The 55580-nt window shown below is 49.1% G+C and carries 60 protein-coding genes (1 of these 60 cut by a window edge); 28 read left to right on the top strand and 32 right to left on the bottom strand.

Translation table 11 applies throughout. The features are described 5' to 3' along the window. Positions 1 to 359, top strand: partial view of a glycosyltransferase family 2 protein gene (locus C7B65_RS05495; protein ID WP_073070581.1) — the 3' portion only. Its footprint begins 853 nt before the window's first position; only the last 359 of its 1212 coding nucleotides appear in the window; the start codon falls outside the window, past its left edge; the stop codon is at positions 357 to 359. Beyond that, on the top strand, positions 359 to 1273 hold the full coding sequence (gene puuE, locus C7B65_RS05500) for an allantoinase PuuE (protein WP_073070582.1): 915 nt from the start codon (positions 359 to 361) through the stop codon (positions 1271 to 1273). The genes C7B65_RS05495 and puuE overlap by 1 nt, the downstream gene beginning before the upstream one ends. A gap of 22 nt (positions 1274 to 1295) precedes the next feature. Here the strand turns inward: puuE and C7B65_RS05505 are convergent, their stop codons facing one another. Beyond that, positions 1296 to 2060, bottom strand: a complete 765-nt coding sequence (locus C7B65_RS05505; protein WP_073070583.1) for an RDD family protein — start codon at positions 2058 to 2060, stop codon at positions 1296 to 1298. 11 nt (positions 2061 to 2071) lie between these two features. Next, positions 2072 to 2893: a DUF7847 domain-containing protein gene (locus tag C7B65_RS05510; RefSeq protein WP_073070584.1), complete on the bottom strand. Its 822-nt coding sequence runs from the start codon at positions 2891 to 2893 to the stop codon at positions 2072 to 2074. Between the two features lie 90 nt (positions 2894 to 2983). On the opposite strand from C7B65_RS05510, the gene C7B65_RS05515 reads away from it, so the two are divergent. Next, positions 2984 to 3958, top strand: coding sequence for a stage II sporulation protein M (locus C7B65_RS05515; RefSeq protein ID WP_073070585.1), 975 nt, complete (start codon positions 2984 to 2986; stop codon positions 3956 to 3958). A 36-nt stretch (positions 3959 to 3994) separates the two neighbouring features. Here the strand turns inward: C7B65_RS05515 and C7B65_RS05520 are convergent, their stop codons facing one another. The 3 genes from C7B65_RS05520 to C7B65_RS05530 form a co-directional block, all read right to left on the bottom strand. Next, on the bottom strand, positions 3995 to 5305 hold the full coding sequence (locus C7B65_RS05520) for a DUF58 domain-containing protein (protein WP_073070586.1): 1311 nt from the start codon (positions 5303 to 5305) through the stop codon (positions 3995 to 3997). A 4-nt stretch (positions 5306 to 5309) separates the two neighbouring features. After that, a complete protein-coding gene (locus tag C7B65_RS05525; protein ID WP_073070587.1) occupies positions 5310 to 6260 on the bottom strand; it encodes an AAA family ATPase in 951 nt (316 codons plus the stop codon). 399 nt (positions 6261 to 6659) lie between these two features. Further along, a complete protein-coding gene (locus C7B65_RS05530) occupies positions 6660 to 7703 on the bottom strand; it encodes a YihY/virulence factor BrkB family protein (protein ID WP_073070588.1) in 1044 nt (347 codons plus the stop codon). A gap of 310 nt (positions 7704 to 8013) precedes the next feature. Here C7B65_RS05530 and C7B65_RS05535 point away from each other — a divergent pair, with 310 nt between their 5' ends. From C7B65_RS05535 to map, 4 genes are all read left to right on the top strand, one after another. Next, positions 8014 to 8433 carry a hypothetical protein gene (locus C7B65_RS05535; protein WP_073070589.1) on the top strand — a complete coding sequence of 140 codons (420 nt, stop codon included), beginning with the start codon at positions 8014 to 8016 and terminating at the stop codon, positions 8431 to 8433. Positions 8434 to 8641: 208 nt separating this feature from the next. Then, the gene (locus tag C7B65_RS05540) at positions 8642 to 9688 is read left to right on the top strand and encodes a YsnF/AvaK domain-containing protein (protein WP_073070590.1); all 1047 of its coding nucleotides are present in this window, start codon (positions 8642 to 8644) and stop codon (positions 9686 to 9688) included. 98 nt (positions 9689 to 9786) lie between these two features. Beyond that, positions 9787 to 10251, top strand: coding sequence for a BON domain-containing protein (locus C7B65_RS05545; RefSeq protein ID WP_073070591.1), 465 nt, complete (start codon positions 9787 to 9789; stop codon positions 10249 to 10251). Positions 10252 to 10474: 223 nt separating this feature from the next. Then, a complete protein-coding gene (map, locus tag C7B65_RS05550) occupies positions 10475 to 11236 on the top strand; it encodes a type I methionyl aminopeptidase (protein WP_073070592.1) in 762 nt (253 codons plus the stop codon). Between the two features lie 320 nt (positions 11237 to 11556). Here the strand turns inward: map and C7B65_RS05555 are convergent, their stop codons facing one another. Next, the gene (locus C7B65_RS05555; protein WP_073070593.1) at positions 11557 to 13170 is read right to left on the bottom strand and encodes a DUF3352 domain-containing protein; all 1614 of its coding nucleotides are present in this window, start codon (positions 13168 to 13170) and stop codon (positions 11557 to 11559) included. Positions 13171 to 13388: 218 nt separating this feature from the next. Further along, positions 13389 to 13919: a response regulator transcription factor gene (locus tag C7B65_RS05560; protein WP_083582787.1), complete on the bottom strand. Its 531-nt coding sequence runs from the start codon at positions 13917 to 13919 to the stop codon at positions 13389 to 13391. A gap of 231 nt (positions 13920 to 14150) precedes the next feature. Between C7B65_RS05560 and C7B65_RS05570 the strand changes: the two genes are divergently transcribed. Further along, on the top strand, positions 14151 to 14495 hold the full coding sequence (locus C7B65_RS05570) for a hypothetical protein (protein WP_073070596.1): 345 nt from the start codon (positions 14151 to 14153) through the stop codon (positions 14493 to 14495). 310 nt (positions 14496 to 14805) lie between these two features. Here the strand turns inward: C7B65_RS05570 and C7B65_RS05575 are convergent, their stop codons facing one another. Beyond that, positions 14806 to 15042 carry a type II toxin-antitoxin system Phd/YefM family antitoxin gene (locus C7B65_RS05575; protein ID WP_073070597.1) on the bottom strand — a complete coding sequence of 79 codons (237 nt, stop codon included), beginning with the start codon at positions 15040 to 15042 and terminating at the stop codon, positions 14806 to 14808. A 314-nt stretch (positions 15043 to 15356) separates the two neighbouring features. On the opposite strand from C7B65_RS05575, the gene C7B65_RS05585 reads away from it, so the two are divergent. Then, the gene (locus C7B65_RS05585; RefSeq protein WP_073070599.1) at positions 15357 to 15920 is read left to right on the top strand and encodes a GNAT family N-acetyltransferase; all 564 of its coding nucleotides are present in this window, start codon (positions 15357 to 15359) and stop codon (positions 15918 to 15920) included. 154 nt (positions 15921 to 16074) lie between these two features. On the opposite strand, the gene C7B65_RS05590 is transcribed toward C7B65_RS05585, so the two are convergent. Both C7B65_RS05590 and leuC read right to left on the bottom strand, forming a co-directional pair. Next, positions 16075 to 16365 carry a hypothetical protein gene (locus tag C7B65_RS05590; protein ID WP_073070600.1) on the bottom strand — a complete coding sequence of 97 codons (291 nt, stop codon included), beginning with the start codon at positions 16363 to 16365 and terminating at the stop codon, positions 16075 to 16077. 306 nt (positions 16366 to 16671) lie between these two features. After that, positions 16672 to 18075: a 3-isopropylmalate dehydratase large subunit gene (leuC, locus tag C7B65_RS05595; RefSeq protein ID WP_073070601.1), complete on the bottom strand. Its 1404-nt coding sequence runs from the start codon at positions 18073 to 18075 to the stop codon at positions 16672 to 16674. 163 nt (positions 18076 to 18238) lie between these two features. Here leuC and C7B65_RS05600 point away from each other — a divergent pair, with 163 nt between their 5' ends. Beyond that, positions 18239 to 18841: a DUF8166 family protein gene (locus C7B65_RS05600; protein ID WP_073070602.1), complete on the top strand. Its 603-nt coding sequence runs from the start codon at positions 18239 to 18241 to the stop codon at positions 18839 to 18841. A 225-nt stretch (positions 18842 to 19066) separates the two neighbouring features. Here C7B65_RS05600 and C7B65_RS05605 read toward each other — a convergent pair whose 3' ends face one another. Then, the gene (locus C7B65_RS05605) at positions 19067 to 19849 is read right to left on the bottom strand and encodes a DUF1868 domain-containing protein (protein ID WP_073070603.1); all 783 of its coding nucleotides are present in this window, start codon (positions 19847 to 19849) and stop codon (positions 19067 to 19069) included. Positions 19850 to 20055: 206 nt separating this feature from the next. Between C7B65_RS05605 and holA the strand changes: the two genes are divergently transcribed. From holA to C7B65_RS05635, 6 genes are all read left to right on the top strand, one after another. Further along, a complete protein-coding gene (holA, locus tag C7B65_RS05610; RefSeq protein WP_073070604.1) occupies positions 20056 to 21039 on the top strand; it encodes a DNA polymerase III subunit delta in 984 nt (327 codons plus the stop codon). A 131-nt stretch (positions 21040 to 21170) separates the two neighbouring features. Further along, entirely contained in the window at positions 21171 to 21665 is a 495-nt protein-coding gene (locus C7B65_RS05615) for a DUF4168 domain-containing protein (protein ID WP_181314337.1), read from the top strand. A 4-nt stretch (positions 21666 to 21669) separates the two neighbouring features. Beyond that, positions 21670 to 22830: a formamidase gene (locus tag C7B65_RS05620; protein ID WP_244913171.1), complete on the top strand. Its 1161-nt coding sequence runs from the start codon at positions 21670 to 21672 to the stop codon at positions 22828 to 22830. Positions 22831 to 22840: 10 nt separating this feature from the next. Beyond that, positions 22841 to 23533 (top strand): biuret amidohydrolase, encoded by a 693-nt coding sequence (gene biuH / locus C7B65_RS05625; protein WP_073070690.1) that lies wholly within the window; start codon positions 22841 to 22843, stop codon positions 23531 to 23533. 43 nt (positions 23534 to 23576) lie between these two features. Beyond that, positions 23577 to 24305: an amino acid ABC transporter ATP-binding protein gene (locus tag C7B65_RS05630; protein ID WP_073070606.1), complete on the top strand. Its 729-nt coding sequence runs from the start codon at positions 23577 to 23579 to the stop codon at positions 24303 to 24305. A gap of 94 nt (positions 24306 to 24399) precedes the next feature. Next, the gene (locus C7B65_RS05635) at positions 24400 to 25029 is read left to right on the top strand and encodes a fasciclin domain-containing protein (protein WP_106253943.1); all 630 of its coding nucleotides are present in this window, start codon (positions 24400 to 24402) and stop codon (positions 25027 to 25029) included. An 81-nt stretch (positions 25030 to 25110) separates the two neighbouring features. On the opposite strand, the gene C7B65_RS27655 is transcribed toward C7B65_RS05635, so the two are convergent. The 10 genes from C7B65_RS27655 to C7B65_RS05680 all read right to left on the bottom strand — a co-directional run bounded on the left by C7B65_RS27655 (position 25111) and on the right by C7B65_RS05680 (position 33090). Further along, a complete protein-coding gene (locus tag C7B65_RS27655) occupies positions 25111 to 25251 on the bottom strand; it encodes a hypothetical protein (protein WP_181314338.1) in 141 nt (46 codons plus the stop codon). Positions 25252 to 25736: 485 nt separating this feature from the next. Further along, complete coding sequence (locus C7B65_RS05640) at positions 25737 to 26756, bottom strand: amino acid ABC transporter substrate-binding protein (RefSeq protein WP_244913172.1); 1020 nt, start codon at positions 26754 to 26756, stop codon at positions 25737 to 25739. Positions 26757 to 26958: 202 nt separating this feature from the next. Further along, a complete protein-coding gene (locus C7B65_RS05645) occupies positions 26959 to 27924 on the bottom strand; it encodes a glycosyltransferase family 2 protein (RefSeq protein WP_073070608.1) in 966 nt (321 codons plus the stop codon). Between the two features lie 227 nt (positions 27925 to 28151). Continuing rightward, entirely contained in the window at positions 28152 to 30380 is a 2229-nt protein-coding gene (locus C7B65_RS05650) for a phosphoketolase family protein (protein WP_073070609.1), read from the bottom strand. Positions 30381 to 30543: 163 nt separating this feature from the next. Next, entirely contained in the window at positions 30544 to 30897 is a 354-nt protein-coding gene (locus C7B65_RS05655; protein WP_073070610.1) for a DUF5615 family PIN-like protein, read from the bottom strand. Next, positions 30894 to 31223 carry a DUF433 domain-containing protein gene (locus C7B65_RS05660; RefSeq protein WP_073070611.1) on the bottom strand — a complete coding sequence of 110 codons (330 nt, stop codon included), beginning with the start codon at positions 31221 to 31223 and terminating at the stop codon, positions 30894 to 30896. Before C7B65_RS05660 ends, C7B65_RS05655 begins: the two co-directional genes overlap by 4 nt. A 141-nt stretch (positions 31224 to 31364) precedes the next feature. Further along, positions 31365 to 31529: a type II toxin-antitoxin system HicB family antitoxin gene (locus tag C7B65_RS05665; protein ID WP_219898384.1), complete on the bottom strand. Its 165-nt coding sequence runs from the start codon at positions 31527 to 31529 to the stop codon at positions 31365 to 31367. A gap of 132 nt (positions 31530 to 31661) precedes the next feature. Then, a complete protein-coding gene (locus C7B65_RS05670) occupies positions 31662 to 32480 on the bottom strand; it encodes a nucleotidyltransferase domain-containing protein (protein ID WP_073070612.1) in 819 nt (272 codons plus the stop codon). A gap of 84 nt (positions 32481 to 32564) precedes the next feature. After that, positions 32565 to 32885 carry a type II toxin-antitoxin system RelE family toxin gene (locus C7B65_RS05675; protein WP_073070613.1) on the bottom strand — a complete coding sequence of 107 codons (321 nt, stop codon included), beginning with the start codon at positions 32883 to 32885 and terminating at the stop codon, positions 32565 to 32567. After that, positions 32866 to 33090: a hypothetical protein gene (locus C7B65_RS05680; protein WP_073070614.1), complete on the bottom strand. Its 225-nt coding sequence runs from the start codon at positions 33088 to 33090 to the stop codon at positions 32866 to 32868. The genes C7B65_RS05675 and C7B65_RS05680 overlap by 20 nt, the downstream gene beginning before the upstream one ends. Positions 33091 to 33533: 443 nt before the next feature. Here C7B65_RS05680 and C7B65_RS05685 point away from each other — a divergent pair, with 443 nt between their 5' ends. The 3 genes from C7B65_RS05685 to alr all read left to right on the top strand — a co-directional run bounded on the left by C7B65_RS05685 (position 33534) and on the right by alr (position 35644). Further along, on the top strand, positions 33534 to 33950 hold the full coding sequence (locus C7B65_RS05685; RefSeq protein WP_073070615.1) for a hypothetical protein: 417 nt from the start codon (positions 33534 to 33536) through the stop codon (positions 33948 to 33950). Positions 33951 to 34043: 93 nt separating this feature from the next. Beyond that, positions 34044 to 34274: a hypothetical protein gene (locus tag C7B65_RS05690; RefSeq protein WP_073070616.1), complete on the top strand. Its 231-nt coding sequence runs from the start codon at positions 34044 to 34046 to the stop codon at positions 34272 to 34274. 113 nt (positions 34275 to 34387) lie between these two features. After that, entirely contained in the window at positions 34388 to 35644 is a 1257-nt protein-coding gene (gene alr / locus C7B65_RS05695; RefSeq protein ID WP_083582790.1) for an alanine racemase, read from the top strand. Positions 35645 to 35806: 162 nt separating this feature from the next. On the opposite strand, the gene C7B65_RS05700 is transcribed toward alr, so the two are convergent. Next, the gene (locus C7B65_RS05700; protein ID WP_073070617.1) at positions 35807 to 36643 is read right to left on the bottom strand and encodes a CPBP family intramembrane glutamic endopeptidase; all 837 of its coding nucleotides are present in this window, start codon (positions 36641 to 36643) and stop codon (positions 35807 to 35809) included. Between the two features lie 56 nt (positions 36644 to 36699). Next, positions 36700 to 37113: an AbrB family transcriptional regulator gene (locus tag C7B65_RS05705; protein WP_073070618.1), complete on the bottom strand. Its 414-nt coding sequence runs from the start codon at positions 37111 to 37113 to the stop codon at positions 36700 to 36702. Positions 37114 to 37609: 496 nt separating this feature from the next. On the opposite strand from C7B65_RS05705, the gene C7B65_RS05710 reads away from it, so the two are divergent. Beyond that, entirely contained in the window at positions 37610 to 38617 is a 1008-nt protein-coding gene (locus C7B65_RS05710) for a succinate dehydrogenase/fumarate reductase iron-sulfur subunit (RefSeq protein WP_073070619.1), read from the top strand. Between the two features lie 41 nt (positions 38618 to 38658). After that, on the top strand, positions 38659 to 38844 hold the full coding sequence (locus C7B65_RS05715) for a chlorophyll a-b binding domain-containing protein (protein WP_073070620.1): 186 nt from the start codon (positions 38659 to 38661) through the stop codon (positions 38842 to 38844). Positions 38845 to 38846: 2 nt separating this feature from the next. Here C7B65_RS05715 and C7B65_RS05720 read toward each other — a convergent pair whose 3' ends face one another. The 4 genes from C7B65_RS05720 to psbX form a co-directional block, all read right to left on the bottom strand. Then, positions 38847 to 39371 (bottom strand): TolB family protein, encoded by a 525-nt coding sequence (locus tag C7B65_RS05720; RefSeq protein WP_073070621.1) that lies wholly within the window; start codon positions 39369 to 39371, stop codon positions 38847 to 38849. Positions 39372 to 39380: 9 nt separating this feature from the next. Next, complete coding sequence (locus C7B65_RS05725) at positions 39381 to 39902, bottom strand: TolB family protein (protein ID WP_073070622.1); 522 nt, start codon at positions 39900 to 39902, stop codon at positions 39381 to 39383. A gap of 161 nt (positions 39903 to 40063) precedes the next feature. Further along, positions 40064 to 40816, bottom strand: coding sequence for a Ycf66 family protein (locus C7B65_RS05730; RefSeq protein WP_073070623.1), 753 nt, complete (start codon positions 40814 to 40816; stop codon positions 40064 to 40066). Positions 40817 to 41074: 258 nt separating this feature from the next. Next, a complete protein-coding gene (psbX, locus tag C7B65_RS05735; RefSeq protein WP_073070624.1) occupies positions 41075 to 41194 on the bottom strand; it encodes a photosystem II reaction center X protein in 120 nt (39 codons plus the stop codon). Positions 41195 to 41386: 192 nt separating this feature from the next. Between psbX and C7B65_RS05740 the strand changes: the two genes are divergently transcribed. Beyond that, positions 41387 to 41674 carry a YggT family protein gene (locus C7B65_RS05740; protein WP_073070625.1) on the top strand — a complete coding sequence of 96 codons (288 nt, stop codon included), beginning with the start codon at positions 41387 to 41389 and terminating at the stop codon, positions 41672 to 41674. 11 nt (positions 41675 to 41685) lie between these two features. Here the strand turns inward: C7B65_RS05740 and accC are convergent, their stop codons facing one another. Both accC and C7B65_RS05750 read right to left on the bottom strand, forming a co-directional pair. Next, positions 41686 to 43038 carry an acetyl-CoA carboxylase biotin carboxylase subunit gene (accC, locus tag C7B65_RS05745; protein WP_073070626.1) on the bottom strand — a complete coding sequence of 451 codons (1353 nt, stop codon included), beginning with the start codon at positions 43036 to 43038 and terminating at the stop codon, positions 41686 to 41688. A 127-nt stretch (positions 43039 to 43165) separates the two neighbouring features. Beyond that, a complete protein-coding gene (locus tag C7B65_RS05750; protein ID WP_073070627.1) occupies positions 43166 to 43867 on the bottom strand; it encodes a TIGR02117 family protein in 702 nt (233 codons plus the stop codon). 133 nt (positions 43868 to 44000) lie between these two features. Here C7B65_RS05750 and C7B65_RS05755 point away from each other — a divergent pair, with 133 nt between their 5' ends. The 4 genes from C7B65_RS05755 (at position 44001) to purF (ending at position 49780) form a co-directional block, all read left to right on the top strand. Further along, on the top strand, positions 44001 to 44666 hold the full coding sequence (locus C7B65_RS05755; protein ID WP_083582794.1) for a Uma2 family endonuclease: 666 nt from the start codon (positions 44001 to 44003) through the stop codon (positions 44664 to 44666). After that, entirely contained in the window at positions 44633 to 45442 is an 810-nt protein-coding gene (locus C7B65_RS05760) for an N-formylglutamate amidohydrolase (RefSeq protein WP_223257336.1), read from the top strand. Before C7B65_RS05755 ends, C7B65_RS05760 begins: the two co-directional genes overlap by 34 nt. 319 nt (positions 45443 to 45761) lie before the next feature. Further along, entirely contained in the window at positions 45762 to 48116 is a 2355-nt protein-coding gene (gene purL / locus C7B65_RS05765) for a phosphoribosylformylglycinamidine synthase subunit PurL (RefSeq protein WP_073070629.1), read from the top strand. A 158-nt stretch (positions 48117 to 48274) separates the two neighbouring features. Next, positions 48275 to 49780, top strand: a complete 1506-nt coding sequence (gene purF, locus C7B65_RS05770; protein WP_073070630.1) for an amidophosphoribosyltransferase — start codon at positions 48275 to 48277, stop codon at positions 49778 to 49780. Between the two features lie 189 nt (positions 49781 to 49969). On the opposite strand, the gene C7B65_RS05775 is transcribed toward purF, so the two are convergent. Next, entirely contained in the window at positions 49970 to 50425 is a 456-nt protein-coding gene (locus C7B65_RS05775) for an SRPBCC family protein (protein ID WP_073070631.1), read from the bottom strand. Positions 50426 to 50857: 432 nt separating this feature from the next. On the opposite strand from C7B65_RS05775, the gene C7B65_RS05780 reads away from it, so the two are divergent. Next, on the top strand, positions 50858 to 52234 hold the full coding sequence (locus C7B65_RS05780) for a mechanosensitive ion channel (protein ID WP_073070632.1): 1377 nt from the start codon (positions 50858 to 50860) through the stop codon (positions 52232 to 52234). 250 nt (positions 52235 to 52484) lie between these two features. Then, a complete protein-coding gene (locus tag C7B65_RS27330) occupies positions 52485 to 52679 on the top strand; it encodes a hypothetical protein (protein WP_143162031.1) in 195 nt (64 codons plus the stop codon). Between the two features lie 429 nt (positions 52680 to 53108). On the opposite strand, the gene C7B65_RS05785 is transcribed toward C7B65_RS27330, so the two are convergent. Then, positions 53109 to 54107, bottom strand: coding sequence for a hypothetical protein (locus tag C7B65_RS05785; RefSeq protein WP_073070633.1), 999 nt, complete (start codon positions 54105 to 54107; stop codon positions 53109 to 53111). A gap of 118 nt (positions 54108 to 54225) precedes the next feature. Then, entirely contained in the window at positions 54226 to 55566 is a 1341-nt protein-coding gene (locus C7B65_RS05790) for a cytochrome P450 (RefSeq protein ID WP_073070634.1), read from the bottom strand. Between the last annotated feature and the right edge of the window lie 14 nt (positions 55567 to 55580).

Consider the following 55580-nt stretch of genomic DNA (forward strand, 5'->3'; position numbering starts at 1 on the left):
TAATTAACGCCACTGTTCATCGTATGGGAGCTTTCTACGCAACCCTTTCTAGCACCACACAATTGCCTTTTGCCCTCCGCAGAGTTTTACGTCGCTTGCTGCGAACCGTGTTTAAGCTGACCTGGCACCCTAAACTCTTGGTCAAAACCTCTAAGACCTGTCGCTCTGTGCCCATTGAGGCAGATCGAATTCCGGTGGTGAAGCTGCGATCGCCTAGCCCGATCAAGGGCGATCGCAGCGTTGCAGAAGACCGTATAGTTGAGTTGGGCGCTCAAAGCCGCGCAGATTCCGATTCAGCCGAGAACACCGTCTGCATAGGGTTGAAAGCAAACCTCTATTCATTCAACAACAGCGACTGATGCCAATAAACTATCCACGAGACCTGATTGGGTATGGGCGCACGACTCCTGAACCAAACTGGGAAAATCAGGCGCGGGTGGCGGTGCAGTTTGTGATCAACTACGAAGAGGGCGGCGAAACCTGCATTTTGCACGGTGATCAATCGTCTGAGACGTTTCTTTCAGAAATTGTGGGAGCCGTTCCGCTCAATGGGCTGCGCCACATGAATATGGAATCTTGCTATGAGTATGGCAGTCGATCGGGCTTTTGGCGCTTGCACCGATTGTTTACTCAACGAGGAATTCCGGTGACTGTGTATGGCGTGGCAATGGCGTTAGAGCGCAATCCTGATGCGGTAGCTGCCATGCTGGAAGCGAACTGGGAAATTGCCAGTCATGGCTATCGCTGGATTGACTATAAATATTTTGGAGAAGACGCAGAACGAGCGCATTTGCACCAAGCGATCGAGGTTCACACGCGGGTAACGGGCGATCGTCCGTTAGGTTGTTATATTGGGCGCACTAGCCCCATAAGTCGTAAGTTAATTGTCGAAGAAGGTGGATTTCTCTACGATTCTGATAGTTATTCAGATGATTTACCTTACTGGGTTCATGACTATGGCAAACCTCATTTAGTGATTCCCTACACGCTAGACAATAACGATATGAGGTTTGCGACTAATCAAGGGTTTAACTCTGGGGATCAGTTTTTTGCCTACTTGCGTGATGCCTTTGATGTGCTGTATGCAGAAGGCGAAACTGCACCCAAAATGATGAGTGTAGGATTGCATTGCCGATTGGTAGGGCGACCCGGACGGGCAGCCGCTTTGTCACGGTTTCTTGATTATGTGCAGCAACACGATCGAGTATGGCTTTGTCGTCGAATTGATATTGCTAAACATTGGCATCAACATCACAAACCCCAATCCGAATAGAAGGGCTAAAAACAGAAGAGGTTTATTGTTGTTGATAAGCCAGATATACCGCTTCTAAAAATAGATCTGGAGTCATTTGAAACGGTAAATCTTGTAGCCCGATTATCTGTCTTGTCTGACGCGCTAACTGCAAACTTAACTCTGATCGAGCTTTTGTTTCCATCAGCGATCGGCGCTGCAAATATTCTCGAATCACCGCAAAATCATCGGGCAGTAGCTGACTGATTTCAGCCGTGGCTAAAAGCTCGGTTGCTAAAGGCGTTGCCTGCTGTGATGTTTGAAATGTTGCAGCCACTATAGGGCGATCATTTTGAACGACAAGCGTTCCGGCAACCCAATCACCTAAGCGCTTTTCTCGTTTGCCCAAAATGATCAACAACATCCCGATCGAGAGAAAGTCATCGATTGGGCGCAGCAGCGATCGCAACAGGGCTTGTGAAAGTCCAGCAGGTTGTCCATCTTCTCGAATCACCCGAACTTTAGCATAGCGCTTGCCGGGAGTTTGCCCTTGCCAGAGCGTTTCAAAGAATACGAAATAGCCTACATACATCGCAAAGGCGATCACCATCGAAATTGCCGTCAGCCAAAGTTCTAAGTTTTTAGACTGGATGTATCTAGGCAGTTGACTCGCTAGAATGCCCCACACCACTAAGAACACAAATAGAATGCATCCCCAAATGACATAATCAACCAGCAGCGCCAACGCGCGATTACCAATTCCTGCCAGCGTAAATTCTAGCTCGACGCTTTCAGGCGTTTGAACTTTGATTTTATTGAAAAAGCGCATAGGTGATGAGATTAACGATCGCGTAACTGTAAGCCTAACCCTTCTCGACGAGCGCGCAAATCATAATAAACGACGGCTTTGATCACCTGCCAATAGGGCATAACTAACGCAGTCAGCAAAATTCTGACGACCAGATCAACTAATTGAATCAGAAGCAGCACACCAGACGATGGATCATTGATCGATAGGAAAGAGACGGTGCCAGAGAGCGCGATCGCAGGCAAATAAACCAGCAGCGTGATCAAAAATGCGACCACAAGAATCCATTGAAGTCGCCCAACGGCTCCCTTCGTCAGGCTCCAACTGCGGCTGATCGACGTGGTGCTGTCGATGTTGTCTTCGATCGCCATCGGGAGATCATAAATGAACAGCCGAGAACCAAATCGAATCAGGATAATGATTGATGCAATGAAGGCGACAATGCCTAAAATCACAGATAGCGGTGCCAAAGGTGGACTCGTAGACGCAGCAACCGCACCAACGCCAACGATGATCGAAAATCCGATGCCAAATCCGAAAAACAAGCCGACAAAAATCAGACTCACTAACAGGCTGGTGACAAAAAATTGCCAGAGGCGAGGGCTAGTGTGTCTGCGGGCATCGGTTACGGTTTCGGGTTGGTCAACCAGCTCACTGTAGGCAAGCCGAGCGATCGCGCCCGCAATTTCAGTAGACTTTGCCCACCCGTAGACCGGAACAATACTCCACAGAGCGGCTCTCAGCGATAGCGTAAGATACTGCTGAAGATGAGAACGATAAATTCGCACACCAGCGCTGACAACATTGCCAACACTGAGAGGGCCGAGCGGACTGGCGGGGCTAAGATTTGACATAATGAATAGTTGCCATTGGCATCCTACTAAAGGATGACTATAGAGTTGACGCTATCTTAGGCGACCTAACACCGAGTGTCCGAAAATTTTATGAATGTTAAACGTTGGATTGCCAGACGAGAACCCGATTGGCAGCAGTTAGACGCATTGCTGACTCAGATGGAAAAGCGGGGACTGCGATCGCTGCAAACTGATGAAATCAGAAAATTAGCCAGCTTATATCGCTCTGTCTCGGCAGATCTGGCGCGAGCGAAAACCCATCAGGCGGCGATCGGCAACACGTTGGTGCATGATTTACAGCAGTTGACGGCGCGCGGCTATAGTCAGGTTTATCAGGGTTCGCGACGGCAAGAATGGCGATCGGTGCTTGACTTTTATCGCTGGGGCTTTCCGGCGGTGGTGCAGCAGACTTGGGTCTATATCGCGATCTCGACCGGGTTGTTTTTGCTGGGCGGCTTGATTGGCTGGTGGTTTGCTTGGCGCGATCCGTCGTTTATGGCGCTGATTGTGCCCGAATCAATGATTCGCCTGGTGCGCGACGATCACAAACTTTGGATGGGTTCCATTTTAGGAACTGAACCGATCGCATCGAGTCAAATTATGATCAACAATTTGGCGGTTTCGTTTCGGGCGATCGCGGGCGGCATGACACTGGGAATTGTGACGGTGCTGCTGTTGTTTTTTAATGGATTGATGATTGGCACGATCGGGACTTTAGTCGGTCAAAATAATCTGGCGTTTCCATTCTGGGCGTTTGTGTTTCCGCACGGGTCTTTAGAACTTCCTGCCATTTTTCTAGCGGGTGCTGCGGGGTTGTTAATTGCTAGAGGAATTCTTTTACCCGGAAAGTTTCGTCGTGCCGATGCGCTGAGATTTTATGGATTACAAGCCGCGCAGTTAGTCTATGGAATTGTGCCCATGTTGGTGATTGCAGGTGCGATCGAGGGCTTTTTCTCACCTAGTCCAGCCGTGCCCGAATTACTCAAATACATCGTCGGAATCGTACTGTTTAGTTTGCTGATCCTGTATTGCAGCCTGAAACGTCCCGGTGAAAAACTTAACTGAAGCGTTGTTCAACCAGTGATTTGAACCGTCGAATCTTTAGAGTTGATTTTTGGCTTTGAGTTGCAGATAGCGATCGACGAGTTGTTCTGTGATTTGGTTAGCAGGCGCATCGAGCACTAACACGCCTTTTCGCTTCAGGTCGGCAAATGCAACTTGACGTTGAGCTAACAAATCTAGAGCGACTGCACGAGCATAAGTAGACGGCACATCTTCGGTTACAGCATTGGCTTGTCGATCGACTTGTGGGTCACGCAGCGTCACACAAAACGGTAAATAGCGAGGCGTTAACCGTCCGAGTGCTGCCAACAATTCAGCCGATGCAGTGATGTCTACGATATCGGTAATGAGAACAACTAACGCACGGCGAGTTTGTTGATTGGCTAACGCAGTGACTGCACCTAAATAATCTGGTTCTATAATCTCTGGCTGAATGGGAGTCAGACGCTCAATTAAATGCGTTAGATGTGACTGACCCCGCTCAGGCGGAATCCAGGTGTGAAGTTGACGATCGAACACGCCAACCCCAACCCGATCGCCGCGATGCAATCCTGCTAATGCGAGTGAAAGCGTTGCGTTTAAGCCCCAATCGAATCGAGACAGTCCTTTGACATTAGCGGTCATCAAGCGACCCCGATCGAGCAAAATAATCAACGTTTGCTCTTGTTCTGGTTCTAGCACTCGCACTAAAGGCTGTCCGCGTCGCGCCGTCGCTTTCCAGTCAATAAAGCGGGGATCGTCACCAATGCCATAGTCGCGCAGTTCGGCAAACTCGGTGCCGATGCCTAACCGTCTGGCGCGTCGAATCGAACCCGCCGATTGCAGAGTCAGCCGAATCGAGAGCGATCGTAACCCAATCAGATCGGGATACACGGCAACTTTTTGGACTTGAGGAATCTTCCAATCGTGCCAACCCAACCGCCAAGGACTCAGTTGCCGCACCTGAATCGCGCCCCACAGATATTCGCCGCGCAGGGTCGGATGCACCGTGTAAAGCAAGTCTTGTGTACTATTGCTGGGCAACTTCGCTGCGAGAGGCATCTGCGACACCCCAAACTCGATCGGATAATTGTCATAAATTTGCACCTCGGCGGCTTGCCCAGTTTCAACCGATAGGCTGACTGCGTTATCCCGTCCGATTGACAGTCGCGATAGTGCAGACCGCTCAACTCGAACGCGGCTGACGCGGCGACTGTCCCAAATTGCTAATCCGAGAATTAACCCATTCCAAATCAGGAGCGCAGTTAGCCATGCAGCCACGCGAGTCTGAGCATCCCAAACTGTTGCGATAAGGGCGGCGATCGCCACTCCAAAAATTAACAGTCCGTAAGTCCGGCGAGCAGGAATCATGGCGCTATCTAGGAACGGGAACTTGAGTCAGAACAGAGGCAATCACAGCATCGACGTTGACCCCATCGAGTTGAGCTTCGGGGCGAAGAATTAACCGATGACGTAATAGCGGTGGAGCAATCGCTTTGATATCGTCAGGCGTGACAAATTTGCGTCCTGACAGCCAGGCTTGAGCTTTGCTGGCTTGAAGCCAACTGACTGCCGAGCGTGGTGAAGCTCCCAACACTAAATCAGGATGCTGCCGAGTTTTTTGCACCACCCCTAACAAATAATCCAACACCGCTTCTTGAACCGCGATCGCGCTCACTTCTTGTCGAGCTTGCAGGATTTGCGGCACGGTTGCCACAGGCTTGAGCTTTGCTAAATCTAATCGCTTTGCTCGAAAGCCTGCCTCACTGTTAAGCAGCATTCGCTTTTCGGCGGCAGCATCGGGGTAGGGAACGATCAGTTTGAACAAGAAGCGATCGAGTTGCGCTTCTGGCAAGGGATAAGTGCCCTCAAACTCTAGAGAATTCTGCGTTGCAATCACCCAAAACAACTCTGAAAGCGGCAGACTTTCACCGTCTAACGTGACTTGCTGTTCTTCCATCGCTTCTAGTAGCGCAGATTGCGTTTTAGGAGGTGTGCGATTGATCTCATCTGCCAACAAGATTTGAGTAAAAATCGGCCCCTTTTTAAGGGTGAAGTCACGTGTGTTGAGGTCAAAAATGTTCGTCCCTAAAATATCAGACGGCAGAATGTCAGGCGTGAGTTGAACCCGTCGAAAATCTGCCTCGATCAACCGTGCCATCACCTTCACTAGCAGCGTTTTGCCAGTTCCCGGTACGCCTTCTAAGATGACATGTCCCCCCGTCAGCAGCGCGATCGTGAGTTGTTGCACGATCGTGGTTTGCCCCACTACGACTTGATCGAGTGCTTGTCTAAGGCGAGTAAACATGGCGTAGAGATCTGACATAGATTAAAGGGTGAAGGTGAAGTGTAGATAGGTTTAGGATCGACAAACAGCACACCCATCTTACGGGCTGATTTGCAAATTGGGGTAATCGATCGCGAAAACCCTGCTATTGCACGGCTAATTTGACCCATAGCGATCGTTATCTTCCATCTGCAAACTTAGCTTAGATCTTGCACCTGTGGCATCTAGACGATGAGAACCCGTGGTTCATGGCATTCTCCCACCCTGAACTAAAGTTCGGGCTAATGGCAGCAAGTCCGTTAAAACGGACTAAACGCGAGTCCCCGCCAGTTCTTCAGTCCGTTTCAACAGACTTTCCCCTCGTTAGCTCGAACTTCAGTTCAGGGCGGGTCAGCGGACTGACTCAGAAGGCTGCAAGATTTCAGTTAGAGTAGTAACCTACCTAACCCGTCTCCGTTTTCGCTGGGGTTCTCTACGCAGCATGCCTGCGATCGTCATCACAGAGCCGAGTAACCCAAGGGCATATTGCGTGTAGGGAGTTCGACGCGCTTTAATTGCGGATTGCTTGATGTGAGAGGGCTTGTCCGGTGAGTTGTCTGACTGCTTCGGAACGCGGACGGCGTGCTTAGATGGCTCGATCGGTAACCCTCGATATTTAGAGTAAACCTGTGTGAACTCTGCGCCAAACAGCAAAATTTGAGCCGAATAAAACACCCAAATCAGCAACACGACTAACGATCCAGCCGCTCCATAAGCAGAACCAACACTGCCGTTGCCGAGATAAAGCCCCAGCAGAAACTTACCCAAGTTAAATAATAATGCGGTTACACCAGAGCCAACCCAGAGATTTTTCCAGGGAATATCAACGTCTGGCAGAAACTTGTAAATCGATGCAATCAAAACTGTAATAACGCCAAATGAAATAATAAAATTAACAGTCTGACCCACAATCACAAAACCTGGAACTAAGTTTCCAAAGTAACTTGAGATTGCTGCCAAAACTGCCGATAACACTAAAGAGACTAACAATAAAAATCCAATCACCAACACCATCGCAAACGACAAAAATCGAGATTGCAGAAAGCTTTTGATCCCGTTTCCAGGCTTTGGCTTAACCTCCCAAATAGTGTTGAGGGCAACTTGCAGTTGACCAAACACACCCGAAGCGCCAAATAAGAGAATGACAACTCCAGTAATGGTAGCGATCGTGCTGCCTGACCCCGGTCGGTTCGCATTCTGAATCATTGCTTGAATGGCTGCTGCACCCTCTTTGCCCACTAAGCCTTGAATCTGTCCGATAATTTCCCCTCGTGCTGCTTCTTCTCCAAAAAAGAACCCAGCGATGGCGATCGCAATCAACAACAGAGGAGCTAGAGAGAACACCGTATAGTATGCGAGTGCGGCGGCTAGAAGCGGTACCTTGTCTTCATTCCATTCAGTTGCAGTGTCTTTAATCAGCTTGAAACCGTCCTGTAGTCGCATATTCTAGGTTCCTAATACAAAAAATATTTTTAGACTGAGTAGGAAGCGAGTCAACTGTCAAAATCTACAGGAAACGTCAGTAGGTTTACCCCTACCGTTAGAAGTAATTTATACGAAATATTGATAAGCCCTGACATGATTCGGTAATTGCCCTATGAGAGGCAGAATTCGGGAGAGTGATATTTCTAAAGGTAGAGGGAACTGAACGTATTGTGAATTAATCCATTCCTCAAGATAGTGTAACTGACACTACTAAAACCGTAATCTAGGCATCGAAGTTACAAACTAGCTTTAATGAGGAACTAACAGTATGTCTAATTTAGAAAACAACCCAAAGAGAAACGTAACGACTGATAGCGCCGATCGCGTTGAAGAAGACAGCTACGATGCTCATATTATTCCAGCCGAAACAGCAGCGCGTCGAGAGCGAGAAGGCAATCTCTTTAAGACTCACCCCACCGAAGAACGCGAGGCAAGCGCTTCTACAGACGATCAAACCGACAATCAAAGCATTCACACGACTGACGGCTACACGGTTGATAAAGAAGGGCTGCTCAACAACTACGCAGTCGAGCCAGAAATGTATTATGAAGAGCCAGGTGACGCACGAGCACAGGCTGAACAAGACAAAGCAGCTCGTGCCGAAGAACTGAAGGAAGTCAATCAAAACAGTCAAGGCGATCTAACCGAAGAAGGCGATCAGCGCGGTCGAGGAACAGGCGTTGTTTAACGTCTAACGCTGAAGATTTTACGGGTTTTCTGTAGAGGCACTTTTAGAGAGGTCTCTACAGAACCCAAGGGTGCAATTTACAAGCGTAGATTTAGCATTCCTACAGCTATTCCTCTAGTCTAATGACGATCGCATTCCAAAATTTTTACATTGTAGTTGGCCGTATCAATCGTCACTCCATCATTGAGTTTATAAGGAAGGAACAAAAATGGTTTTAAGAACTCATCACCGAGCAGTCGGAACGTTTCCGACTCGCCAAGCGGCAGAGCAAGCGCTCCATGATTTAAGAGCTAGCGGATTTTCGATGGATCGCGTTTCTGTGGTTGCTAAAGATGCCGGAGACGCTGGCAATTTAAGCGGCGCAGAAACCAGTCGTGGCATTGGCAACAAAGCTGATGAAGGGGCAAAAGCAGGGGCGGCTACTGGGGGTGTTTTGGGAGGAATTGCAGGTTTGCTAACGGGCTTAGGTCTGCTGGCAATTCCTGGTATTGGCCCTATTATGCTAGCAGGCGCGACCGGAACGGCTCTCGTGACAGCACTTTCTGGCGGCGCGATCGGAGCGTTAGCTGGTGGGTTAGGTGGTGCGCTGATCGGGTTGGGCATTCCTGAAGAGCGGGCAAAAGTCTACAACGATCGCGTTTCTAGAGGTGAATATTTGGTGATGGTCGAAGGCGATAACGCTGAAATCGCTCGTGCTGAAACCGTTCTTCACCGAGGCGGCATTCAAAATTGGGGCATTTATGATGCTCCCGATGCTGTCGAGTCTGACACTCGCATCGACACGCGGGCAGGAGTTGCGACTCCGATGGCTGATGTTGCCCAGGATCGGATCAACACGACCGATCAAGAGTCAGTCAAGCTCTATGAAGAACGGCTGATCGCGGACAAAGATCGGGTCAAAACTGGCGAAGTCTCGATCGGAAAACACACCGAAACTGAAACAGCACGAGTTTCCGTACCGATCGAGCGAGAGCGGGTGGTGATTGAGCGAGTCACCCCAACCGATGCAGGTGCAACCATCTCTCCTGAAGATGCCCATTTTGGCGGAGAGACGATGCGAGTTGAGGTCTATGAAGAGACTGCCGATGTCCACAAAGAAGCCTTTGTGCGGGAAGAAGTCAGCCTTCGCAAAGAGGTCGATCGAGAAGTCGTCGAAGTGAATGAAACACTGCGTCGCGAAGAACTCACTGTCGATACAGAGGGTCATCCCAATATGGATGCGACTCAAAATCGTGAAGGGCGCGATCGCATCTAGATAAGCGACAGATTGCTATAAGGGCATGGCATTGCTGTGCCCCTACTAGTGATCATCATTTTTCAAATGGATTGTTTAGTTTCAAAAGCAATAAAACGATGAACAAAATAACTTTACTGATACTCAGCAGCCTCTTGATGTTGGGCAGCGTTGCTTGTAGCGATGCTTCAAAAACGTCTAGTAGTGCACCCGATACTACGGCTAAAGCTGGCGATAGTTTAGACAAATCTACTGCCCAATCCAATCAAGCCGATGCCACCAATGAGACTCGCAGAAAACAGCTTGACTCTAACATTCGGGCTAACGAGCAGCGAAATAGCGCCACCAACGATGGCAGTGCTAACAGAAGCGATGCCCAAATTAAAAGCGAGGTTAGCTCAAAGCTTGAAGCCAACCTACCTGCGAGTCAGTTAGCGATCGACGCTAAAGACGGCGTGGTTACCGTCTCTGGAACGGTGGTTGCTCAAGATCAACTGGCTAAGATTGATAAGCTTTCCAGAGAGATCAAAGGCGTTCGCGACGTGCAAGTTAAAGCAACGCTCAAGCCTTCCGCTAAACCATAAGTGGTTAAATCGGCATTGCTGAATAGTGATAAAAACTGCCTCCCTGCCCTAATTTTAGGGAGAACCGGAATCTCAAAGTTTCCCAGAACTGGGGTGTCTAGGAGACAAGAGACGTTCCAGCCTTGACAGATTAGACTCATATTCAGCAACGCCAAACTATTTGTATAAAATTAAGCTTTTTGTCACAAAGCGATCTATTGTTTGATAGCTACAATAGACCCATATGGAACAAGAAGTCATCACCCTCCTCTCTAGCCGTGAAATCGAAAAAATGCGCCGAGCCGGACGCTTGGCAGCAGAGTTACTAGACTACCTAGAACCCCTCGTTCGCCCAGGAGTTAGCACACTCAAGCTCAATGACGAAGCCGAACGCTGGACTCAGGCTCATGGGGCAAAAAGCGCTCCTTTGGGCTATCACGGGTTTCCTAAGTCGATTTGCACGAGCGTCAACGAGGTCGTCTGTCACGGCATTCCTAACGCTAGACAAATTCTTAAAGACGGCGACATTATTAATATTGACGTAACGCTAATTGTCGAAGGCTATCACGGCGACACCTCTAAAATGTATTTTGTCGGCACTCCGTCACCCCTGGCAAAGCGCTTAGTTGAAGTGACCGATCGATGTCGTCAATTAGGCATTGAGCAGGTAAAGCCAGGCGCTAGAATCGGCGATATTGGCGCAGCTATTCAAGAATATGCAGAGTCTCAGGGGTTTTCGGTAGTTCGAGATTTTGTAGGGCACGGCATCAGCAATATTTTTCACACTGCCCCTCAAGTGCCCCATTATGGCAAACGAGGAACTGGCAAAAAGCTGCGTCCGGGGATGGTGTTTACGATCGAGCCAATGATCAACGAAGGCACCTGGGAAGTTGAGGTGATGAAAGATAAGTGGACGGCGCTCACAAAAGACCGTAAACTCTCGGCCCAGTGTGAACATACGTTAGTCGTCACTGCTAGCGGTTATGAGATTTTGACCCAACATTAATGTCAGTTCGATGAGTTCTTTCGCTGCGTTCTTCAGCGCTTCAGCCCCCTAAATCCCCCAGTTTGGGGGACTTTGAACTTAAATTCTGGGACTGAAGTCCCCCAGTTTTGGGGGATTTAGGGGGCAGCCCGGATTTGCAACCGCAGCGAAAAGCTTCATCGAATTCACGTAATATTTAGACGGGTAAGCGATCGCCAGGAGGTGGAGACAAGACCTGCGGATAAAAAAATTCTTGCCATTGATCCTGACGATCGCAACTGTTCAAAAGCCAAGGGTGCATTAGCCCAAGACCAATACACCCTTGGTCAGAATGATTGCGACTACTTTGCAGGTTTAAGTGCTAACACCGCCTCAAATTGGCTCGTCGTTTTATCGGTCTGGGTAGTCGTGCCACCAACACCCTTAATCGAATTCAGAATTGCAGTCGTCTCTGGCTGCATGGCTGACTTTTGAGAAACGGGCGTTACTTTGTTCACCAAAGTCATGGTTTTTTCCATATCCATGTAGAAGTAACCAATGTTTTGCTTAGGCAGAGAAGCCGTCACCGCTTTGAAACTATCGCTGGTTTCTAAAGAAGGATTAGGTTGACTAGACATCGTAGTCACCAGTTGATCACCCATTGCAATAAACACGGTGTTGTCATCTAGCCAGCCATGACCCAAAAGAGCGCCTTGGGGCGTTTGCCATTCGGTGACTTTTTTGCCGTTGACATCACGTTGAGCGATCGCCAGAGATTGACTCTTCCCGATCGTATCCAGCTTGCTTAACGTGGCTTCGGCGGTTTTACGATCGCTTGTATTAAACACCATTGCTCCACCAAATCCAAGCTGTGCCAACATGCCTTGATTGAGTGGCATCATGCCGATCGCAAACTCGCCATTCATCCAGCCAAAGATATCGTTATCGAGGTTAAGACCGATCGTTTGGCTGCCACTTCGCATCGCCTCAATGACCTGTTTCGCCTCTGGGCTGTCCTTGGATTGGGTTACAACTTGGCTCCAATAAGAACTCAGGTTAGCGCCAGATACGAGCGCGAAAGTGTCGGTTGGGAACTGAGCCACCACTTTGCCAGGAGAAGGCTTAAACTCGATCGCCGTCTGTGGGTCAACCTTCACCGCTCCTTTAAGACGCAGCCCAACCTCATCAATGCTGACGTTGCCGACCATCGATTTGACTCGCTTTAGCTGCTCTAAAGTCGATGCGTTCAGCGGCGCGCTAGAACTGCCGCTCATGGCTTGCACCATCCCGGCATAGTCGGGCAGATAAAAGCGGGCAACCACGGCTTCTCCATCGCTTTGAGATAGTAGCGGTGCGGCTTCTGGCTTGGTCGCAAAAGAGGGACTACCTTGAAGCGTCTCGATCGACTGTTCAATTGCTTTTTTGTCAGACGACAGCACGAGATAAGAATCTTTTAGCACTGCCGCGTAACTAGGCTTTTTACTTTTTTCGCTCACGACTTCACTGATTTTGACCCCTTTATAGTCGGTCTCAGTGCTTTTTACTTTTGCGTCGCTCTTAAGCTTGTTGGCAAAGCTAAGGGCGCTTACCTTGTCTTTGATAGCGATCGCCATCAGCACATTTGGCTCTTTAGCATTGGTGCTAGGCATCATCGCCACCATCACATTGCCCATCCAGGGCTTTAGATCTTTGTCTACATCGACGTTAGATTCAGTCAGCACTTTTTGCTGGAATTCTTTAACGCTTTTATCGACTGCCTGTTGAGCCTCTGGGGTGCCAAACTGCTTGAGCTTTGCCCAATTTTTTTCGTCTGTGGAGATGAAGGCTGCCATATAAGCTTGATCAGGAATCACTTTGGCGATTCCTAAAGGCGTTGCACTATCTCCTGGTGCCCCATTGAAATAAAAGTATCCTGCCACGCCTCCTGCAAGAGCAGTCACCGCCACAGCAGGCAGAATCAACTTTTTGACAGACATTTAGCTTCCTCAACGTTCCAAATATTACTACGGCTGTATTTAACATCACCCTGACACTTAACGAATTCGGACGTTTGAATCAGGAAGATGAACGATCGTAGAGTTCCCTACAATGTTGGCGTTAGCACAGCGAAGGATTTTGGCTAATTCGTACAGTTGTGAGCGATCGCCCCTATTGATCTCGAAGCATTGAAGCAAATTGCTTTGCAATTGAACCATCAGCTAAGTGGCAAAGAATGTAAAAATCCTAGTTTTTCCAATGCTTGTGCGATCGCTTCCGTGCGACTTTGTACTCCCAATTTGCAATAAATACTTTCCAGGTGCTTTCGGACTGTGCTTTTGTGAACACTGAGTTGGAGTGCGATCGCTTTGTTATCTCTGCCTTGCATCACACAAAAGAGAACTTCAGTTTCTCGCTGACTCAAGCCCAGTAGTTCTAGCGAATTCAACAAGGGTAGAGTCTGTTCTTCCAGCAGAAGCAGGTATTGCACTCTAGGCTGTTCGACAACTAAACGAATTACCAATTGCTTGCCAGCCTGTTCGATTCGCAACGGCAAACACGCCTTTGGCAGGTCTGGGTTTTTAGTGAAACCAGTGACTTGATGCTTGACCCACGACCACAAATGGTCTGGAAGTTGAAGGGAACAAGTGGGTTTTGAAAAATAGCTTTCTAGCCACACTACGGCTTGGGGCGTGACGAACACGCTAGAGGAAAAACCGATGAGCCGTATCAGAATGAAAGTGTTCATCCGTAATGAATCGGATGCGACGCTGACCTTTTCTAGTGACGAAATTGTGCATGGCGACTATACCCCCGATTGGACTCCGCCGTCAGTCATTCAACCAGGGGAACGAAAGGGCTTTCAAGGCGAAGGAAACATTGTCCATTCAATGAGCCGATTACGGGTACAGAAGGTAGAGTCCGTTACAACATCGTTGCTCCCAATAGCGGCGAACTTTATATTCATTGGGACAGCCCATTGATTGAATCTCAATACGGCAACACTTTTCACATCTGGGCACCGGAAAACTGGGAAATTACGCACTCAGGCGGACAGGGACATGAAGCGAAACTTGAGATTCGCTTGCGCCGTACTGCCCGCCGCAGTGTCCCAAACTTTCACGCAAACGGAAGAGGGTTCGCTTTTACCAATCATTGGGATGCCGACCTGCCCGTCATCTCACTCGGTTTTTTGTGGAACAAGCTGTTTGATTCGTTGCCTGGCCCTTTGGGCGAACTTGGGATCGGCAGAGTTGTAGACGAAAATTGGGCACCGATCACGCACGCTAACGCGGGGTTGTGTGGTGGCAGGTCTACACCGTGATGGATTATTATGCTTCCCACCTGTTGCCGCCAGAACAGACAACTTCTCCTAATTCTCGCAATGATGGTTTGTTTGAATTTATCCGAGATCGGTTGTGGGACAGCTTCGATGTAGATGGTGAAGGACATCGCTTTCTTGGCTACTCATCGCCTCATTACCCAAACGGGGATGAAGGAGTGATCCAGGTGGTGGGCTTAACGCGAGGGCGATCGTGGATCACCTATCGAGAAGCGTGGTCCCAGATTCAGCAGGACATTGACGCGGGTAAACTCTCGCCTCTCGGACTGTTTAGTGTAGACCAACTCCCAACTCACCACTCCAACTCCCGATTATATTCCTGGGTCGGTGTTGCGAGTCCTTCCCGAATCGATTCCCGCATCCCTGGAATTGAAAGGAGATATAGTGTTTCTTGCACCGATGCCCAATCAGCTTCAGACAACAGCACTGCATTGCTACTCTGTCCCACAATCACAATGGGTTGATGGGACAGGCTCACCGAATCGATCAAATCTTGCAACTGCTGTTGAGCTTCATTGACTGGAATCATAATCCTCTATCCACCTAACTATGCTCTCTAGATTATGTCTGCTGGCTGTAGATACTCCCTTATTATGAGCAATTGTCTCAATTCCGGCTTTTACCGCTTTAGACATCTCATCGATAGTGCGATCGCCGATCTTGTAGGTTGAATTGACGCAAGGAAACTCAACATCACCTTCTCTCTCAACCTTGATCAGTTCCGCTATTTCAGCGATCGCAGTTAAACAAACTCGTACACTAGATAAAGGCACATAACCGAAGCTCACTTGTTGGTGTTCCAGCTTCAGTTAGCGTAAAATTGCTGGTGAGGGGTAAGTCTATATGCTCGATCCAGAAAAGCTCAACTATTTCAAGTGGACAATTCCAGATGGCTCTCGTGTACGCCTAACTCCACTCCAAGCAGACGATCTAGAGTTTATAGATAGGTGGAAAAGCCAAGTTGATATCTCCTCTATAACTTCTAAAGCAATCCAGCACATTACTTTAGAAGAACGACAGCGACGGTTTAACGAGAAAATCCCCTCTATATTTGCAGTTCGCCGCATGACAGATAATCAGTTTATCGGAGAGATTAGCTTGTATAACCTCAACCCTAAAAACCGATCGGCAGGAGTAGGTTACTTCACTGGTGCAGACTATCGACAACGAGGCTATACAAAAGAAGGCTTGTGGCTACTGCTCAATTATTTGTTTAAAGTCGTTGGGTTAAATAAGGTCATGGCCGATACGGGGGCATTTAATCAAGCCTCGATCGCCCTACTCAAATCTTTAGAATTCCAGCAAGATGGATGTCTGCGTCAGCACCAATTACTGGATGGTGTGTTGTATGACCAGCTACTCTTCAGTTTGCTGGCAGAAGAATGGGGAAGACAACCGGGCTATTAATTCAAAATCTGCAATGCTAAACGGAGATCACAACATTGTTCAGTGTCATAGAGCTAATGGCGTTGTTTGAGTTAACAAGCTGCTTACTCGCGCAACGCCTCAAATTGCAGATCACTGGTTTGGTTTGTCGATTTGCGATCGGGTTAAATTCAGTCTAATTCTGAACCTGAGTAGCCGGGATTGCAGCTTGCATATTAACGTCACAGACTCTCGGAGATTGAATGGCAGCAACCTCCTCGCTCGTCAAACTAGAATCGTCAAATCGTGACGCGCATGAAACCATCTGCGATGAGTTGGGGGTGGTGTTAGAAGTTTGTGCAGCAACTTCTTCGAGCGTCGGATGAGTGGGATTGTTGAATGCCTGTGCAGAAAAAGCGGCGGATTGTGTCGTTACAGTCGCAGCGATCGCTAACATAAAGCCCGTTGCAAGTTTATAAAATCGCATGATTCAATCTCCTTAAAATGTCAGTGGGTCGTTCTATTCCTGACTATGATTAAAGGCTACTTATCTGAGATCTTGCTGACCTGAAAGGGTGGATTTGATAAGGCTTTGCTTAAAGGAAGATGAGAGCGCAATATCGGGCCTAAATTGATTGACTATAATGAATACAAAATCAGCGATCGCGTCATCTTTCATGACTCTGCGATCGCTAATCTGATTGGATATTGCTGAATGGAGAGAGGATTTGGGTAGGGGAAATCTCCTATGGTTGCCCTCCGCGCTTTTACGCCTCCACCCAAATCGCCAGGTTTAGATCAACTCGCGCACGTCGGTCACTTGACCCGTCACCGCCGCCGCCACCACCATCGCCGGACTCATCAACAAAGTCCGTCCCGACGACGAGCCTTGACGACCTTTAAAGTTGCGATTTGACGAAGAGGCGCTGAGTTGCCGACCTTGCAGTTTATCGGGGTTCATCGCCAAACACATCGAACACCCGGCCTCTCGCCATTCAAAGCCTGCGGTTAAAAAGATATCGTGTAACCCTTCGGCTTCTGCCTGTTTTTTCACCCGTTCTGAACCGGGGACAATAAAAGCTTTTACACCGTTTGCAACATGTCGCCCTTTGGCAAACTTCGCGGCTTCTCGCAAATCGCTGATTCTGCCATTGGTGCAACTGCCGACAAAACAGACATCAACTTTAGTGCCTTGAATCGGTTGACCCGGAGCCAGATCCATATAGCGATAAGCTTCTTCGGCGCTCGCTCTCTCGTCTTCGGCGATGCCATCCTGCGTGGGAACTGATTCATCTACGGCAATACCTTGACCGGGAGTAATACCCCAGGTAACGGTTGGAGCAATGTCAGCCGCATCAAAAACGATCACATCATCATAAATGGCATCGGCATCGCTACGAATATTGTTCCACCACGCGATCGCTTTGTCCCAATCATCGCCTTTAGGCGCAAAATCACGCCCCCGAAGATAATCGTAAGTGACCTGATCGGGGTTCACATATCCACAGCGCGCACCGCCCTCGATCGCCATATTGCAAACGGTCATCCGTTCTTCCATGTTCATCTGCTCGAAGGTTGTTCCTGCAAACTCATGAGCGTAGCCAACACCGCCCTTCACGCCCAGTTTGCGAATGATATGCAAAATCACATCTTTGGCATAAACTCCAGGTTTCAGCGCCCCATTGACCTCGATTTTACGGACTTTCAGCTTTGAGAGTGACAGCGTTTGCGAGGCAAGCACATCTCGAACTTGACTGGTGCCGATGCCAAACGCGATCGCGCCAAATGCCCCATGAGTTGACGTGTGGCTATCACCGCAAGCGATCGTCATTCCGGGCTGGGTCAATCCCTGTTCGGGGGCAATCACATGCACAATTCCTTGACTGCCTGACCCAACGTTATAGAAGGTGATGCCGTTCTCCTGGCAGTTTTTTTCTAACGCTTGCATCATCTCTTCTGCGAGTGAGTCAGCATAGGGGCGCGTTTGATCTTCAGTCGGAACGATGTGATCAACTGTGGCGATCGTCCGTTCTGGAAAAGATACGCTGAGTCCGCGTTCTATCAACATCGCAAACGCTTGAGGGCTGGTGACTTCGTGAATCAGGTGTAGCCCAATAAAAAGCTGAGTCTGACCCGAAGGCAAAGTTCCGACTGTGTGTGCATCCCAAACTTTATCGAACAGCGTCCCTTTACTCATGGCGTTTTGTTGTGACTGATACAAAAGCTTAAGTCTAGATTCTACCGCACAAGTTACGGGGTTCGAGTCGCCTCGTCAGGGATGAATGACGCAGCAACGATGAGATTTATAGTACAAAAACTCTCACCACTGTACAATTCCAGTGAGTGCGAGAGGAATCACTATGCGATTGGGTAAAGTAGTCAAATCAAATTCCCACTGTGATTATGTGGTGCAGTTGGATGACGAGATGGATTTTATCGATGCTCCTAAAGCCGATGATTATGGGTTTGGCACCTTCGTCAAGCTCGAAACCGAAGAACGTCATTGGGCGATCGGCATTGTCTATAATTCTCAACTGCTCAACCCGATGTTTATGAATATGGGGCCTCGCCTGTCGAGCGAACCCGATCCGCTTTTCACACCCGATCTAATCAACGAAACGCGCACATTACTCTGGACAGTTCTCGTAGGTTGCCTTGATCAACACAATGGCGAATTCTATGGAGTGCAAGGAATTCCGCGAGTCGTCGTGCCTGTGAATACGCCCGTGGCTACGATGACTCCCGCAGAGATTCATCAGTTTCATCTCAACCAAGAGCGACGATCGCAATTTTGCTACTACAGTCACCTCCTGCACTGTGGCGGCACGTTTTCGACTCAACTGACGCACCAAGTCTTGCAAGAATTGATCGAGTCAAAGCTTTTTAGAGATGCCGAAGAACGCGCCCTGATCGTCCTTTGCAAAGAATTATCCTGGAAGAACACAATGGGCGCAATGCGTTGAGCTTTAAAAACAAAAAACCCCAGCCGTGAAGCCGGGGTGAATAATCAGGGTGCATCTACCATTCCTCTATTCTGGGTGGAGGGGATAAATCAGGATGATTTCAAAAAATCTTCTGCGATCGTTCCTTCTAGCCCCGACCCGTGCTTTAAAAACACGTTACGACGAGCTTTTTCGCTTTGTTCTCAGCGGCTTCTGCCCCCTTGTATCTTGAGGAGATATCACAACTCAAAACTTAAAAGTCGCCCAGTCTGACTCGCGATAATAGTGAGCCATATTGTCAAACTTGTGAAGCTCTGCCCGATAGACGCAAAATGCTTGAGGTTGACCGTCTACCCACTGCTGATTCAGTTCATCTAAGGTTTGACCCCGACGATCGGGGTTTGCTGCTGCCGAAACATCACCAAAATAGCCCAGCGTAATATGCGGCGTAAAGTAATACTGCTGCTCAATGCCGATCGCGATCACCTCCGGGTTTTGGTAAATCGCTCGTCGCAGTTTCAGCGCTCGCTCATAAGATTCCTCATCGGTAGGAGCGAGACACAGCGCGATCGCACGAGGCATCACCATCAACCCCAAGGCTTGAAAGCGAAGTGGTTTGTTTTGAGAGAGCGGTTGACTCTGTTTAAAGCTGATGGCCATGCGATCGCGCAACTGAGTTTCAAAGTCAGGATTTTCGCTAGCATGACGATAAGCACTATCCCAAATCAAATCTGCCAACGTCATGTGAAAGCTTTTTGGCGGCACCGGAAGCAGCAGATTTTCGCCTAATTGCTGCACCAACTGCGCTTGAAAAGTGGTCAGACGATCGTAGAGAGCCGCATTTTCGTGGTCGGCTGCTCCACACGGAGTCACCACGCTATAACCCGGAAACTCGGTCGTCTGCCACCCGTGATCTGGATGATGTTGAAACTTGGGCGACTCTTGAATGTGCTGCACCTGCGACCTGTAGGTGTCTGGGAGCGTCATCCGCATCACCCGATTGAGGTAGGTCTGATAGTTTTCGTCCAATCTCGATCGCCTCGCGCTGTAAATCGACAGTTTAAAAGTCCACCCTTAATCTAACGGCAAAGTGCCGCTTTGCTCTAGGGAGATTCCAGCAGTTCTCCTCAACCCTACGAACCGGGGATCGTCTTAAAAAATCTTTAAGACTTCAACCGCTAGACGCTGGACGCTGTTCAGTCTAAAGTCTAAAGTCTCACGTCTAAAACTGGTGTATGGCAATTTACGTTTATTGGGGAGAAGATAGTTTCGCGATCGCCCAAGCCGTCAAAACGTTACAGGAAAAGACGCTTGACCCCACCTGGGAGAGCTTTAACGTGGACAAGATTTCGCCTGACCAGCCTGACGCGGTGATTCAAGGACTCAACCAGGCCATGACTCCGCCGTTTGGAGCGGGCGATCGCTTTGTGTGGCTAGTCGAAACAACCCTGGCTCAACGCTGCTCAGAAAGCTTGCTGGCAGAGCTAGAACGAACGCTGCCCGCCATTCTCAAGACGACGACGCTGCTGTTGACCAGTTCGAGCAAACCTGACGGACGGCTAAAATCTACAAAACTGCTGCAAAAATATGCCTCGATTCAAGAGTTTTCACCGATTCCGCCTTGGAAGACCGATTTATTGATCAAGCAAGTGCAGCAAGTGGCTAGAGAACTAGAAGTCAAGCTGAACGCAGACAGTGCCGAATTTTTAGCGGAAGCGATCGGCAACAACACGCGGCAACTCTATAGTGATCTAGAAAAGATTCGACTCTTGGGCGGCGAGTCAAAAAAGCCTTTAACCGTGGACGAGATCGCGCCTCTGATCACCGCTAGCACTCAAAACAGCTTGCAGCTAGTGGCAGCAATTCTCGAAGGCAAGACCGATCGCGCGTTGGAACTAGTCACAGAACTGCTGCGTCAAAACGAACCTGCCCTCAAAATTTTGGCGACGCTGATCGGGCAGTTTCGGCAGCGTTTGTGGATTAAAGTCATGCTGGAGTCAGGAGAGCGAGACGATCGCACGATCGCTCAAGCCGCCGAACTTAACAATCCTAAAAAGCTTTACTTTCTGCAAAAAGAACTCGCCAAAATTTCGGTGACTCAACTGCAACAGACGCTACCATTACTGCTTGAATTAGAATTTAGCCTGAAACGCGGAGCAGAGGAAATTTCAACCTTACAGACCAAAGCGATCGAGCTTTGTCAAATCTTCAAGACCTGAGTCACTCTGATTTAAAGTCCTGTAGCAATTAAAGTTAAAACCTCGCGATTTTGTGGAACTTCTTGCCCATAAAATAATTCATGATTATTAAAGCGCCCTCGTGTGCTAGTTTTCGGAGTGTCACACTATCTATGATGAACAGCGCCTCTCATTTACCGTCTCGCTTAAACAAAATGCTGGCTCGATCGCTGACATTGGGCACCCTCTCTGCTCTGGGTGTTCTCTTGGGGTTGGCTCCAAATCTATCGGGTCAGACCGCTCGTCTGTTTGATTCTGCCGCTTATGCTCAGTCTCAAGAGCCGACCTTCACTCGTTATGTCAGAGCTGCCTACAAGCTAGAAATCACCCGTAGACCTCTCGACGAAGAGGTTAAGAAACTAACAGGCGGAAATGCGCCTAGTAATGTTTGCAGCAATGTTGATCAGGTTCAAGCCAATGTGCGCGATCGGGTTAGAGAGATCTGTGCCGGGTTTGCTGCTCAGAGACGGGAGATCGTCTACAAGGAATACAAGCTCAGTCAGGAAGAGTTCAACAGCTTTCAACGACAAATGATTGACCCGTCAACCCGCTCCGAAATGGAAGCAAAAATCAATGCAGAGCTAAAGCGTCTAGGTTTGATTAAATAGACCGATGCTGAGTCGCTGTGATGCGGTTTCGCCGATCGCTCACCTCCTCACACCCAAAAGTATTGAATCACACTCCATTAACGCTCTCAATTCTGTAGATCCTTTAGTGTGGGCAAATCAAATTGCAAGCATACGGAGATCTCATATGAGCGGGTTAGGTGGACTGAATAAATCGTCAGATGGAGTCGTCTTAGGGCTGGTGCAGCTACAGTTGCCGACTGTGGTAACGCCAGACGATCTGGCAATGCAGACACAGCGCATTTGCAGCCTGGTTGCCAAAGCTCGACGCAATCTGCCCTCAATGGATCTGGTCGTGTTTCCAGAATATTCTCTACACGGGTTATCGATGGATACCAATCCGTCGATCATGTGTCGGTTAGAAGGTGCCGAAGTCGCAGCGTTTAAAGCCGCCTGTCGAGACAACCAAATTTGGGGTTGTTTCTCGATTATGGAACACAACCCCTACGGCAATCCCTATAACAGTGGAATCATCATCGACGATCAAGGAGAAATCAAGCTCTACTATCGCAAGCTGCATCCCTGGGTGCCTGTAGAGCCGTGGGAACCCGGAAATCTGGGCATTCCTGTCTGCGAAGGCCCCAATGGCAGCACGTTGGCGCTGATTATTTGTCACGACGGCATGTTTCCTGAAATGGCGAGAGAATGCGCTTATAAGGGAGCCGATATCATGATTCGCACGGCGGGCTACACGGCACCGATTCGTCACGCTTGGAATATCACCAATCAGGCAAACGCTTTCTGCAATCTGATTTATACGGCTTCGGTTTGCATGTGTGGCAGTGATGGCACCTTTGACTCAATGGGTGAAGGCACGATCGTTAATTTTGACGGCACTCCTCTAGTCACAGGCACAGGTCGCCCCGACGAAATCATTACCGGAGAGGTGCGCCCAAAACTGGTGCAAGAAGCCCGTCGCGTTTGGGGTGTAGAAAATAATATCTATCAATTTGGGCATCGCGGCTATGTCGCGGTCAAAGGCGGTGCCCAAGATTGCCCCTACACCTATATGCAAGATATGGTAGAAGGCAGTTATCGCTTGCCTTGGGAAGATCAGGTAGTTCACACAGACGGCACGTCATGCGGTTTTTCTGAACCTACCCGTTCTTATGAAACAGCCCCCTTAGTGAGCAAAGTCCAGTTATAGGATGTGGTTTATGGGATGTTATGTAGAGGCTGAACCCTACCCCTATCCCTTCAATGGGGATTTGCGACCCGACAATACGGTGATTTTGGTGATCGACATGCAGACCGATTTCTGTGGAATCGGGGGGTATGTCGATCGCATGGGCTATGACCTATCGCTGACACGGGCCCCGATCGAGCCAATCAAACATCTGCTCTCAGTAGCTCGTGCCAAAGGCTTTCACATCATGCACACCCGCGAGGGACACCGACCCGACTTGTCTGATCTGCCCGAAAACAAACAGTGGCGCAGTCAGCAAATCGGCGCTGGCATTGGCGATTTGGGCCCGTGCGGCAAGATTTTAGTTCGGGGTGAACCGGGTTGGGAGATTATTCCTGATCTGGCCCCATTGCCGGGAGAAGCCGTGATCGATAAGCCTGGAAAAGGCTCGTTTTATGCCACGGATCTCGATTTGTTGCTCAAGCGTAAAGGCATTCAAAACATTGTGCTGACGGGCATTACAACCGATGTTTGTGTCCATACAACGATGCGCGATGCCAACGATCGCGGCTATGAATGTCTCTTGCTGTCTGACTGCACAGGCGCAACCGACTATGACAATCATCTGGCTGCCTTAAAAATGGTAAAGATGCAAGGGGGCGTATTTGGTGCGATCGCCGATTCAGTCGCGCTGATCAAAACAATCACTCAAAAGTTATTCTGAGAATGAACGCTCGATCGCCGAATTCTTTTCTCCTTAATCTGATATGTCAATGCTGATTGCTGAAAATGTTCATAAGTGGTACGGCAAATTTCAGGTTTTGCGCGGCGTGAGTTTGACAGTTGATCAAGGCGAAGTTGTGGTGATTATGGGGCCTTCTGGCTCTGGCAAATCCACGTTTATTCGCACCTTTAACGCGCTAGAAGACTATCAGCAAGGACGAATCGTAATCGACGGCACTGAGCTATCTGATGACCTGCGAAACATTGACAAGATTCGTCAAGAAGTGGGCATGGTGTTTCAGCAGTTTAATTTATTTCCTCATTTGACGGTGCTGCAAAACGTCACTCTTGCCCCGACTTGGGTGCGTAAATGGAGCAAGGCAAAGGCTGAAGAGGTGGCTTTACAACTCTTGGAGCGAGTCGGCATTCTTGAACAAGCACAGAAATATCCGGGTCAGCTATCGGGTGGGCAACAGCAGCGAGTCGCGATCGCTCGTGCTCTCGCCATGCAGCCTAAAATTATGCTGTTTGACGAACCCACTTCCGCACTAGACCCTGAAATGGTGCGCGAAGTGTTGGACGTAATGCGATCGCTGGCTGAATCGGGCATGACGATGATTGTGGTCACTCACGAAGTTGGGTTTGCGCGAGAAGTTGCCGATCGCATCATTCTGATGGATGAAGGCTTATTAGTTGAGACGGCAAGCCCGATCGACTTCTTTCAGCACCCTAAAGAAGAACGCACCCGAAAGTTTCTGGCCCAAATTCTTTGACTACACGCCGCTACGATTGTGCTTTGTCAAATTTCGTTATAGGCTTCACAAGTCATTACAGAAGTTCACACTTCGTAAACTGAGTTTAGCCACTATGAACCTGAAAGCTTTCGCTCTAATGAAAACGCTGAGTCTTGCTGGATTCTTGAGCTTAGGTGCGCTCGTAGTTCCAAATCCAAGCCAAGCTGCTGATATGCCGATGGCGGCTCCGATCAGTCTGCCCACAATTCCGCCAGCAACAAAGACTGCTGAACCCGTCTCTAGCCCCACACCGATCGCGGCTCCAGGAGCGATGACGGCTTCCGAAAAGACGATCGTTGAAATCGCGTCTACAAACGATTCGTTTAAAACTTTGACGGCGGCTCTTAAAGCGGCTGGTTTAGTTGAAACCTTATCGAGTCCTGGGCCGTTCACCGTGTTTGCTCCTACCGATGCCGCATTTGCTGCGCTTCCTAAAGGCACGGTTGAAGAACTTCTCAAGCCTGAAAACAAAGCGATACTGGTTAAAGTTCTGACTTACCACGTCGTTTCTGGTGAAGTGCTTTCTACCAATCTCAAGTCAGGAAACGTCAAGACCGTTGAAGGCAGCCCTGTGATGGTCAAAGTTGGCACCAGTAGCGTGATGGTCAACAATGCGAAGGTTGTTAAAGCAGACATCAAAGCCAGCAATGGGGTCATTCATGTGATCGATAGAGTGATTTTGCCATCGGCTAGAGCTAAATAGTCACCTGCTAAATCTGAATCGCCCGTAGAGACGTTAGATTAAACATTTCTGCGGGCGATCGCTTTATTAATGCAGATGCAATTAGCCTTGGGTGCGGCGAACGTGATCCATAATGCGCTGTTTGCGTTCTATCGATCGCGGCGACAAATCCTTGCTAAAGTCTCCAACACTACGAGCGACATGCTCCATAATTCTCTTCTTACGATCGTCTGCGTTAGCCATAGTTAACCTGAATTAGCGGAGTCTTTGTCCTACCTCAATTCTAAGGTGATTAACTTATTTAACCTGAGTTCGGGATAAGAAATCGCCAGAAGTCCTGATTTTCCGTGCCTTGCTGCTATGCTCCACATCAGGCTCTTGTCAATAAGCCTCACAGTTGAGAATATTCTTAATAGTAGGACTTATTGAGAAAAGATTACTAGCTGGTTGTTTGGCTCAAGCTACTTGCAGTGGGGATTTCAGCCTTCGGCTTAACCCGAACTCAGGTTATTTAACGTGAGTTCGATGAAGCTTTTCGCTACGGTTGCCAGTCTGGGCTGCCCCCTAAATCCCCCAAAATTGGGGGACTTTGAACCTAAATTCTGGGCTTGAAGTCCCCCAGATTGGGGGATTTAGGGGGCAGAAGCCGCTGACAACGAAGCAAAAAAACTCGTCGAACTCACGTTATTTAGGGTGTTTCTGAGACAGCGAGAATTCGTGAGTAGCCCTTATCTAAACGGCGGTGAGAGCAGCAATCCGCCTTTTGTGGAGAGGTTGTTTTGCCCACGAGGTAGGTTTAGCTTAGTTTTAGCACCGAGGTTGCGATCGTAAATTTCGCCATAGTTTCCACCCTGCTGAATGATTCGCACTGCAAAGTCATTCGTTACGCCCATTCCTTTGCCTAAGTCACCTTCCGAACCTAAGAACCGCTTCACCGTCGGATCGGGACTGTTCACTTGCTGAGTCACATTTTGAGAAGTTACGCCCAGTTCTTCAGCTTTGATTAGAGTAAACACCGTCCATCTCACTAGATTGCTCCAGGCAGCGTCGCCATCGGCAACCGCAGGGGCTAGTGGCTCTTCAGATAAAGGTTCTTCTAAAATGACGTGATCGGCGGGTTTGGGTAGCGTTGTGCGACGAGAAACTAACTGAGAGCGATCGGCGGTGACTCCTTCACATCGCCCCTCGGCGTAAGTTCCGAAGGTGGTATTCACATCCTCAAACACAACGGGCGTATAGGGAATGCTGCGTTTTCGCATCTGATCGGTCAGGTTTTGCTCAGTCGTGGTGCCCGTCTGGATGCAGATCGATTTGCCTTTGAGATCGGCTAAAGTTTTGATGCCGCTTGCTTTTTTGACCATGATTCCCTGACCGTCATAGAAGACGACGGGTGCAAATTCTAAGCCGACGGAGGTGTCACGGCTCATTGTCCAGGTTGTATTGCGGCTGAGAATATCGACTTCACCCGTTTGCACGGCGGTGAAGCGTTCTTTGGCGTTGAGGTTGCGATATTCAACGGCATCAGCGTTGTTGAAGACGGCGGCGGCGATCGCTCGACACACATCTACGTCTAGCCCCGAATATTTGCCGTCTTTGCCGACAAAACTAAATCCGGGGAGTTCTCCACTGACCCCGCACACGAGTTTTCCTCGGCTGACAACCGTAGCGAGTCGTCCTTTTGGCGCGGTGCTACCTCCACCCTGACCCGTCGGCGAGTCACTGCAAGCCGTTAACGATAAAACTAGCAAAGCGACTAGGAACGGGGACGACGATCGCATCATAGTTTGTTTAAATGGACAAGTAGCGGAGTTATTGTAGTCCTTTCTGGACAATTGCGTAACTTTTATGATCGTGGATTAAATAACTCCGAGAGTGGGTCGGGCATCTTGCCTGACTTAAACAGCCGAGACGAGACGAGACGGCTGTGCCACCTTATTTAATCCAGAATTCTTAGCGCGAGCGACTCGTTTCCGCTGGCTGTCGCTCAAATCCCGCGACTTCTCCAAGGGTATAAAGGGGGCGGTTTTTTACCTCTTCATAAATTCGTCCAATATATTCACCGAGAATGCCAATGCTGACGAGCTGCACCGCACCGAGAAAGAAAATCGCGACAATAATCGTGGCAAGTCCAGTCACGGGTGAATGCGGCACAAAAATTCGCCAATAGAGCACTAAAATTGCCATCACTAGCGCCACCACTGCCGAAAACAATCCGACATAGGTTGAGATGCGAAGCGGCACTTTAGAAAACGAAACCAATCCGTTAACTGCCAGCCCAAATGATTTACTAAATGTATATTTCACATCACCCGCAAATCGTGGATCGCGATCGAACTTGACCGAGGTTTGTGAGAATCCGACCCACGATCGTAACCCTCGGAGATATCGATTTCGTTCTGGCATCGTGTTCAGCAAGTCCACCACTTGCCGATCGAGCAAACAAAAATCACCTGTGTCTGTGGGAATGTCAACATCTGCCAGGTTCTTTAACAATCGGTAAAACGTATAGGCGGTCAAGCGCTTAAACCAGCCTTCTTTGCGGCGTTGGGTGCGTTGAGCGTAAACCACCTGATAGCCTTGTCGCCATTTCTCGACCATTCCGGGAATCAGTTCGGGTGGGTCTTGCAGATCGGCATCTAAAATCACAATCACCTGACCTCGTGCGAAGTTTAACCCAGCAGTCACCGCGATTTGATGACCAAAATTGCGAGCCAAACTCAGATAGCAAACGCGTGAATCTTGCTGGTGTAGCTCCCGAATTAGCGGCAACGATCGGTCTCGACTTCCATCGTTAATCAGCACTAATTCGGCAGTGGCATCTAGTCGATTCATCACAGAACTGACCCGACGATAAAGCTCATGAATCGTGGCTTCTTCGTTATAGATAGGGACGATCAGCGAGTAGGTTGGCAACATATCTGGTGCACCACATTGGAACAAAAAAGGAGCGATCGTGCAGCGTGTGAAACCCACATCTTAACGATCGCCCCAGAATTCTAACAATACCGACTTCGGAAGAAATTTAGACGTTGCTAGATAGAGGGGTGATTTGTAGGGGCAATCCCCCGTGGTTGCCCTCCGTCAGGGGTAGGCACGGGGGCACTACCCCTACAGCCATTTCATCCCATTCTGCAACCCAAAATTTAGTGCGCCAACGCTAGTGCCCGTTTTGCCAATGCTTCGGCAGTGATGCCGTTGACTGCCATTAATTCACCCGCGCTGGCAGTGGTTTCGCCTCGCTTCCAAGAGAATGTATCGCGCTTGGCAGTGCTTCGCAGCATGATCGGCTCTAGCATTCCACTTGCGCCGCCCGTCACTCCAATCAGCACATCGCCGCCAAACATCGCCTCAAACTTGGCATCGTCTAGAAACTCACCGTCTGGCTCTGAGCAGAGATCCCAGGCGACATCATGAGCGCGATAGAGACGACGAGGATTCACAACTGATACGACTCGCACGGATAGGCCTTCCGCTTCGAGATGCGCTGCCGCTTCGAGCACCGGAATCAGAACCATGTCACCGACGGCGGCAAACACCACGGTTTTAGCATTTGCACTTTCAGCGCTGGGCATTTCTTTAAGCACGATCGCGCCATCCTTCAACGCCTGACGCGCTTGCTCAAAGGTCGTGTGAATCGGAAGCGGCGATTTACTTGACGTAATCACAATGCCCTTATTTTTCGTCGTCAGCCCCCAGTCATAGCAAACCTGAATGCTATTGGCATCGGGCGGAAACAGCGGAAAGACATTGCCGTTCCGCATCATTGCTGCAAAATAAGCTTCGATTTCAGGACGTTGATGAGTCCAGCCGTTGCGCCCCTGCTCTAGCGCCCCTGCCGTAAACAGCGTCATCGTAGACGGCGTGGGACGGCGCAATTCTGCCATTGCCTGAGTGACAGTTTGCCAAATTGGTAAGCCATTGATCGCAAACGATTCGTAAGAACACCAGAGCGATCGAGAACCCATCAGCGCTAACCCGGCTGCCAAACCTGCACAGGCATCTTCACTCAAAGGCTCGTAGACCTGTCCTTTAGGGGCTTGGTTATAGAGCGCGTCTTCAACGGGGTGAATAATTCGCAATGCCTGGTTGATGTTGGCGATTCCAGAGGCTTCGTTGCCGTCTGCGTTGGTGACTGTGAAGGCACGATCGACGTTGCCGACATAGCCAACCAGCTTACCCATAGCCGTCGTTGAGACTTTAGGATCGCCGCCGACGGTGAATTCTTCTAGCGGCAACTGTCCCAAATCGGGCAAGGGCAACACCGATTCGGTCACAGCCGTTTTGCTTGCGGGGCCGCCGCCTGCCCGTTCGCAGTTGGTTCGCACAAGTTCCCACGCTTCGGGTGTGAGGGCACGGGCTTTGAGCGCTGCAATAATATCGGGATTGTCTAACGTGTGTTGAGCGTAGAGGTTGTGAGATTTTGCGCCTCTCGCGTGCATCCCTGCGCCCTTAAGCTGCTTGATGATAAAGACCGTCAGCTTGCCGCCCAAGGCAGAACGAGCAGCCTCATTCATAGAAGTCAGAACCGACTTTGTAAACTGAAGACGCTGCTCAAACGAGAACGCGGTGCTGTCTACATAAGCTCCCGGCTGGTTTTGGTCATCAAAGTCTTTAGCATCAACCATTACCACGTTCTCAAAGCCGTTGCCCTTCCAATAGGCAATCATCTCGTCATTAGATTTGGTAGACACCATGCTGTGATGCTCTTGTGAATAGCCGTTCCAGACCAACACAGGCAAGAAATTTGTCACCTCTGGATAGGCAGTATGGAAGTGGGCGATCGCGCTCACAATATAAGGCTCACCTAACCCCCCATCGCCGACGGTAAAGGGAAACAGCTTATCGCGGTGCAGCGTCGCGGCTGCCATTGCAAAGTGTTGCCCCTGACCTAAAGGGCCTGCTGGGGCCAAAATTCCCGGAATGAAGCCAGAGAGATGTCCGAGTAATCCGTGTTTTTCGCGGAAGCGATCGCGCAACTGCTGCACGGTCTGAATGCCCATATCTTCGAGCGATCGGTCTAAAAACATGGCGCTATAAAAACCGGGCGCGTGGTGCCCCACCTCGGTCAGGATGTTTTTGTGACCCAACATCACTAGCGCTGCATAGGCTTCGGCTTGACTGGCAAACCCGCCGGGGTGCCCTGAAGCTTTACTTGCGGTCACTTGCAGGATTAGATAGCGCAACGCATCCGCTGTGAGCAGAGTCTGATAGACCGCCGTTAAATCAGTGGGGTCAGCGATCGCGGTTTTGCCTGGGGCGATCGTGGGGGTTTTCCCATATTGATCAAAACCGGGGAGCGAGTCACCAAAATGTTGAATGCCTTCACAGAAAGCAGGCGCGGCGGATTGAGGATTTGAGGTTACGGCGGTCATGCTGGTGATACCTTACTGCGATGAGCGAGTGCTTAAACTCATACCCATAGTACACAGCCCCCTGTGCAAAAGGAGAATGCACTTCTAATGACAAAGATTAAAAAACCTGTAGAAGCATGGCATTTCGTGTCTTCACCTTGTAGATGACGTAAAGGTCAATTTCTCAAAATGGAATAGACATTATTTGATTGATCCATTCTTCAGCCGTAGATGCTTCCCAAATTAGGATGAGCGCAGCAATCACTTCACTGATTGGAAGGCTTTGCGAAAGAATCAGTACACCAGAGCTAGTTTGGGTCATGATGAACTGACCAAACTCGGTTGGCATGGTTCTGCGATCGTGCGTGACCAGCACTCTGGCATCTTGCGCTGCAATTGCCAAAACCTCTAGATCTTTTATGCTTTCAAGCCTTGCTTCATTCGCTGATCGAAAATCAAGACCGGGTTGTCTGCGGATGGCTCCAATCACGATCGCTTGTCTAAGATCGGCATCAGCTTGGAAGCGAACCCTTGTCATACCGCACCGTGTTTCTGGGCTTGAGCAGCTTTCAGTTTTTGATAGAGCGTTGGATTTCTTGATCTACAAGACTGTTGCAACTTTTGAAATTCTGCTTCGCCTGCTTTTAGGTGCGCATCCACAACTTCTCGATTGGCAAGATAAAACGCGATCGCACCATAAACCTGTTCTAGTGAAAGCAGCGGAAAATTTTGGGCAATGCTTTCGGGAGATTCTCCATTCAGGAAACAGTAGACAACTGAATCGAGGGAGATTCGGGTTCCTTCAATCCAATACCCCCCGTTGCAATGTTCGATATATTGCTTTGTTGGCGTAGGTGATGTCATGAGACTCGCGGTTAATCACTAGTTTGATATTAAGCGATCGCGGTTGTCTCTTAGGTGAACTCTAGTGTTGTTGGGCAGGTTGGATTACAGAAAATTGCTACAAACGGTAGTTCGGCTAGAAATCGCTTTCACAAGGACAGCTCAACCACCTGTTTCGCTCACAACTTCTAACCAACCCTCGACAGCATCTTCAAGCATCTCTAATAGATGCTCATAATTCTCTCCCCAAGTATGACACCCAGGAAGAGCAGGCACAGAGGCACACCACACATCGTCTTCTTGCCAAATAATTGCCTTGATTTTCATGGGGTCAAATTATGTTGAGAACCATATTGTTTCGTTGGCGTAGGTGCTGATGTTATAAGACTTGCGGTTAATCACTAGTTGCATGTTAAGCGATCGGTTGTCTTTCAAGCATTGCATAGCACACGCCCAACTTCACGATACATTGTCGTTACTAGGTTGGAAGAAATGTCGCCCTGTCGAAAACTTCGCCAGAGCTTGGTGAAACAGTGGATTTAGAAGCTCGAAAGGCGCATATTCGGGTTTAGGAAGGGTGACAAGGAACTCCTTAATTTGAGGCAAAGTCTCAAAAATATACTGATCTAGAATTGGTATTCTACCGACTGAATCAAGCTCGTACCCTCCCCGTTTTCTCTCAATTAGGTTTTCAAGGGCTAATTTTGCATTGATAGGCATTTCAATTGCTGTAGTAAGCTCTTGCATTAAAAGAGGTGGCTGTCCACTAATTGTCTGAATCCAACGGCAACACAAAATTGGACGCATGACATAGAAGTAACGCTTTGCAGCCAAATCAGAATGCTGAAAATATCGATGAAGGATTCGTTCAGCCCAACCGATGTAGTGATGGACTGATGCGCGTGGAGCGAAAAATTCCTCTCCAATCTCCCGCATCCGTTGAATTATTTCTGGCTGCTCAATGTAGACGACAGGAGATCTCAACCACTCAAGTAGCACGGGATGTGATTGCCGGAGGAACAAGAGTGATTTCCTGAGATCCCAACCACTAAGATCAATATCGCTGGAGGTTCCAAGCTCCAACACATCATTGCGTTTTTCAATACATAGATACCAATCAACTGGTCGAACGTAAAGAAAACGAACATCATAATCGCTGTTTTGAGACTCAAACCCCCAGGCACGACTACCTGACTCAAGCCCATAGATCACCCTGAGACCCTGTTCAGCTTCAACTTTATACAGTAAATCTCTCAGTTGGTCTGGGGAATAGTGCATTGCTCAAGACACATCGATCAACAATAAATTGAGTGTTCCCCAAGCCAAGATTTAAGTACATGTTCTAGTGAGTTTTAGCTTTTCTTATGTTCTGATTTTCAAAGCTACTGCATGGTCTACGCTTAATGTTTTATAAGCATTTCCTCTAAAATTTATGCCGTGAATTTGCAGCTCGTCTAGTTCAGAGTTGATCGCGAAAATAATTCTGATTTTGCCAACCCTCATTCTTAGGAAGCCTTGCCATTCTCCTTCTAAGGCTTTGATATCAAGTTCTCCCGATGGCACTAACCCTGATTGCTCAACTGAGTTAAGCAAATAGAGAATTTTAGTCTGAACTCTCTTCACATCTTTTGTTGGAAGCTTTTTCAGAAATTTGAGCGCGTCTTTACTGAAGGTCAGTTCCATTTCGCACCCAATCTGTCATGTTTACGAACTCGCTTTTGTCGTAATCGGACGGTGAACCAAACTGTCCGCGAATTTCTTGCATTTCCTTTTCGCTAACACGAGGAATCAAAGCTAAACACAGAGCCAGTCTTTCTTCTCTCAAAACCTCATGGATTGTCTCCCGCACACTTTGCTGAATAAGCTCTTTGAGTTCTTGTGCTTCCATCTTTATTCCTTGTTCACGAGCTATTTAGCCTTTTACACTAGAACGTAACTAGATACTGATGCCTGTGTCATAAGTTTTGTTTTAACGTCAAGCAAATTATTAAAACAAAACTTATAAGTGAAGCTTTGTTGAAAGGTTTCTCCGCTCTATTCATAAGTTTTACTTCAAAATCAGGCAGATTATTAAAACGAATCTTATAAACGGAGCCTCATTCGTAGATCCTACTTGACCATCAACAGGTTTTGCTCACGCATCGGGCACAAATCCTAAACACATAATATTGAAGTGATCTTTATTACATAAAAATTACATTGCTTAAGTAAATATAACTAAGATTTTCTAGCTTCAGTCAACACGGTTGCTCATTTTCCAGGAATTTTCTCAGGTCAGCCAAGTTGCTGATTCGCTAGAGTGCGACCGTAACATGATTTTTAAAGGTGCAGATGGTACAGCGTAAAAGAGGTTCTAGAGTGCTTGAGCGCGCCGATCGCCGAGCCGCCAGCTTACAGTCGATTTCACCCACGCTTGACCTCAGTAGTGGACTCACCCTTGCAGCTTACCAAGACGCAATTCAAGACATCCGATCGCAGCTAGTCGCTTACAACGCTGCCTTATCCGCGATCGACAAAGCCCGTGACGATATCAATCAAGCCGAGCGATCGCTGAGAGACTTATCAGAACACATGCTGATGGGCGTTGCAGTCAAGTATGGCAAAAGCAGCCAAGAGTACTTGATGGCAGGAGGTGTGCGTAAAGGCGACCCCCGGCGCAAGTCGTCTCGCACCAGTGGAGTGATAGGGGCGATCGCCCCCCAAAAAGTCTCAACAAACGGACACTCGCCTATTTCAACCTCTGTTTAAAGTCAAAGGATGCGCGATACTTTGTCTAACGCATCCTTCGCGCCCCATCTGATTAACCGTAAGGTAGAACGCATCATTCGTTTCAGGTCGTCTATGACTCCAAGTTTTGCCCTTCTAGCGATCGTCATTATTTTGGGTTCTCTCCTCGTTTTGGCTCCGATCATCGCCGACTATTACTACGCTTGCCGCAAATTAGAGCAATCTTCAAACTCGTCAGACCTGATCAGTAAAACGATCGCCGGGGGCTATCGCTATGTGTGTTGGGTGACGGGCACCACCATGATTACAGCCGCGATCGTCCTCCTGTTTCGGCTCGAATGGTAAAACTTTCTGTTAGGGAATGGCAGGTTTTTCGTGGACAACTTCAGAGTCTCATGAGCCAATTCGCTGAGTTGGGCTAATCTATTCAGTGAGTGGCGTAGAGGAGTGAGAAATTTATGTTGAGTTGGGATCAAAGTTCCAGCATTGCCCTGATGCAGAGAGAGCGGGCATGGGTGGAAATTGATTTAACCGCATTGGCACACAACATTCGTCAGATTCGGGGTTTGCTGTCACCGCATACTGATTTGATGGCTGTTGTCAAAGCTGATGCTTATGGACACGGAGCCGTCACCGTTGCCCAAACCGTCTTGCAAGCAGGCGCAACCTGGCTAGGCGTTGCCACCATTCCTGAAGGCATTGAGCTTCGGGAAGCGGGCATTGAATCCCCGATTTTAGTCATGGGCGCAACTCACACCGCCGAGCAAATTTGCGCGATCGCCCACTGGGGCCTTCAACCCACACTCTGCACACCCAAACAAGCCCTCGTCTTTTCTGAAGCGATCGGCAAATCTTCGCAGCGCCAGCCGCTACCCGTGCACATTAAATTAGATACCGGAATGTCGCGACTGGGAACGCCTTGGCAGAAAGCCGTTGAGTTTGTGCAACTCGTTCAAAGGCTGCCGGGGTTGACGATCGCCAGCATCTATTCTCACCTGGCAACCGCTGACGACCCCGATCCCACAATCATGCGCCAGCAGCAGCACCGTTACGAACAAGCGATTCAAGCCTGCGGGTTTTCCCCGATCCTAAACCCTGCAATTCACAGGCCTTTCCCTCGCTTTCACCTCGCTAACTCAGCCGCCACACTCACAGATGCCAGCTTGCACTACGACATGGTACGAACCGGACTGGTGATTTATGGGCTGTATCCATCTGGGCACTTAGCCGATCGAGTTGATCTCAAACCCGTGATGCAGGTGAAAGCGCGAGTCAGTCAGGTCAAAACCCTGCAACCTGGAACCGGAGTCAGCTACGGCTACAAATTTGTTGCAGAGCGAGAAACTCAAATCGCCGTAGTGGGGATTGGCTACGCAGACGGTGTTCCCCGTAATCTCTCTAATCAACTAACCGTCTTAGTGAGAGGGCAGCGAGTTCCTCAGATCGGCGCAATCACGATGGATCAGATCATGCTGGATGTCAGCACCATTCCCGCTTTGCAAGAAGGGGAAGTGGTGACACTATTAGGGCAAGACGGCAATCAGCAGATTTTAGCGGACGATTGGGCACAAACTTTAGGCACGATTTCCTGGGAGATTCTCTGCGGCTTTAAGCATCGCCTTCCTCGCGTCGCTGTCGGCAAGCCCTATGGAATTCGTCAGTCCCTATCTGGAGCTCGGCATGTTTTTCATGCACAGCAGAGTGACCTGGAGTAACCAGGCGAGTCGGATAAATCTAACGGACAGCAGGGCGGTTTCATGGTCATTGAAGAGAAGTCGATGAGCCATAAAAACCTGCTCCACCCTCCTCACAAAGGGCTGGCGAGGGCTTCGCCTCCCTTCGTGAGGAGGGTCTTCTCTTTAATTCCGCCCAGCTACTTAGATCATTGCCCACAGCGCCCCAGCCGTAGTCAGCAAAAAGAGTAACCCCATTGCCCCTGCCAGAGGCTTTTCTTTTAAGCCTGTTAGCCAGTCAGACGCGCGACCTGTATAACCGATCAGATTGGCTGAATCGAGGCTTGCCATGCCAAAAACCCAGCCCGCATGGAGACCCCAGGCAAGCCCCAGATGGTTGTGATCAACTCCCCGCGCTAGACAAAGCACCATGCCCATTAACCACAGCCCTGGTAGTTGAGGGATATTTTCTGATCCTTCCCAGACCAGGTGAAGTAGGGCAAAAATCAGACTGGAGACGATCGCGCCACTCCACAGCCCATAAGTCTGCTCTAATTGACCCAGCACAAATCCTCGAAAAACCAGTTCTTCGGTGACACCGATCCAAAGTCCTAAAAACAAAGTTGGCAACAGCACTGATCCCAACTGCTTCCAGTTCTCTGATTTCCACTCAATCCAACCCAATAGAGTTTGAACGCCAAAAAGGACGACTAGCCCGATCGTGCCTAGTGCTAACCCGCGACTGACCGATCCGAGATCATCCAGGTTTCCAGACAGCCCATAGTGACTAAAGGGAACATTTTGAACCCAAGCGGCTGCCCAAAGCACGATGGGAGCCAGCAGATAGAGTGAGGCAACGAGCGGCAATTTTTGACGAATTTCTAAAGGCTTGAAGGGATGCCACTTTAAAGCGATCGCTAGTGGGATGGCGATCGGCAGCCAAATTGCCACCCAAACAGCAAAAAAAACACCTACCCTGATCGGCACCGAAGCTTCCGCAAAAAATGCAAAAAACGGGTGAACACGATCGAGGGTAGGCATAAAACAAGTTAGAAAATGAAGTCTTTTAACGCGATCGCGATCGTCTTTTGGAAAGGTTATTCCGCTTCTTCGTTCCCGTTGGAACCGTTTTGATCACCCTTATCAGCATCGATCTGAATCAAGTGAATATGCTTATAGCCCAGCTTAATTTCAAACTCATCTCCTGGCTTTAAGCCCATTGCTTTGGTGTAGGCTGCCCCGATCACAATTTGACCATTTTGATGCACACTGACCCGATAAGTCGGCTCTCGCCCCCGACCATCTTTTGACCCCTCTGGACTCAGAGGAATGCCTCTTGCAACCAACAGAGCATCATAGAAATCTGTCAGATTAACGCGAGTTTGACTATTCTTAGTTATGGTGTAGTAGCCACAGCGCTTTGCAGTTTCTCGGCGCGGCAAGTGTGACAGTTCTTTTACTTTTTGAAGTAACGCCTTCCCTGTTAAAGGGGCAGTTGCAGTTTCAGTCATCTGCTACAGAATATCCCTAGATTTCTGAAATGGTAAATAGAGTCAATGTTAAATGTTTGACCTAATAAAATATATCTCTAATCTGCTCTATCTGCACAATATTTTTGCTTAAATTATCATGCATTAATCGTTTCAATTAGCTTTTCTCGATCGCGGTCTAACAAAATTTGCCGATATTTCATCAAAGCTTGTATCGAAACAAGTCGCTCAAACGCCGCGCTGCTAAAGCTTGATTTTGTGCATCTTCAGAAGCAACAGGTCTGACTTTCTCAAATTGTTCTAATCAATTTAGGCAAAATGCTAAACTAAAGCGTATGGAAAATGCTGCTTTTTGGTAATTACCAATCAACAGGTTGCCAGTCAGGAGACAGATTTTTCGTAACAAACTATTAACTTTAGAAATTGCTAATTCATAAAATAGTGTTTTCTTGCCGTTACAGTTGCTCTAGCTCCGCACCGCTTAGACCTTTAAAGTTGCAGTTTTTTGGTTTCTAGAATGCAAGTTGTTTTTAAGATTGTTCGCCAAAACCAAAATTCGTTACCAAGAGTTGAGTCCTACCCGCTCGACGTGGAATCAAGCGCCACAATTCTTGATTGTCTCAATCAGATTAAATGGCAGCAAGATGGCACGCTTGCTTTTAGAAAAAATTGTCGCAACACAATTTGTGGCAGTTGCTCAATGCGAATTAATGGTCGATCGGCACTGGCTTGCAAAGAAAATGTGGGCAGCGAAATCGCTCGTTTTTCTGCCAGTTCAGCCGCAGCGCCTAATCAGATTCCAGAAATCACGATCGCGCCGATGGGCAATATGCCCGTGATTAAAGATTTGGTGGTCGATATGCAAGGCTTTTGGGCAAATCTCAAAGCCGTCGATCCCTATGTCAGCACGGCAGCGCGACAGGTGCCAGAGCGAGAATTTTTGCAAACGCCCGCAGAGCGATCGCAGCTTGACCAAACTGGAAACTGCATTATGTGCGGTGCTTGTTATTCTGAGTGCAACGCTCGCGAAGTTAACCCTGAGTTTGTCGGACCTCATGCGTTAGCCAAGGCTTATCGCATGGTGGCCGATTCTCGCGACGATCGGACTGCTGCCCGACTCGAAAAATATAATCAAGGAACCGAGGGCGTTTGGGGCTGCACTCGCTGCTATTTCTGCAATAGTGTTTGCCCGATGGAAGTCGCGCCGATGGATCAAATTGGCAAAATTAAGAATGAGATTTTAGCGCGTAAAGATGGACAAACGGGGCGATCGATTCGTCACCGTAAAGTCCTAATTGATCTCGTCAAACAAGGCGGCTGGATCGATGAACGGCAGTTTGGCTTACAAGTTGTGGGCAATAACCTTAAAGATCTTAAAGGACTGATGAGCCTTGTCCCGTTAGGGCTGCGAATGCTCAGTCACGGCAAACTCCCAGCAAAATTTGAGCCTTCTGAAGGGGCAAAGCAGGTACGATCGTTGATCGAATCCGTCCAAGCATTCCAAACAGAATCAAAACGCCTTTAAGTCCAACTTTCTGCCTCAGTTAACTCCCTCAACTATCAGTAATGACTTCCCAACCCCCAACGCCAGAAACGATCGCAGAAGCCCCGAATCAGCCCCAACCTGCTTTTGGCTGGACGGCTTATGCCGAACAAGTCAATGGGCGCTTTGCCATGATTGGCTTTGTCAGCTTATTAATTCTCGAATTTTTCACCCGCCAAGATTTTTTTACTTGGCTAGGTTTACGATAACGTCAACGCGGATCTGTGGGCACTGCTAGCGGTTGCCCAGCCCGGTTATAGAGCAAAATATCCCACTGTCCCCTGGCATTAGACTCGAAGGCGATCGTTGCTCCATCAGCGCTAATGGTGGGGTTTCTCACTTCTGCCCGAATATTATCAGTCAGGTTACGCAACTGACGAAAATCTCGATCGTATAAATAAATTCCCGTTATGCCTTGGCGGCTGCCTGCAAACACAATAAATCGCCCATTGTCTGACACTGCCGGACTCGATGCCATCAGATCTAAAGAATTAAGCCCCGGTAAGTTCAATAAACGCTGCTCAACCGTGTCATATAAATAGATATCTTGAGTGCCGCGCCGATCGGACGCAAACACAATATAGCGACCGGACAGGCGAGGCGAGATATCTGAAAACGGACTATTCAGACTGCGCCCACCGGGATCGAACGGGAACGGCAGCAGCGTCGCCCCCGCACAGCCATTCAGAAATGCGGCGATCGTAACTAACCCAAAAAAGACAAAACGCTTAGACACAAGACCTAATTATGGGGCAATTGTGGGCGCGGTATTGGGACGATTGTTGGGGAGGTCTAACTCCACAAAAGCACCGCGATCGAGCACTTCGATATCCCACTGTCCGCGAGTGCTGCTCTCGAAGGTCACATAGCGTCCATCCGGGCTAATGCTCGGACGACGCAGCCACCCTTGATAGGCAGACATTAACACCTGCGACTGTTGAGTCGCGCGATCGTAAAGCCGAATTTCAGGAATGCCGCGATCGCTGGCAATGTAAGCAAGATAGCGCCCCGTATAGCTGAGACTGGGGTTTTCAGCGATCGCGTTGGGGCGGTTGAGGCGTTGGAGGTTGATAAACTGTCGCTGCTCTAAGTTATAGGCCAGAATGTTGCGGCTTCCCTCACGGCTCGACACAAATGCCAAAATGCGCCCATCGCCGCTTAGAGCAGGTTGCTCGTCGTTTTGGCGACTGTTGAGCGAAGTTGACCCGATCGGAACTCCAGTCGGACTGCACGCCGCCAGCGAACCCAACAAGAGCAGCCGAGCCATGAAACTAATCCCCGAAACCACACTTTTCACACTGCAACTGCCATTCAATCAAGCCATTTCATAACGAATCCCCCCGACTTCTCTAACCACGAGAAGCAATGGAGGGATCAAGACAGGGGAGATCAACGATCAACGCGATCTAGCTCAAACAAACCAGAAGGTTAGGATTCCCCCCAGTTATCATTCTCGTCGTCATTTGGCTCAACCGGACGATAGTCAACATAATCGGAGGGTGGCTCTTCTACATTTCTGCGTCGGTTGGTAGCTTCTTCATCAGTGGGGCGAGGTCGTCTGGGTTTAGAACCTTGAGATGGATTGCTCGATCGCGGAGCAGTGTTGCGATTGCGGGCGCGATCGTCAAAGTCGTTAGAGTCAACTGTCGCATCGATCACGGGATAATCTGGACGAGAACGAGGGCGGCGAGTCTTATCAGACGGGTTTAGCCGCTCGTCACGAGGACGACTTGAAGGACGACGACCCGAATCATAATCATCACGATTCTGTCGCGTGTCTTTTGTGCCCTGAATTCGCGGACGACGCACCCGCTCGTCGATCACCTCTTGGTCTTCAAACTCAGCGCTTTGACGATAGCGAGAGCTAACTGGGCGGTCAGAATCGACGATCGGCGTGTTGCGCTTTGCTTGCTCGGTCGAAACTTTGCGAAGGCGCAAATTTTCAATCACGAAAAAGACAGAAGCGCCCGTCAGCAGCACTTGACCAAACTGCATAATCGGGTCAAAGCGCCAGCCATAAAAAATTAAAATCAAGCCGCACAGCAGACCGACGGCGGAAAAGAAAATATCGGAATCTCTAGATAACTCAGGGCGGAACGATCGAACGGCATAAAGCCCTGCCCCGCCAACGGCAAGAATAATCCCGGCAATACTAGCTAGATTGAACTGAAAGTTAACCATTCCCTGTCTCCTAGGTAAGTCTTATATTAGCGAGTTATGCCTAAGATCTCTACTCTAACAAGCCCAAATTCCTTCAGACCTACTCAATTGCTTTCTCAGGCTTTATTGAAGCCTAGATTTTGCACTTCAAAGCAAAAACCTCAGTTTTAGCAGGGAGCGCGACCTAAATTTAGCCACTGCCTTGCTAGAACTAAGGTTTTGCAAAAGTGCTGGTACTTTGCTATGCCCAGAAGGATTTTAGGCACCGAATGCCCAGCCTTAAGAGCGCTGAATTTTATCTTTTTGGCTAATGAAGATCAGCCCGATCGTGGCTGGAACTAGCACAACCACAGCACCTGCCAGCAAGCTCAATAAGAAATTTGTTAAAGAAGGTGTCATGAGTCTCAAAGTCCTCTATCTACAACAAGCGACTGTTCATAATCTTAGTGGTTTGTCACACAGTTGCATAGATCCTAGAGAAATGGAATCACGATCGTCCAGAATTCTGGCGTTAATTAACAACCTACGACCGCTAAAATGAGAATTAGCTAGGATTTGTTTACAAAGCTTCAAACTTTTGACTAACACCTGATGATTTCTTCTACCGTTGTCTCGCTGACTCTGAGCATCTTGCTCGGTTTGATGATTTTTCTGTTTATCATTCGCATCGTTTTGTCCTGGTATCCGCAGGTGGCGTTAAACAAATTTCCCTTTAGTTGGGTGGCGATTCCGACCGAACCTTTTTTGGTGGTGACGAGAAAGCTGATTGCACCTGTGGGCGGTGTCGATATTACGCCGATCGTCTGGGTAGGTTTGTTTAGCTTGGCAAGAGAGATTCTGCTGGGGCAGCAAGGGCTATTGACGATGATGCTTAATTAAAGAAATTCTCTCTAATCTTTGGGCATCATCACTTTTTCAACAAAGTTAGTGTAGATTTCGCCCTTGATAAACTCTGGTGTGTCTAGAATTTTTTGGTGAAACGCGATCGTCGTTGGCAACCCTGTAATGGCACATTCGCGCAAGGCTCGTTTCATGCGGCGGATCGCTGAGGGTCGATCGCTGGCCCACACAATCAGTTTGCCAATCAGCGAGTCATAATAGGGCGGAATCTCATAGTCAGTGTAGACGTGAGAATCCATTCGCACACCGGGGCCACTCGGCGGTAAATAGCCGCTAATGCGTCCAGGACTGGGGCGGAAGTTAAAATCGGGATCTTCGGCGTTGACTCGACACTCGATCGAGTGCCCTCGCAAAACCACTTGATCTTGAGTCAAACTGAGTTCTTCACCCTGAGCAATGCGAATCTGCTCGGCGATCAGATCAATGCCTGTGATCATCTCAGTTACGGGATGTTCAACCTGAATGCGGGTGTTCATCTCCATAAAGTAGAAATCGCCGGACTGGTCAAGCAAAAATTCGACCGTTCCTGCGCCGACGTAATTAATCGACTTGGCGGCAAGCACGGCAGCACTCCCCATCTTTTCTCGCAGCTCTGGAGTCAGGGCAGAACTGGGCGCTTCTTCTAACAGCTTTTGGTGACGACGCTGAATCGAACACTCGCGTTCGCCGAGGTGAATCACATTGCCGTGACTGTCTGCCAAAATCTGAAACTCAATGTGGCGAGGGTTTTGAACATACTTCTCGACATAGACACCGCCATTGCCAAAAGCGGCTTCGGCTTCTCCTTGCGCTGCCATGTAGAGTTTGCCGAGATCTTCATCTGCCGTCACCAGCCGCATGCCTCGTCCGCCGCCACCCGCCGTCGCTTTAATGATCACGGGGTAGCCCATCGATCGGGCGATCGATCGCGCTTCAGCTTCATCTTGCACCAAGCCTTTACTGCCCGGAACGGTAGGCACGCCGACTCGCTGCATCGTTTTTTTGGCCGTCGATTTGTCGCCCATCGATCGAATTGAGTCGGGAGAAGGGCCAATAAAAACGATTTGATGATCGGCGCAGATCTCGGCAAATCGCGCATTTTCTGCCAAAAAGCCATAGCCGGGGTGAATCGCGATCGCGTTGCGGGTCAGAGCGGCGGCAATAATATTGGGAATGTTGAGATAGCTTTTGCTGCTGGCGGGTTCACCAATGCAAACGGCTTCATCGGCTAGCTGAACGTGCAGCGAGTGGCGATCGATAGTGGAGTGAACGGCAACGGTGGCGATCCCCATTTCTTCACAGGTGCGAAGAATTCGTAGAGCGATCTCCCCCCGATTGGCAATCAAAATTTTCGAGAAACGCATTGGCGATGTGTTGAGTCTGTATTCAGAAAAATAGATCCTTCTGAGGCATGCTGAAAGATACTTGCCGTCTCTCAACATACTCTATATTGAAGTCCGGCAATGTTATTGAGTGGCGTTACATTCGCAGCTATTTAGGGATCTGCCTGATCACGGCAGGGGCGAGTCCTGACCAGATGGGGGTTTGAATATTTGCGCTGTCTAAGCCATCTGCCGCCCAAGTGTTGCAGGTTCGCAAGATCGAATAGTGCCCGGTGGCTTCATAAAATCCACTCGTGTCGATCGCATCTTGAATGCGAATCGGCTGTCCTTGATCGGTTTGCTGAAACGACGCTTTGATAAAGGCGACTAGTTGCAAATAATCTTTTTGGCTGACTCCCACACATTTCAGTTCAACGTTTGGTTCGTGGGGCAATTCTGCATCACCTTCGACATACAAAGCGGTGGGGTTTCCGGGCATGAATAAGCTTCTGAGAACATTGGAAATTTTCATCTCTGACCAGCTTGGCGTATTCATATAAAAGTCACGATCGCCCCATCCAAATTTGAGATATCGATAGCGCTGTTGAGCATCTCGCCCGATCTGATCAATTGAGAGAAACTGGCTCCAATCAAAGGCTTGATTCTGCACTGGGAGAATCAAGTTAACGTGCATCGCGTCGCCTGCAACATAAACTTTAAACGGTTGATTTTGACAACTTTGTGAAGAAGTTCCCCATTTCCGAGGGGTGACGTAGCCAATTCCAAGCAAAGTTGTGGTGATCAGCATGGGTGCGACAAAATATCGCCAGGTTCGCCTAAAAAGAATAGAATGTCGTTTGGATTGATTCATTACAAGTGAGTCAAATGCCATTACCCTATCCGCACGATCGCACTGCATATCCTCATTTCTAGAAAAACTTCATACTCTAAAGGTTGATCAACCAAAGTAAAATTTAGAAACACAGCCGCAAAAGGATTGATCGATGGCGAAAAAACCTGCCCCAACTGAGAAAAGAATTGTGCTACCGGGAGTCAGTTGGCAGCAGTTTGAAACCTTGTTAGACGAGTTGGGGCAAAATCGCACGGCTCGACTCACCTACGATCGGGGCAAACTCGAAATGATGACTCCGCTTGAAGAACACGAGCGCTGTAGTCGTCTGATTGAGTCCCTAATGCTCGTCGTTGCCGATGAAATGGAGGTGCAGGTTAACTCGATCGGGTCAGTTTTGCTAAAACGCGCCGATTTAGGCTGTGTGGCTCAACCCGATTCGTCTTATTACCTGACTGAGAAAATCCGACTCCCGAATCGAGCAGAACTCGACTTGAATCAAACTCCGCCGCCTGATATCGCACTTGAAGTGGCGATTACCAAGAGTTCTTTTAACAAGTTTGCGATTTATGCGGCGTTGGGGCTGCCCGAAGTTTGGCAATATTGGACGACGATCGGCGATAACGTCCTTAAAGGCAACTTGCTGATCTATCAATTGCAAAACGGGCAATATGTTGAGTGTCTGACCAGTCCTACATTTCCGTTTCTGCCTGCAAAACGAGTTTTAGAGTTTTTGGATCAGAGCGATAAGATCGGGTTAGCACAGGCGCTGACCGTCTTTCGGAGTTGGATTCAGGAGCAGCGATCGCTCAATACTTGATGGATCTTTTTAATTTTTATGAACCGCAAGGGCAAGAAGTGCCGATCGTGGCAAATCTTCCCCACAGTGGAATGTTTGTTCCAAGCGCGATCGCTGCCCAATTTACGCCAGAGCATTTGCAAGCTTTACCCAACACAGATTGGCATCTCGATCAACTTTACGCATCGCTGCCCAGGTTTGGGATCACAGTTCTGCAAGCGACTCATAGCCGATATGTGGTCGATTTAAATCGTCAGATCAAAGAATCTGTTTTTGGTGACTTTTGGACAGCCGTTATTCCTGAGAAAACGGCATTTGGACAACCCATTTATCAAACGACTCCCAGTGAGCCAGAAATCGCGGCACGAGTTCGAGACTTTTATCTGCCTTATCACGATCGATTAGCGGCGATTGTGCAAGAAAAGCTCGATCGCTTTGGCAAAGTTTATCTTTTAGATCTCCACAGCTTTTTAGGGCTGATCGCCGATCAAGTGTGTTTAGGGAATCGAAATGGGCAAACGTCCTCAGAGTTTTTGATCTCGATCGTCGAGCAAAGTTTTCTCCAAGCAGGCTATCAGACTGTTAGAAATAAAGTCTTTACTGGAGGCTACATCACAGGACATTACGGTCAACTACCAGGCGTTGAAGCGCTGCAAATTGAAGTTCGATATCCCGTCTATTTAGATGAGACACAACTTGAAAAACCGCAGCCTCCTGATTGGAATGTTCCTCAATTTGAGAGTGCGAAGAAAAAATTTGATGGGATTTTTGGCTCAATTGCTCACGCGCTCAAATAAGCTTAACGTGAATTCGATGAAGCTTTTCGCTACGGTTGTAGATCCGGGCTGCCCCCTAAATCCCCCAAAATTGGGGGACTTTGAACCTAAATTCTGGGCTTGAAGTCCCCCAGAATTGGGGGATTTAGGGGGCTGAAGCCCTGAAGAACGAAGCGAAAGAACTCATCGAACTGACGTTAAGCTTACGCAAACCTCCGAGGTTTTGGTCAGATAAGTAGTCGAGCAATGCAACCCGATCGTCAGAGAGATTCCTGCTGCAACCTAAAGTCAAACAAGATTACCGATAGAATGAAATCTTGTCTCGATCGTACAGGATTCTATGTCAGTCATTGCCTCCGCTCCTTTTTCGGCTAAAGAGATTGCTGCTGAAGGCATCAAGCCCGAAGAGTATGAAGATATTGTGCAACGGCTAGGTCGTCACCCCAATAAAGCCGAACTGGGAATGTTTGGCGTAATGTGGTCAGAACACTGCTGCTATAAAAACTCTCGTCCGTTGCTCAAGCAGTTTCCCACCGAAGGCGAAAGAATTCTCGTCGGGCCGGGTGAAAATGCCGGGGTCATCGACTTAGGAGACGGATTGCAGCTTGCCTTTAAAATTGAGTCACATAATCACCCCTCAGCCGTCGAACCCTTTCAAGGCGCTGCCACAGGCGTTGGCGGAATTCTGCGAGACATTTTTACGATGGGGGCACGTCCGATCGCGTTGCTCAACTCCCTCCGCTTTGGCTCTCTAGACGATGCCAAAACGCGCCGCATCTTCACAGGCGTGGTGGCTGGCATTTCACACTATGGCAACTGTGTCGGCGTTCCCACGGTGGGCGGCGAGGTTTATTTTGACCCCGCTTACTCTGGCAATCCCTTAGTCAATGTGATGGCACTAGGGTTGATGGAGACGACAGAAATCGTCAAATCAGGGGCAAAAGGCATTGGCAATCCGGTTTTATATGTCGGCTCAACTACGGGACGCGATGGCATGGGCGGAGCCAGTTTTGCCAGTGCCGAGTTGAGTGATCAATCAATGGACGATCGTCCGGCTGTGCAAGTCGGCGATCCCTTTCTAGAAAAATCTTTAATTGAAGCGTGTCTAGAAGCGTTTAAAACGGGCGCAGTGGTCGCCGCTCAAGACATGGGCGCGGCGGGGCTAACCTGTTCAACGTCTGAGATGGCAGCAAAAGGAGGCGTGGGCATTGAGTTGGATTTAGATCTAATTCCAGCGCGAGAAACGGGCATGGTGCCCTATGAATATCTGCTCTCTGAGTCTCAAGAACGAATGCTGTTTGTGGCCCACAAAGGACGCGAACAAGAACTAATCGACATTTTTAAACGCTGGGAACTTCAGGCAGTGGTCGCGGGGACGGTGATTGAAGAATCGATCGTCAGAATTCTCTTCAAAGGTGAAATTGCCGCCGAAATTCCAGCAACGGCACTATCCGACAACACGCCGATTTATCACCACGAGCTACTGGCAGAGCCGCCAGAGTATGCGCGTCAAGCCTGGGAATGGAGCAGCGATCGCTTACCTACCTGCAATGAAAAAGGCATCGAACTCGAAAGCGGATTTCTCACCTGGAATCAAGCGCTGTTGAAATTGCTCGATGCCCCCCCGATCGCTTCTAAACGCTGGGTCTATCGTCAATATGACCATCAAGTCCAAAACAACACCGTGCTGCTGCCGGGTGGAGGCGATGCCGCCGTAGTGCGAGTTCGTCCGCTTGCGAATGCGTCGTCTTCGGCGTTTGTGGCTGATCCGTCGTTGCTCAACAAAGGCGTTGCTGCCACGGTTGATTGCAATGCCCGCTATGTCTATCTTCACCCTTATGAAGGAGCCAAAGCCGCTGTTGCCGAAGCCGCTCGTAATTTAAGCTGCGTGGGTGCAGACCCGATCGCCGTCACCGACAATCTCAACTTTGGTAGCCCCGAAAACCCGATCGGCTATTGGCAACTCGCCGAAGCCTGTCGGGGTCTCGCCGAAGCCTGCACCGAGTTTGCAACGCCCGTCACAGGCGGAAATGTCTCTCTTTATAATGAGACGCTAGATAGTGATGGCAAACCTGCCCCCATTTATCCAACTCCCGTTGTGGGAATGGTCGGGTTAATTCCCGATCTTAATCGCATCGCAGGTCAGGGTTGGCAAGCTGAAGGAGACGTGATTTATCTGCTCGGATTGGGGATAGATACCGTTTCTGAATCGGTAACTCTGGGCGCATCCGAATATCTGGCAACTCTGCACGGCACGATCGCCGGAAAACCTCCACAAATCGACTTTAGTTTAGAACGCAACGTGCAAACTGCGTGTCGAGACGGCATTCGTCAAGGGTGGATCAAATCGGCTCATGACTGTGCTGAAGGCGGATTTGGAATTGCTCTTGCCGAGTCGTGTCTCAGCAGTCAGCAGGGCGCAGAAATTACCTTCGACGCGCATCCGGCTCGGTGGGATCAGTTGCTGTTTGCAGAAGGCGGCGCACGCATTATTGTCTCGGTTGGGCGAGAGCAGCAAGCTGACTGGGAAGCCTATCTGCAAAAGCATCTTAATGAAGATTGGCAAAAAATTGGTCAAGTTGCGGGTCGATCGCTGCGAATCTCAACCAGCAACCATCTCTGGTTAATTGACGCTACGATCGCAGAGATGCAAGCCGCCTGGCAAAACGCGATCGAGCGACGGTTAGAGAGTTGATTCATACAACTGTAGGAATATAATCTCGCTCTTTTTGAATAGAGATCGAATCAGATCTGTGAGATTATTAAGAGGATATTAAGATAAGTTAAGCCTCCCATTCATCAAGTTGCCCCTCTCCACGTCACAAAATCCTTAGAAAGCTCTGAGCTAAACCTATGATGCCTGATGACACTTTGTCCGATTCGCTTGAGCAGTTTGATGGATGGGTAGATCCACTCATGTCTGCCGACAAACCAGAAGAAGCCTGCGGAGTTTTTGGGGTTTATGCACCCGGAGAGCAAGTCGCCAATCTCGCCTATTTTGGGCTGTATGCACTCCAGCATCGTGGACAAGAGTCAGCAGGCATTGCCACTTTTGAGGATGGCACCGTTCACCTGCATAAAGAAATGGGGTTAGTGTCTCAGGTCTTTAACGAAACAATTCTCAGTGAGCTGACTGGAAATCTGGCGATCGGGCACACTCGCTATTCGACCACTGGGTCTAGCCGCGCTGTCAATGCTCAACCCGCCGTAGTGCCAACTCGCTTAGGCAAAATAGCGCTGGCTCACAATGGCAACTTGGTCAACACCCAAACGCTGCGAGAAGAACTCTTAGAGCAGAATCATAATTTTCTCACCACTACCGATTCAGAAGCGATCGCTTGGGCAATCGCCGAAGCCGTCAACGCTGGAAGCCCTTGGGTAGAGGCGGCCACTCACGCCTTTAAGCGCTGTCAAGGAGCATTTAGTTTAGTGATCGGCACCCCGGATGGCATGATTGGCACTCGTGACCCTAACGGCATCCGCCCACTCGTCATTGGCACCCTTCCGCAAGAGTCGCCCGACGACGCACCTCGCTACGTTCTTGCGTCTGAAACCTGCGGCTTAGACATCATCGGAGCCGATTATTTACGCGAAGTTGCCCCTGGCGAACTGGTGTGGATCACCGATGCTGGGTTAGCGTCGAGTCGATGGGCAGAGCAGTCACAGCGCAAACTCTGCATCTTTGAAATGATTTATTTTGCGCGTCCTGATAGCGTCGTGCATGACGAAAGTTTATATAGCTATCGGCTGCGAATTGGTCGCCAACTGGCGATAGAGTCCGCGATCGATGCCGACATTGTAATCGCCGTGCCTGATTCAGGTGTGCCTGCCGCGATCGGGTTTTCCCAAGCGTCGGGCATTCCTTATGCAGAAGGCTTGATCAAAAACCGCTATGTGGGTCGCACCTTTATTCAACCGACTCAGATCATGCGCGACGCGGGCATCAAAATGAAGCTGAATCCGCTTAAAGACGTGCTGGCAGGAAAGCGGGTTGTGATTGTCGATGACTCGATCGTGCGAGGCACCACCAGCCGCAAAATTGTCAAAGCTCTGCGCGACGCGGGCGCGATCGAGGTTCACATGAGAATCTCATCGCCCCCGGTGACTCATCCTTGCTTTTATGGCATCGACACCGACAGCCAAGATCATTTGATTGCCGCCACCAAACCAGTAGCAGAAATTGCCCAGCAAATTGGAGTCGATTCGCTGCAATATCTCAGCTTAGAAGGGATGTTAACCGCCACTCGTGAAGACACCAATGAGTTTTGCTCTGCCTGCTTTACGGGTGATTATCCGATCGCGGTGCCTGCACCATTGAAGCGATCCAAGTTAATGCTAGAGAAAGCGGCAACGAGCTAGGCTAACTGAAGCTTAAAGCAACGTGAATTCGATGAAGCTCTTCACTGCGGTTGAAAATCCGGGTTGCCCCCTAAATCCCCCAATTCTGAGGGACTCTAAACCCAGAATTTAGGTTCAAAGTCCCAATTCTGGGGGATTTAGGGGGCTGAAGCGCTAAATAACGAAGTGAGAGAACTCAGCGAACTGATCTCAACTCATCTTCTGATAGACTTCCTCGGCAACTCTTTTGAGTCGTTTGAGTTGGGCTGTCATGTCGCTCTGCGTCCACTCAGATGCAAAGGTGTTGAACCCATACCGCACGATCGGGTTGGGAATCTCAAACTCAAAGCGATTTAACAACCGAGTGCCTTTGCCTTCAGGGGTACACTCCCAACGATCGCGCCCCTTAAAAAATCCTTGAAACTCCCACACTACTAAGCCCGGTTCGCGCTCTGCAACCACACTTCTCAGCGCGGGTTGTAAAAGCGGGACTTGGATCACAAAGCGGCTGAGGCTGCCCACCTCAGTAGACCATTTCCCGATCGGCTCACAGCGCAAAGCTGGATTGAGCCAACGGTGCATCAGACTTTGCTCGGTAAAACAGCGCTCTACGATCGTGGCGCTTGCATTGATTTGGATAGATTGCTCAAAAATCTGGGGCGACATTTTAACTTGTAATCACTGAGATTCAAGGGTTGAACCGTTTACTACATCAAAGATATATCTCTAGACCGAGGTTTTGAAGTATGGCTAGATGGCATTCTGCCTGTCATCTACTGTTTTGATTACTCCAATCAGCGAATAAACCCTCTTTACTAATCAGCAGTCATGCAGAAAGTTATCGAGGTCTTCATGATAATTCATCAAAACTTAAAAATAGTATTTCTAAAGTCTTTTCTCTTTGGAGAGATGCCTGTACCCTAATAATGCATCAGTATTTTAACGCTTCTCACAAGATTTTCTCGCACTCTAAGTAGGAACTCGTAAGCTGAGTTGTATAAAAACAGACTGCTTTCTAGCCTAGTTCCAAATGGCTACTCTTCTCACAGTAGCCGTTGCACGTTTTGATCGACTGAAAAAGAGATTAACTAGATAACCATGAATCAAGTTTGGCAAAGTTTTAGTGAGCCAGTTGGGGTGCAAATACTCAGCCCACTGATTGTATTGGCACAAACCCCCGTCGCCAACCCAGCCCCGATCAATGTTTTTCAAGGAATCGATCCCAATAATCTAACCAATATCGTGTTGCGGCTACTGGGCGCACTGGCGATTTTACTGATTGGCTGGTTAATTGCGGGTCTGGTTTCGGGGGCTGTTCGGAGTCTGCTTAAGCGCACAGATGTCGATAACCGTTTAGCGGGGATGACTGCGAGTGGACACGCTCAGTCAGACCTGAAGGTAGAGAGTTTAGTTGGCGCGTTCGTCTTTTGGGTCATTATGATCCTGGCGGTGGTGGCAGCCTTAAACACACTCAACCTGGCAACCGTCTCGACATCGCTTAACACGTTCCTCGATCAAATCTTTAGGTTTTTGCCGCGTCTTGGTTCTGCTGCGGTGTTGCTTGCGATCGCTTGGATCGTTGCAACCGTGGTGAGAGCGCTCGTGATTCGCACGGCTCAATCATTTTCACTCGATGAACGGTTATCCGAGCATTCTCCTACCGATCCCCTGTCTCCTAGCCCGTTTTTGCTGAGTGAGGCGTTCGGTAATGCGCTGTACTGGTTTGTCTTCCTGTTCTTCCTGCCGCTGATTTTGGGTGTGCTCGATTTGCAGGGACCGCTTCAGCCTGTGCAAAATCTGCTAGATCAAATCTTGGCGGCTTTGCCCAAAATCTTTACGGCGGTGTTGATTGTGGCGATCGCCTACGTGCTAGGCAAAGTGGTTGCTGGCTTGGTGACGAGTCTGCTAACGAGCATTGGGTTCAACAATGTGTTTCAGTGGCTGGGCTTGCCCGACCCGACGACTCGTGTGCCCTATAGCTCAGAGTTTCAGACAGGCGAAGTGTTAAACGAGCCAATAAGCCCCAAGCCGACGATTCGCACACCTTCTGAGATTGCAGGGGTTGTGGTTCTGGTGGGTATCTTGCTGGTGGCAACGGTTGCGGCGATCGATGTGCTGCAATTTGAAGCGCTGAAACTAATCGCGGCGCAATTGCTGATCGTCTTTAGTCGGATTTTGGTCGGGTTGCTGGTGTTTGCGGTGGGCTTATATTTTGCGAATCTCGCCTACAACTTGATCAACAGTTCTGGAAGTCGTCAGGCAAATCTGCTGGGTCAAGCGGCGCGAGTCTCGATTATTGCGCTTGTGGCGGCGATGGCGCTTCAGCAAATGGGCATCGCCCCAGATATTGTTAACCTGGCGTTTGGGTTGCTGTTGGGCGCGATCGCGGTGGCGATCGCTCTCTCTTTCGGGTTGGGTGGTCGCGATGTGGCGGCTGAACAATTGCGCGAGTGGCTGAAAGAGTTCAAGCGCTAAACTTTTTTGAGTTCTCAATCGATCGGGTGCGTTGCTAAGGGTGACGCACCTTTTTTGTGATCAGAGCGGTGCCTTAAGATCACATCAGTTCGACGAGTTTTTTCGCTTCACTTCAAATTGAAGCTCAGAGCTTGGGTGATGGAGCAAAAAGCCCGACAACTAAACCAAAACCCGTGTTCATCGATCGCTCTTTTCTTGCCCTCACCCTGAACTCTCCCTATGCCAGCCACACCCGCAAGCCTCCAGGAATTTGTCCAATACTGCCAGCAGCATCTTAAAGGCGAGTCGCAAAACTTTTTGGATGCAGTTGCAGTGTCCTAGCTATGTGATGCTGTGCAACTTCGACGAGTTTTGGATCTATGACTTTCGCAAGCAGTCTGAAGAACCGATCGAGAAGATTTCGTTAACGTCAGTTCGGGTTAATCATTGCCTGCCTAGCGATTGAACCTGGTCTCCTGTGCAGCCTGCGATAGTTTGATCGTCCAATGCCGAGCGTCTCGCCCCCTAAATCCCCCATGATGGGGGACTTGGAATGGGCACAATTTCTTGAACGCTGTCGATCTTTCTGCTTCAAAGTCCCCCAAGTTTGGGGGATTTAGGGGGCGAAGGGAACTGAAACGGAGCAGTAACTTATCCCGAACTCAGGTTCGTTAGCACGGCTGCCCGATCAAGTCGGGGCATTCACGTTCATGAATGCAGAGTTGGAGTGAAACTGCCCTGCCAATTCGGGGGGAATCGGAGTTCAAAGTCCCCCAGAATTGGGGAATTTAGGGGGCTGAAGCCCTGAGGAACGAAGCGAAAGAACTCATCGAACTGACGTTTTTCTTTAAGATGCGAGGGCTGCACTACCAGATTCAATAGCCACGAGAAAAATTTAGTGCGGACGATCGAGATATCGCTCAAGCTCAAAAAAATTAAGCAGTGACTCTAGCGGCGTGGTTTCAGCCGTGGGCGTAATCGCTACGATCGCTTCAACCGTCGTCGGAGTCAAATATCGAAACACGTCACGAGTCAGCGTTGAACGCACATCTTCTGGCAGCCCTTCAACTTCAGACTCAAATCTTGCAGCCCGACTTTTGGCAAAGTTTACCTGAAACCGACACCGCTTAAGTAAGCGCCGTTGAATGTTCTGATAGAGCGGCTCATCTGATTTTAAGTGATAAATGGCTCCGTCTAAAAGCAGCGGAATTACGTCTAGGTTCTCTTCTAAAAATAAAAGACTTCCTTCTTGGTTATAAACGTCTATGCCATCGATTCCTAACGCGTTAATATCCGCTAGGGCCAGAATGCGGGCCACGATCGAGACAGGCGGCTTGAAGTCATATAGATCGGACTGATAAATCGCTTGCTCGATCGGGTCATAGGTGCAAATCGTGGCTCCGATCGCTTCTTGAATCATCGCAATATCGTGATCGGTCACAATTGCCAGACTATTAGAGTCATGTTGCCGCAGTTGTTGATTTAACGTGTGAATATAATCTAGCAGCCGATCAATGGTTGCCCGCTCACTCACGCCCGGTTCTCGCCGCCGAGACGCATGTGTGTCAGGTTGGTCAACAAATATCTGCACCATATCATGAGCAGCGATGCACAAATCAAGCAGCAACTCGATCCGAGAAAGCTCAAAAGATTGCCCCTGTCGCGATAGCATCTCTAAAAATGGGTAGACCGTTTGAAAGATCTGGGTAGCTCGCCGCTTAACATTCTCTAGATGGTCGCGCGTGTGATAATAAAGCTGCTTTTGAATCACTTCTCGATCGAATTCTTGCAACGCAAACGCCTTAACGTGATCAATGCTCTCATCAATGCTTTGAGGAATCTTTAATAAATGATCTGAAAAATAAGCGGACGATCGTGAAGAGTCTTGATTCATGAACGCACATTCTGCTCGTTGCAGGCGAGAAATGCTGCTGTCAGGCTTGCCATCTCTGATTGTCTATTGAGGGATGGGGAAGATGGTCTACCTTGAGATAGAGTTAACTTCAGCATCTTTAGACAGAACGCTTGACAACCATTTTTAAGTGACTTGGCGGCGCGATCGTCAGCCCTCGGCGCACAGGTTTAATCGGTTGGTGACTCGCTAACTCTAGATCAGACTGCAAAAGCAGCGTGACTAAAACCAGCTTCATTTCAAACAGCGCAAAAGCTGCCCCGATGCAGCGACGATCGCCGCCCCCAAACGGCAAATATTCATAGGGCGAAAACTGCCGCTCTAAAAATCGTTCGGGTCTAAACTGCTTGGGGTTTGGGTAGACTTCAGAGCGCTGATGCGCCAGATAGATCGATGGCAACAAAATGGTTCCGGGTTCTAACGAATAGCCGAGCAAATCCATCGGCTGCTTGACGACGCGAGGAAAGGCATTAATTGCGATCGGATAGAGCCGCAGCGTTTCTTGACAGATTGCACTCAAATAAGGCAATCGGGCGATCGTCATGGGGTCAGCATCGGGGCTGAGGCTGTCTAATTCTGCTTTTAATTTGCTGCGAACTTCTGGCAATTTAGCGATCCAATAAAGTGCCCAGGCAAGAGCAGATGCTGTGGTTTCATGACCCGCAAACAGCAGCGTCATCAACTCATCTCGCAGTTCGGCATCACTCATGGGCTGTCCGGCTTCGTCTCGCGCTGCTAGGAGCAATGCCAAAATGTCAGTGCGATCGGAGTCAGGGTGAGCGCGACGATCGTCAATCTCGTCTGACAGCAATTGTTTAATCTGCTGTTTTTGGCGCAAAAATCGTCCCCACGGACTCTGGGCACCCCAATCTTTTTGCAAAAACCGATAATAGAGCAGCATAAAACCTGCTGTCGATCCAAATGCCTCCAGCATGTTGACTAACACGTGTCGGAGTTGCTCATAGCGTTGCCCTTCGTGTAACCCAAACACCGTGCTGAGAATTACCCGCAGTGAGATCTCCTGCATTGCAGGACGAACTACAAACGGTTGATTTAGAACCCATCGGCGGCTGATCTGTTGGGTAATTTCACAAATCAACGACCCGTAAGACCGCATCCGATCGCCATGAAACGGAGGCATCAAAAGCTGACGCTGACGCTGATGGCGTTTTCCGTCAAGCAAAATTAGAGCATTCTCGCCCAGCAGTGGCTCTAAAAGTTGATTGCCTTCTGCCGAGCTAACTTGATCAGTCTTAGCCGTAAAAATTGCTTCTAACGCTTCAGGGCTGCTGAAGTAGAGGAACGGTGGCATCTGTTGCCCTAATGCTCGAAAGGTGTCGCCATAGCCGCGAGCGCGAGCCTCTAAAGTTTCTAGGGGGCGAAAGATCCATTGCAGGGTTTGCAGCCAGGGTGGAGTTTTGGGGCCGTCGGGTAATTCCATCGGTTTCAAGACCG

The sequence above is a fragment of the Phormidesmis priestleyi ULC007 genome, assembly GCF_003003695.1.
GTDB classification, from domain to species: domain Bacteria; phylum Cyanobacteriota; class Cyanobacteriia; order Leptolyngbyales; family Leptolyngbyaceae; genus Phormidesmis_A; species Phormidesmis_A priestleyi_A.

Bases quoted from the DNA above. Each gene is read 5' to 3' on its own strand.
- C7B65_RS05535 (WP_073070589.1), top strand. From the start codon at position 8,014: ATGTCTAATTTAGAAAACAACCCAAAGAGAAACGTAACGACTGATAGC.
- C7B65_RS05505 (WP_073070583.1), bottom strand. From the start codon at position 2,060: ATGCGCTTTTTCAATAAAATCAAAGTTCAAACGCCTGAAAGCGTCGAG.
- C7B65_RS05705 (WP_073070618.1), bottom strand. From the start codon at position 37,113: ATGACTGAAACTGCAACTGCCCCTTTAACAGGGAAGGCGTTACTTCAA.
- C7B65_RS05645 (WP_073070608.1), bottom strand. From the start codon at position 27,924: ATGTTGCCAACCTACTCGCTGATCGTCCCTATCTATAACGAAGAAGCC.
- C7B65_RS05540 (WP_073070590.1), top strand. From the start codon at position 8,642: ATGGTTTTAAGAACTCATCACCGAGCAGTCGGAACGTTTCCGACTCGC.
- C7B65_RS05555 (WP_073070593.1), bottom strand. From the start codon at position 13,170: ATGTCTGTCAAAAAGTTGATTCTGCCTGCTGTGGCGGTGACTGCTCTT.
- C7B65_RS05755 (WP_083582794.1), top strand. From the start codon at position 44,001: ATGGCGAAAAAACCTGCCCCAACTGAGAAAAGAATTGTGCTACCGGGA.
- biuH (WP_073070690.1), top strand. From the start codon at position 22,841: ATGGGATGTTATGTAGAGGCTGAACCCTACCCCTATCCCTTCAATGGG.
- C7B65_RS05750 (WP_073070627.1), bottom strand. From the start codon at position 43,867: ATGAATCAATCCAAACGACATTCTATTCTTTTTAGGCGAACCTGGCGA.
- psbX (WP_073070624.1), bottom strand. From the start codon at position 41,194: ATGACACCTTCTTTAACAAATTTCTTATTGAGCTTGCTGGCAGGTGCT.
- leuC (WP_073070601.1), bottom strand. From the start codon at position 18,075: ATGAGTAAAGGGACGCTGTTCGATAAAGTTTGGGATGCACACACAGTC.
- C7B65_RS05520 (WP_073070586.1), bottom strand. From the start codon at position 5,305: ATGATTCCTGCTCGCCGGACTTACGGACTGTTAATTTTTGGAGTGGCG.
- purL (WP_073070629.1), top strand. From the start codon at position 45,762: ATGTCAGTCATTGCCTCCGCTCCTTTTTCGGCTAAAGAGATTGCTGCT.
- map (WP_073070592.1), top strand. From the start codon at position 10,475: ATGGAACAAGAAGTCATCACCCTCCTCTCTAGCCGTGAAATCGAAAAA.
- C7B65_RS05710 (WP_073070619.1), top strand. From the start codon at position 37,610: ATGCAAGTTGTTTTTAAGATTGTTCGCCAAAACCAAAATTCGTTACCA.
- C7B65_RS05780 (WP_073070632.1), top strand. From the start codon at position 50,858: ATGAATCAAGTTTGGCAAAGTTTTAGTGAGCCAGTTGGGGTGCAAATA.
- C7B65_RS05665 (WP_219898384.1), bottom strand. From the start codon at position 31,529: ATGAAAATCAAGGCAATTATTTGGCAAGAAGACGATGTGTGGTGTGCC.
- C7B65_RS05530 (WP_073070588.1), bottom strand. From the start codon at position 7,703: ATGCGACTACAGGACGGTTTCAAGCTGATTAAAGACACTGCAACTGAA.
- holA (WP_073070604.1), top strand. From the start codon at position 20,056: ATGGCAATTTACGTTTATTGGGGAGAAGATAGTTTCGCGATCGCCCAA.
- puuE (WP_073070582.1), top strand. From the start codon at position 359: ATGCCAATAAACTATCCACGAGACCTGATTGGGTATGGGCGCACGACT.
- C7B65_RS27655 (WP_181314338.1), bottom strand. From the start codon at position 25,251: ATGGCTAACGCAGACGATCGTAAGAAGAGAATTATGGAGCATGTCGCT.
- C7B65_RS05730 (WP_073070623.1), bottom strand. From the start codon at position 40,816: ATGGTTAACTTTCAGTTCAATCTAGCTAGTATTGCCGGGATTATTCTT.
- C7B65_RS05775 (WP_073070631.1), bottom strand. From the start codon at position 50,425: ATGTCGCCCCAGATTTTTGAGCAATCTATCCAAATCAATGCAAGCGCC.
- accC (WP_073070626.1), bottom strand. From the start codon at position 43,038: ATGCGTTTCTCGAAAATTTTGATTGCCAATCGGGGGGAGATCGCTCTA.
- C7B65_RS05700 (WP_073070617.1), bottom strand. From the start codon at position 36,643: ATGCCTACCCTCGATCGTGTTCACCCGTTTTTTGCATTTTTTGCGGAA.
- C7B65_RS05670 (WP_073070612.1), bottom strand. From the start codon at position 32,480: ATGCACTATTCCCCAGACCAACTGAGAGATTTACTGTATAAAGTTGAA.
- purF (WP_073070630.1), top strand. From the start codon at position 48,275: ATGATGCCTGATGACACTTTGTCCGATTCGCTTGAGCAGTTTGATGGA.
- C7B65_RS05525 (WP_073070587.1), bottom strand. From the start codon at position 6,260: ATGTCAGATCTCTACGCCATGTTTACTCGCCTTAGACAAGCACTCGAT.
- C7B65_RS05510 (WP_073070584.1), bottom strand. From the start codon at position 2,893: ATGTCAAATCTTAGCCCCGCCAGTCCGCTCGGCCCTCTCAGTGTTGGC.
- C7B65_RS05650 (WP_073070609.1), bottom strand. From the start codon at position 30,380: ATGACCGCCGTAACCTCAAATCCTCAATCCGCCGCGCCTGCTTTCTGT.
- C7B65_RS05615 (WP_181314337.1), top strand. From the start codon at position 21,171: ATGATGAACAGCGCCTCTCATTTACCGTCTCGCTTAAACAAAATGCTG.
- C7B65_RS05560 (WP_083582787.1), bottom strand. From the start codon at position 13,919: ATGAACACTTTCATTCTGATACGGCTCATCGGTTTTTCCTCTAGCGTG.
- C7B65_RS05515 (WP_073070585.1), top strand. From the start codon at position 2,984: ATGAATGTTAAACGTTGGATTGCCAGACGAGAACCCGATTGGCAGCAG.
- C7B65_RS05785 (WP_073070633.1), bottom strand. From the start codon at position 54,107: ATGAATCAAGACTCTTCACGATCGTCCGCTTATTTTTCAGATCATTTA.
- C7B65_RS05620 (WP_244913171.1), top strand. From the start codon at position 21,670: ATGCTGAGTCGCTGTGATGCGGTTTCGCCGATCGCTCACCTCCTCACA.
- C7B65_RS05575 (WP_073070597.1), bottom strand. From the start codon at position 15,042: ATGATTCCAGTCAATGAAGCTCAACAGCAGTTGCAAGATTTGATCGAT.
- C7B65_RS05600 (WP_073070602.1), top strand. From the start codon at position 18,239: ATGCGATTGGGTAAAGTAGTCAAATCAAATTCCCACTGTGATTATGTG.
- C7B65_RS05685 (WP_073070615.1), top strand. From the start codon at position 33,534: ATGGTACAGCGTAAAAGAGGTTCTAGAGTGCTTGAGCGCGCCGATCGC.
- C7B65_RS05680 (WP_073070614.1), bottom strand. From the start codon at position 33,090: ATGGAAGCACAAGAACTCAAAGAGCTTATTCAGCAAAGTGTGCGGGAG.
- alr (WP_083582790.1), top strand. From the start codon at position 34,388: ATGTTGAGTTGGGATCAAAGTTCCAGCATTGCCCTGATGCAGAGAGAG.
- C7B65_RS05660 (WP_073070611.1), bottom strand. From the start codon at position 31,223: ATGACATCACCTACGCCAACAAAGCAATATATCGAACATTGCAACGGG.
- C7B65_RS05715 (WP_073070620.1), top strand. From the start codon at position 38,659: ATGACTTCCCAACCCCCAACGCCAGAAACGATCGCAGAAGCCCCGAAT.
- C7B65_RS05690 (WP_073070616.1), top strand. From the start codon at position 34,044: ATGACTCCAAGTTTTGCCCTTCTAGCGATCGTCATTATTTTGGGTTCT.
- C7B65_RS05655 (WP_073070610.1), bottom strand. From the start codon at position 30,897: ATGACAAGGGTTCGCTTCCAAGCTGATGCCGATCTTAGACAAGCGATC.
- C7B65_RS05790 (WP_073070634.1), bottom strand. From the start codon at position 55,566: ATGGAATTACCCGACGGCCCCAAAACTCCACCCTGGCTGCAAACCCTG.
- C7B65_RS05630 (WP_073070606.1), top strand. From the start codon at position 23,577: ATGTCAATGCTGATTGCTGAAAATGTTCATAAGTGGTACGGCAAATTT.
- C7B65_RS05635 (WP_106253943.1), top strand. From the start codon at position 24,400: ATGAACCTGAAAGCTTTCGCTCTAATGAAAACGCTGAGTCTTGCTGGA.
- C7B65_RS05590 (WP_073070600.1), bottom strand. From the start codon at position 16,365: ATGCGATTTTATAAACTTGCAACGGGCTTTATGTTAGCGATCGCTGCG.
- C7B65_RS05585 (WP_073070599.1), top strand. From the start codon at position 15,357: ATGCTCGATCCAGAAAAGCTCAACTATTTCAAGTGGACAATTCCAGAT.
- C7B65_RS05545 (WP_073070591.1), top strand. From the start codon at position 9,787: ATGAACAAAATAACTTTACTGATACTCAGCAGCCTCTTGATGTTGGGC.
- C7B65_RS05740 (WP_073070625.1), top strand. From the start codon at position 41,387: ATGATTTCTTCTACCGTTGTCTCGCTGACTCTGAGCATCTTGCTCGGT.
- C7B65_RS05675 (WP_073070613.1), bottom strand. From the start codon at position 32,885: ATGGAACTGACCTTCAGTAAAGACGCGCTCAAATTTCTGAAAAAGCTT.
- C7B65_RS05725 (WP_073070622.1), bottom strand. From the start codon at position 39,902: ATGGCTCGGCTGCTCTTGTTGGGTTCGCTGGCGGCGTGCAGTCCGACT.